The sequence below is a fragment of the Sporosarcina luteola genome (genome assembly GCF_023715585.1).
Lineage (GTDB): Bacteria > Bacillota > Bacilli > Bacillales_A > Planococcaceae > Sporosarcina > Sporosarcina luteola_D.
The window spans coordinates 400420-458090 of sequence record NZ_JAMBOK010000002.1 but is presented as its reverse complement, the minus strand read 5'-3'; the positions used below and the strand labels follow the sequence as shown (position 1 = coordinate 458090).

The following is a 57671-nucleotide window of genomic DNA, read 5'->3' as shown; positions in this document are numbered from 1 at the left end:
TCATCTTGCGTAGTTTCATACGTTCCCCCATAACTGATTCGTTCGCCCTTACCGACCTTTTTCACATACGCCAATTCCGTTTCGAGCGTGAAAGCTTTCTTTAATTCAAACGGCAATTTCGTCCCTACATAAGTGGAAGGTGCGATGCCGTAAAGACCGATGCCGAACCGGACGGCGTCAAGTGCATATTGCGGATAAAGCAAAGTCGCTGCACTATTCGAAGCATGGATGAGGGGCGGCCTTTGTGGAAACTCAGCCACCAACTCCATGAAACGATTGAATTGCTCCTCCGTTTTACTAGGATCCTCTTCATCCGCACAGGCGAAATGAGTGAAGGCGCCTACAAGACTTATGTTAGTCGATCCTTCAATTACTTCAATGATATCCTCAAGGGCATTTTCATCCCGTAGACCGATCCGACCCATTCCGCTGTCGATCTTCACATGGATATTCAACGGATGATCGGCTTCCTTGACATAATCGGCCGCCTCGCGAAGCCATCCGGCATCTGAAACAGCTAAGTGGATCCCTAGTGAAGCGGCCTTTGCTGCAAATCCGACCGGAGACAAACCCATGACGAGGATATCGGCGGTAATGCCCCCATCCCGCAAATGCAAGGCCTCGTCAGGCGTCGCTACCGACACCATCCGGGCCCCTGCTTCAATGGCGGCTTGTGCCACTTCGACCTCTCCATGCCCATAGCCGTCCGCTTTCACGACGGCTATGACGGCTGTTTGGCGAGGTAAATAATGTTGCAAGTTTTTAAGATTCTCTTGTATCGCTTGTAAATTGACATTTGCCTTTGTAGGACGATAATTCTCCATCTGAATCCCTCATTTTTCTCTCGATGACTCTATTATCAATCCTATAAGCTTTTTACGTCAATTAATATTATTTGCTATTTTCAGGACTCATTGAAGATGCGACTTCTATTAACTCGTCAGCCGTCAATGTGGATGATGCGACGAAGAATGCCACTCCATCCTGCTCCCAACGGATCGAGTTATTCGTCAACGCCGCCACAGTGAAGCCCAAGTCGACCGGATCTCCTTCGATGGACACCGCCATTTGATTATCCGGAGTCTCTGCCGGCTCCTGGACGACAATGAATTCCTTGTCTCCACCGCCGAATGTCGTGAAAAATCTTGTTCCGTTTTCTGTAGCGACCATTTCTTCCTCAATGACCGTACCTTCCCAATTCAAGTTCGGATAGTACTTCATCATGCCTGTCTGGCCATCTTCGGTCGATTGCGGTTTTTTCTCAGGCTGAGCCTTCTCCATATCAACTTGATATTCAGATGCCTTGTGCTCTACGCCAAGTGCTATTTTATTGAACGTTACACGGATTTTCTCTTGCTTGTTTTCATCCATGACGGATACATATTTCGGCAGCAATGTTTTCTTATCAATATGGATTTGCTGCATCGGAAGGACTTTCTTATGATTATTCCTTGATGCCGTTTCGAAAACATACGTCTTATCCTTTTCTTGCATTGTGGAATTCTTATCCGCCTTGATGTCATCCGAAAGCGTGCCGATCAAATACGGCATGCTGTTTTGCGTCGGCCAATCACTTTGGAACTTATACGTCTTTCCGAGCGATGGCGTGATGACAAAAACGCCTTCTTCATTCCTGACGATCATTTGGGATTCTTGGCTTCCTGCTTGTGCTACATTCACTTTGTAAAAATCAGGTTTCGTATGCCATACAGTTACATCGTACACCCTTGGTTCAGAACCTGTTTTGATCTCCATCGTCGCCTGCAGTTCGTACCCTTTCGCCTCGTTCCACTTCCCACTGAGCTTCTTCATGACATCCTCTTTAGACGGTGATCCACAAGCTGCTAGCAGTGTCATGATTGCAACTAGCAATAAAACAAAAATTCGGCTGCGCATACAGTTCATCCTTTCTCATTTCAATCGGGTAGGTCATCTTATGAGAGTGGACAGTCATTTATGCTAGCTTGTTTACATTGAATCTTTTATTTCCTAAATCAATTACGTCTTGACGTAATTGCGTCCGGATTTTTATCGAGCTTGAGGCCTACAGGAAGTAGGTCATGCGACCGTTGCGACACGATGTCGCGCATTTGGTCGCCTTCCAAACTCCCTTAAAAATCCGTGACATCCACCGGAGGTTTAACTTAATCCAGCTGGTGTTTGCTGGATTAAGTTAAAATGACCTGCGCAGCCGCCACAGTGCGGGTATGTGTGATGGATACGAAGCCGGCGACTTCCTTCCCGTCAAAAAATAGCACCGGTTTCCCTGATGGTTCCTTCAATATTTCAATCTGCTCAAAACGGCAGCCCTTCCCGATTCCCGTGCCCTTCGCTTTTGCAAATGCCTCTTTCGCCGCGAAACGTCCGGCCAGGAATTCATTCTTCCGTTGCGCGGGCAGCGATTCGTACAGCGAAAGCTCTTTATTTGAAAGGATGCGCAACCGGAATTTATCCGATCGTTCATCCAACCTAGCTATACGATCCAATTCCACGATATCCAATCCGATGCCCATTATCATTATCTTCGTCCCTTTCATGCACAATTGTGAAGGCAGTTCGCGCTTCTTATCCAATCATAAACTATGTATAATAAAACCAAAGGTCAGGTGAAAAAAAGTGTTTATTCGAAGAGAAAACTTTTCCCAGTATATACGTTTGTATCCGTTCGTAACCGCGTTGCTTTCCATTAATATCCTCGTTTACATTGTAACGGGATTGCCGATACAAGGAAGCCGGTATTTATATTATACGGGCGTCGGAATCAATTCAATGATTTCCGCAGGGGAATGGTGGCGGCTCGTCACGCCGATGTTTTTACATGCAGGACTCATGCATCTTCTATTCAATATGTTTTCATTGTTCATTTTCGGTCCGGAACTTGAACGGGTTGCCGGCAAGGTGCGCTTCCTGACAATTTACCTATTGTCAGGCATTTTCGCCAACGTTGCCTCCTTCTTCCTCGGCGGTCCGGATTTCGCCCATGTAGGAGCGAGCGGTGCGATTTTCGGCATTTTCGGCGCGTTCGGCGCACTCGTCTATTATACGAAAAACGCATTTCCACAGTTGCGTCAAATTATGCTGCCGATCATCGTCATTAGCGTGATTATGACGTTCCTGCAGCCCGGCGTCAATGTCATCGGACATATCGCAGGATTGATCGTCGGCTTCATCATCGGACTAAGCTATTTCAACCCAAAACGGATTGTAAGTTGGCGAAAATGACAAAGTAACGGGCACAAGCAAAGCGTTGCGAGCACCACTCACAAAAAGCCTGCGAGCAATTCGCAGGCTTTTATTTCATTCATCACTTGTCGAACCGCCTTTTTCGTACCAATTGAAAATCCTCTCCGCCTCTTCGACTTCCATATGATGCACGTTTGCATGAAAGACGCCCATGCCGGATTTAATGTTGGCGATGACCGTTGCAACGCCTTTTCGTCTATGGAAGTAACTTTGTTTCATTTCCATGGACTGGATCCGCTTCTTCTTCATATATGCCGTCTGCAAGCTGATCCCCCTAAAGCGGAACGTCAGCTGATTGCCAACAATACCATATGCGGCGGAGCGATGCTGCCAAATGCCGAGCGCTATAATGGCAGGGATGATCGCGAGCGAAAGCAGGCCGTACGGGAAAAAGAAATAGGTGAGCGCCCCGATGGCCGGCAGCATCCACAAAAAGTCAATGCGGTAATAGAACGGCCTTCCTTTTGCAGTTAGCCTATTCGCAGGCTCTTCCAAATGCAAATCGGGGAAGACATCCTCCAAATAGAGCAATACCCGATCCCTTTTCACAATCGGGAATAAATTGATCTTCGAGTTTTGACCAATACCGCCCCCAGCACTATGGATAGATACCGTAGCATACCCAAATAACTTCCTGATCGGATTCTCCACGACTACGACGCTTTGGATCCGTTTTAAAGGTACGGTCACTTTCTTCTTTTCGAGCAGCCCCCTCGTAATGACAATGTCCTCCTCATTCATTTCGACAGTAAAATTGTAATGGGAAAGGAGCGTCATTCCGACAGATAGGATCCACACACCGAGCAAGCCGAGGAAAACAGCGATCGCCACAATCAACACACCGAACTTGATGAAGGAGGAAATCTCTTCGAACATCCACTCGAATGGCAGCAGCTCCCCGAATTGCGAAAGGAAGATTGCCGCACCGGACAGGATGACACCTACACCTCCGGAAGTAGTAGCAAGCACCAACAGGTCCTTCGATGACATCAAGAACACTTTACGGAAGTTCGATTCCTCTTTAATGGGCATCTCTTCCATAGGAGCGACCAGAGGAGTGTCCATTCCAATCTCTTCAGCAGACATCCCCTTCTGCCGCTTCTTCGCTTCAGCCAATTCGGTTTCCACACGCTTAGCGGCCGCTTTCGTGATCGCCGTCAATTCCCCTTCTGCCTGCTTCGCGTTAGAACTGCCCGCTGTTTCCACTTTCACCTTCACAAGCCCGAACGGTCGGTGAAAAATTCCTTCTGTATAGTCCAAGCTTTGGATACGGTCGAACGGGATATACCGTTTCTTCTTGACGAATAAACCCGACTCGATCCGTAGCTCATCGTCCTCGAACCAATATTCGAACCGTTTCCACTTAATGATACCGCTGACGAATAAACTGATGATCAACACACCGAAGATGAGGAAGGATAAATAGTCCACATACCAGAGACCTGTCCCTCCACCTTTGAATCCATTGGCGAAAACCAGGACGACGAGCGGAAGAATCGCTTCTTTCAATGTTTTGAGCATCTCAATAAGCGCAGTGATCCAATGCAATTTATAACGCTGCTGTTCAGACATCGTCTTCCGCCACCCTTGCAAGCACGGAAATCCTGCCTCGCAGTTCATCCGCCTCCGCCATGATCAACGCAGGGATCGTATGGACCGTGGCTGCCGTTGAAATCGAGATTTCAGCCAAACCGTATTTCCGCAGGATCGGACCTTGTGATGTATCAACGTGCTGTACGCGCACCATCGGTATCAATGTCCGTTTCACAATGAACAGACCGTGTTGCAATTCTATTTCGGACTCCCTTACTTCATACCGCCATCTCATCCATCTCACCTTCGGGAATAAAATGATGATGAAATAGGCGAACAGGAGGAGTACAACGGCTTCCAGCGGATAGATCCAGAATGGCCATTCAAATATGTATACGAGTACGCCGACACCACTGGCTATCAATGCTAGAATGATTGTTTGAATCCAGCCGTATAATCGCCAGACTTTCAAGCCTTTCGGAGAAATCCTGTTTGCGGGTTGAGCTCTCACTTCCACAACACCTCTTTCTATTTCTTTTATTGTATACGCAGCGGCAGTGAAAATGTTTCATTTTAAAAAAAGAAAACCCCGGAGGATGAGGTTGTCATCTCCGGGGGTATTATTATCTATCCGATTTGCCTCTAGAACTACTTGAACGGTCTCTACGTCCGCCTCCGCCGTCACGGCTTCCACGACGTGAACCGCCGCCTCCGCCATAACCGCGTCCGCCGCCGTGTGAACGTCCGCCGCCACGACTTCCTTTGTAGCCGCCACGATCACGTGAGCCCGAATTACGAGAAGGCAATGGGCGTTCTTCTGTAATTTTAACAGGTGTATCATCTGGTTCTTTCGTCAATGATCTGATCGCAGCCGCGACAAGATCCTTCGCTTCGAATTTCTCAAGAAGCTCAGCTGCTAACGGCTGATAATCAGTCAATTCGTTTTTCTCAACGATTTCAGCTAGCTGTTCCAATGCAAGGCGTTGCTGACCGATCAATGCTTCATCTTCAGTCGGCGGCTGAAGTGGAGTCATCCGTTTTTTCGTCGTTTCCTCTACAGTACGGAGATAACCCATTTCACGCGGCGTTACGAATGTAATCGCCATACCGCTTTTACCAGCACGTCCTGTACGGCCGATACGGTGTACATAGCTTTCTGGATCTTGTGGAATATCGAAGTTGTAAACGTGTGTAACACCAGAAATGTCGAGTCCTCGAGCCGCTACGTCTGTTGCAACGAGAACGTCGATTTTATTGTCCTTGAACTGGCGAAGAACAGACATCCGTTTTGCTTGTGTTAAGTCGCCATGGATTCCTTCTGCCAAGTAGCCGCGGATACTCAATGCGTGTGCCACTTCATCGACACGGCGCTTCGTACGACCGAACACAATTGCAAGCTCAGGCTGGTGAACGTTCAACAGACGTGAAAGTACGTCAAACTTTTCTCTTTCTTGTGCTTTAACGAAGTATTGGTCGATGTTCTCAACAGTCATTTCTTTCGACTTGATTTTTACAATTTCAGGCTCTTTCATGAATGTCTCAGCAATTTTGCGGATTGCAGGAGGCATTGTAGCAGAGAATAAAAGTGTCTGGCGAGTATCTGGAACACTTGCCAAAATCGTGTTGATGTCTTCGATGAAGCCCATGTTAAGCATTTCATCCGCTTCGTCAAGGACGAGCGTATTCACATTGTTCAGTTTCAACGTTTTACGGTTGATATGGTCAAGAATACGTCCCGGAGTTCCGACAATAATTTGTGGATTATTGCGTAATGCTCGAATTTGCCGACCAATTTCTTGGCCACCGTACACAGATAATACACGAGCGCGTCTGCCGTATCCGATTTTATAGATTTCTTCGGATACTTGAATCGCCAATTCACGTGTCGGTGCAATGACTAATGCTTGCACTGCAGGATTGTTCACATCGATTTTCTCAATGATCGGAATACCGAATGCAGCAGTCTTACCCGTACCAGTCTGCGCCTGGCCGATAACGTCGCGGCCTTCCATGCCGAATCTGATTGTTCCTTCTTGGATGGGTGTCGCTTCTTCAAACCCCATACGCTTTAGAGCGTCTTGTGTGGATTCGCTAATATTAAGTTCTGAAAATTTCGTCAAACTTCTCAATCTCCTTTGATTTCTTCATTTAGCAATTGGTTACATTTGCAAATGAAAGCACGGCAAATTCGAGCCTTAAACTTCTATGGGAACGTTTCCGATATTTTGTATTCTCTGGAGTGGATAAAAGTTCAAGGGTTGAACTTCATAAAAATTCAGAGGCAATAGTGAAAAGGAAAGCTTGTCTTTGCCGATCGGGTTTCGCTCCTGAATAATGATCTGGGAGACGTTAAACCTTTTTATTCAAAAAAAAGTACTCTTCGTCACCGGAAGAGTCTCGTGTAAATGTATCCAATACTCATAGTAGTTTATCACGCCTGACAGTTATCCGCAATCAATCCGCTTTAAAAGGAATAATCAGTCTTCACAGGAAGCTTTCTTCATGAATTCATACACCTTTGCGAACCATTCGCGGTTATCATCACTGTAGCAAATATGATGTTTTCCGTTTTCCGATACGATCAGCTGCTTTTGTTGAGAGCCGAGTGCGCGCAACAAGTGCTCCCCCGTCGAAAAAGGAACGATGCCGTCCTTCTTCCCTTGTACTACGCAGACGGGTGTAGTGATTTTACCGTAATACGGCTCCACCATTTTGACGACCCGCGTGAACTCCTTCGCAGCACGGAGCGGTGTATGCCGTAATTTATAGTCGTACAAATGATAGAACGTGTTCGGCGGAAAACTTTTTGTCACGGTTTTAGACAATAAAACGGCTGCGTCCGCAAGTAGGATGCGCGGACTAATATACTTTGCAGCCGCACTGAGCAAGACGAGCTTTTCGATTTTGTAGCGCAGCGCTAAATAAAGCGCTATAATTCCTCCCATTGAAAAGCCGACAATGATGATGCGGTCGGCCACCTTCCTCAACCGGTTGAGGGCAAGCTCCGCTTCCATCATCCAGTTTTCGGCGGAAACCTTGCTCAAATCGACCGGAAAGTCATGCCCAGGGAAAATTGGTACTGAAGTGATCCAGTCCGTCCTCTCCTCCACATAACGAATGAGAGGGCGGACTTCAAACATTCCTCCGGTAAATCCGTGAAGGAATAATACACCTGTCTTCATGCCTGCAATACACCATCCATAATCCTTTCCAGCGCCATGCCCCTCGACCCTTTCAACAAGACGATGGAATTGCCGTCGATAGATGAACGAAGCGACTCGATCAATGGATCATAATCGTTTTCCGACCAGATGATTTTGGTTTCATTCCCATTTTTCTGCAGCTCTTCATAAAGCCATTTCATTCGCGGTCCAAATAAAAGGATTCCCTTTAAGCTTATAGTGCCAAGCTGCTGAGCAATCGATTCATGGTAATGCCGTTCATTTTCGCCAAGTTCCAGCATATCTCCCAAAACGGCCCATTTTTCTGTCCGAAGTCCTGTTTCGCGCAGGAACGAGAGTGCTGCCTGCATCGATGTCGGCGCGGCGTTATACGCATCATTGATGAACAACGCGCCATTGTCAGCAACGACCGGCTGCATTCTCATATCTGTGAGCTTAGATTGGCGGAGTGCCGCGTCGATCTGTTCGTGGCTGAGACCAAGTTCATGTGCGATCAGAATTGCGGCAAGTGAGTTTTTAACTTGATGGGAACCGAAAACAGGAATTGTAAAACTGCCGTCTAGAACTCCTGTAACGGAGAAACGGCTTCCTTCATCCCCCGATTCAGTTGAGACAAGGGATAGACCTGTTTTATCGGAGCGGCCGAAAGATATCGCCCTTACCTCAGGATGCGCGGAAACTAACGTATGCAATAACGGTTCGTCGCCATCATAGAAAAGAGCACCGCCTTCTTGCAGTCCATCGATGATTTCGAATTTCGCCTTTGCAATCCCTTCGCGGGAACCGAGATCCTGCATATGCGCTTCACCGATATTTGTAATGACGGCATAATGCGGCTTTGCCAAGTACGACAGGAATGAAATTTCATTAAATCCGCTCATCCCCATTTCAAGGACAGCAACTTCCGTCTCTTCTTCCAATGACAAAATCGTCAACGGCAACCCTAATTGATTATTGAAATTGCCTTCCGTCTTGCGCACATTGAAGTACGGCGAAAGGACGCTTGCTACCAAATCCTTCGTTGATGTCTTGCCGTTCGAACCGGTGATGCCAATGAATTTGCACGCAAGCTCTTTCCGGTACGCACGAGCGAGTTGCTGCAACGCGAGTTCCGGATCATCGACAAGAATGAGGGGAATGTCAGCAGGAGCACCAGGCTCATCTTTCATCCAGAGTGATGCTGCCGCCCCCTTTTCAATTGCCTGCCGGACGTACTTATGCCCATTTACCTGTTCGCCGCGGAATGGGATGAACAGATCACCCTCTTTAAGAGTACGTGTATCAATCGACACCCCGCTCACAAGCACATCGCCCATGAGTTGCCCTTCCGCTTGCAGCCAATCTGCCAGCACTGTCAATAAACGTTTCACAATCTATCACACTCAATCCATTGTATATTGTATCTGTTTCTTCTCTTCATGCCGTTCGAGCGCCAATTCAATCAGCCTGTCAATCAATTCCGGGTAGGAGGTGCCCGTATTCTGCCATAGCAGTGGGAACATGCTCGTCGGCGTGAAGCCCGGCATCGTGTTGATTTCATTGATGAGCACTTCGTCTTGATCCGTCACGAAAAAGTCAGCCCGTACGAGCCCGGCGCAATCCAGCACTTTAAATGCACGGATCGCCATATCCTTCAATGTCGTCTCCACTTCGTCAGTCACCGGTGCAGGAATAAGCAATTCTGTATTGCCATCCTGGTATTTCGCTTCGTAATCATAAAATGCCGCCACAGGTTTGATTTCCCCGAGTACAGAGCACGCCGGATCATCATTGCCCAGGATCCCGACTTCGATTTCACGCGCAGTGACGCCTTGCTCGACGATGATTTTCCGGTCGAATTTCAAGGCGAAATTGACTGCGGCAATGAGGCTGTCATGATCTGTCGCCTTGCTGATGCCGACGCTAGAGCCTAAGTTCGCAGGCTTGACGAACATCGGGAACGTCAATTCCTTCTCCATTTTTTCGACCCAGTGCTGTTGGTCCTTTTTCCATTGGTTGCGGACGAAGTGGACATAAGGGACTTGCTTCAGTCCAACCTGTTCGAATAGCTGCTTCATGACGACTTTATCCATGCCCGCGGAAGAAGACAGCACGCCGTTACCTGCATAAGGGATGTTCATTACTTCGAACAGCCCTTGAACCGTTCCATCTTCCCCGTTTGTTCCGTGCAATAGCGGAAGGATGATGTCAGGCGTCCCGTTTCCATTCAAAAAGTCATGAATGCTGTCGGGCTTTCCTCCAACTCGTTCCAACCTCAATTGCTCAATCGATTCAGCGGGAGCAGCAAGCGGCTCCCCTTTCCTCCACTCGCCTTCATACGTTATATAAACAGGAATTACTTCGTATTTATCAAAATCAATCGCATTTGTAACCGCCGTGGCAGTTGATAGGGATACTTCGTGCTCCGCAGATTTACCGCCATACACTAAACCCAGTTTCTTTTTCATAAATCTCCCTCACTAACCGTTAGATTTTCGTTCCTATAGTTTACCACGAAACGACGTACCCGTTCGTATAATTGCATGATCCGGAAGGACCTTTTTCAAACCGGGCAACTTCCTGCCCGCCAGGACGTCACTTTGAAAGATATGATTATAGGGGCTACTTACGTTATACTCTAAGTACCATTTTAAAAGTTCAGTAGAAAAGGTGAATGTTTTGAATCTCCAAAAGAAGCAGGCCGACCGTTTTGATTGGACGCTTGCATTCATTTTAGCTTTGCTTGCGATTGTCGGTATTTTTGCAATCGCATCTGCTCAGACCGCCGAACAATATGGCCCTATTAACTTTGCGCTCCTTCAAGTCAGATGGTATGTTGTCGGTTCGGTTATCATCGCAGCCACCATTTATTTGGAGCCGGAACAATATAAGAAACTCGCGTGGCCTCTTTACGGATTTGGTGTCCTATTGTTGTTGTTTCTGATGGTTGCCCCTGGAGGCGATGGACAGATCGCGGAAATCCGAATGGGCGCCAAAAGATGGCTGAACCTTCCCATCATCGGCAGAATCCAGCCTTCCGAATTCATTAAGACATTTTTCATTTTAGGGATGGCGCAGCTTGTCAGCAAGCACCAAGAGGTCCATTTGAATAAAACGATGAAGACGGATTTCCTTCTATTAGGTAAAATCGCAGCCACATTGATCGTCCCGCTGTTCTTTATTGCAGAGCAGCCCGACCTCGGTACATCGTTGGTGTTCATCGCCATCACGGTCGCCATCATTCTCGTGGCCGGCATTTCCTGGAAGATCATCCTTCCTCTATTCGCGGGCGGGGCGGCACTCGGCGCAAGTCTCCTTTGGATGGCGGTATATGCGCAGGACTTCATGGAAAATGTGCTCGGCTTCGACCGCTACCAGTTCCGTCGCGTCTATTCATGGCTCGATCCATACTCATACCCATCTGATGAAGGCTATAACCTTATTCAGGCGATGACGGCGATCGGCTCGGGAGAACTGTCAGGCAAAGGGTTCCATGGACGGGAAGTATACATACCTGAAAACCACACCGATTTCATTTTCAGCGTCATCGGCGAGGAATACGGCTTCATCGGCACGAGCATCGTCATCTTCCTTTTTTTCATCCTGATCTTCCATTTAACTAAAGTTGCATTGGAACTTAAAGATCCGTTTAGTGTATATGTATGCACAGGCGTTATCGCGTTGATCGCCTTTCACGTTTTTGAAAACATCGGCATGAACATCCAGTTGCTGCCGATTACCGGAATCCCGTTGCCGTTTATCAGCTACGGAGGCAGCTCTCTCTTCAGCAATATGCTCGCAATCGGATTGATTTTCAGTATGAAATTCCACCATCGGACATATATGTTTGATTCGGAAGACGAATAGTTACTAAATGACTTATAAAAATATCCGTACAAGTCTTCCATTTTCCGTTATAATAATATATGGTTCCCACGCCAATCCTACTAACTGATAAGGTGACATATATGAACTTAGATAAAAAACCCGTAGATCGATTCGATTGGCCTCTCGCATTCATCCTGCTGCTCTTCGGCGTGATCAGCCTCATTGCAATCGCATCCGCGCAAACGACAGGACAATATAAGATAAACTCCATTCCGGTAAACTTCATCCCGTCACAAATCCAATGGTATGTCATCGGCTCGATCATAATCGCCATCACGATGTACTTGGAGCCGGAACAATATAAGAAAGCTGCATGGATCATCTATGGCGGCGGTGTTCTCCTTTTGGTAACGCTTTTCATTTTGCCTGAAAGCATGGAACTCGTCTCCCGCAGAAATGGTGCAAAAAGCTGGTTCCACCTTCCATTCGGAATCGGAAGCATCCAGCCCGCCGAATTCATGAAAACGTTCTTTATCATCGGCATGGCGCGCACGATAACGAATCACCACGAACGCTATTTGGAAAAGACGCTGCAGACAGATTTCCTGTTGCTCGGTAAAATTGCTGCAGTCTTCCTCCTTCCGTTCACGTTCATCATGCTGCAGCCCGATTTAGGAACCGGGCTCGTGTTCATCGCCATCACTGTCGCATTGGTCATCGTGGCGGGCATCACTTGGCGCATCATCCTTCCGATCTTTGCCGTGACCGCATCTTTGGGAGGGACGCTGCTGTGGATGGCACTTTACGAACAGGAGTTTATGGCGAAGCTCGGTTTCAAACCGTACCACTTTGAACGGATCTATTCTTGGCTCGATCCGTATTCCTATGCATCGAATGAAGGACTCCATCTCATCACTTCCTTGAATGCAATCGGATCAGGAGAGATATTCGGGAAAGGGTTCCAAGGGCGTGAAGTGTACGTTGCCGAGAGCCATACTGATTTCATCTTCAGCGTCATCGGGGAAGACTGGGGTTTCATCGGCGCAAGCCTTGTCATTTGCCTGTATTTCTTCCTGATCTATCATATGACGAAGATCACGCTTGAACTGAAGGATCCCTTCAGTACATATATTTGCGCTGGCATCATCGCAATGATCACGTTCCACGTATTCGAAAATATCGGCATGACGACTCAGCTATTGCCGATCACAGGCATCCCCCTCCCGTTTATCAGTTACGGGGGAAGCTCATTGATGGGCAATATGCTCGCGATTGGCCTCGTCTTCAGCATGAAATTCCATCACCGGACATATATGTTCAGCTCGGATGACGAGGAATAACGAAAATCGGAAGGCGCCTGCCGGAACGCCTTCCAAAAATGCAAAAAAAATCTCTCGCATGCAAGTATGCGGGAGATTTTTTGTTATGACTGTATTTGCGGGTCATTTGTAGGTGGCGCGAGGGCTTTCAGCATTTCCATCCGGGATTTCGTTGCTGTTGCCGAAACACCCAACTTCGCCAAGTTGGAGATGATTTTCTTCAAATCAACTTTTTCTTTCGCCATCTTTTCCACCTCGACCTTTCTATATGTTGTTGACGTGTCTTCGCATTGGAAAGTTTCATCATTGATATGAAATTCATGCCAATTTTGATCTATACACATCATACCACTCCTGTCCACTTTTAAATCTTTCAATTATGTTACAAATTGTTCGCCTTTTGTAAATGCTTTATACACGATGGAAAAATAAAAGCTTGCGTTTTTTGATTTACCACCGATTCTCGGGGGTTTACCACCGACTCACAGCTGTTTACCACCGATTCCCTCTTTTTACGCCTGAAATGCGAAAAAATGACGTTCCAGGATGCAATTTCATTCCACCAAACGCCTTTTCCTTTGTCACTATGCGATTGGCAGAGTAAACTGGTCTTATTGATGTTTACTGAAAGCAGGTACATACATGAAAAAATCTATTCTACTCTTAATGTCTGTTCAATTTTTCGTATATCTAGGATTCGGCATCATCATCCCTGTTTTGCCGGAAGTGATTGTGCAACAGGGTCTTTCCGAAATCCATGTGGGCGGATTGCTGACGGTCTATTCACTCGCATCGTTCTTCACCGCTCCGTTATGGGGTTCATTATCCGACCGTGTTGGGCGCAAGAAACTGATACTCGTTGGCCTACTTGGCTTCAGTCTGAGTTTTTTCCTGTTCGCATTCTTCATTCATAACCTAACTTTGCTATACCTTTCCCGTGTCGTCGGGGGCATTTTCTCAGGGGCATTGTACACGGCGGTTACGGGGTTTGTCGGGGATATGACGACTGAGGAGAATCGGAATAAATACATGGGCTTGCTCGGCATGTCGATCGGGCTCGGGTTCATTTTCGGACCAGCGATCGGCGGTGTGCTCGGTGATATCAGCCTGCAAACTCCATTTCTCGCGTCCGGCGTATTGACGTTGCTTCTTCTAGTCTACGCGGGAATCATCCTGAAAGAGCCGGAGCGTACTGGGGAGGCGAATAAACGGGCATTGCTCCCGAAAGGCGGCATGTTGCTGTGGCAATACCGGATCCGGTACTTATTCCTGCTCTCCTTCATGGTGACATTGATTTTGGCAGGAATCGAATCCACATTCCAATTGTTCCAGATCTCCGCAATCGAAATCACACCGAAGCAAATCGGCTATCTGTTCATGGCGAGCGGGTTTGTCGATGCAGCCATTCAAGGCGGTGTCGTCCGTCGGGTGAAAAATGGGTCGGAAACGAAATGGATTTTGGGTGGCCAAATCTTCACGGCCATTGGACTGATCTTGATACCGTTCACGAGCAGTCTCTTCTGGGCGGGTGTTGCAATGAGCGTCTTCACTGCAGGAAATGCGCTCACACGGACAATCCTCGTTTCATTGACATCGAAGGAATCCGGCGGAAAGTATGGAACTGCCGCCGGCATGACGTATTCAATGGACAATATGGGTCGCATTATCGGGCCGATCTTATTCACATGGCTCTTGACGAGAATAAACGGCGACATGTACTACATTTCCGCTGCGCTCGCCGTCATTTCCATCTTCTTCATTTTCATGTATCGCAAGTCTTCGAAGACATTGCGCAATGCATAAGTAAAGAGAAGCCCTTCCACACACCGGAGGGGCTTCTCTTTTCGTTTAATTCGTCACCAATAGATGCTCAATTTTCCCCCTCACAAATTCGGGCATATCCTCTTCCGGAACTGACGCGATTTCCTTGAATGAAACCCCTTTCTTCATCAAGGAGTCAACAAGTACCCATCCAGCATAATACACTTCTCTTTCAAGCCCCGCCTCTCCCAGTCCGAAAGTGTATTTCATAACCACTTCCGAAGAGGAGTCGTTTACGTGCGGGAGGATGCCTTGCAAAATTTTAATCTCCTTTTCTTTCGCCTCTTTCAGCCATCCTTTCTTATGCTCGGTGTAATCCTCATCCGCATGACCCGGCACGATTGCTTGACTGACCCGCATTGCCAATCCTTCTTGCAGGATCGTTGATGCGATGGACCGTTCCCACGCTACCGATAAATCTGCAGTCTTTGCATGGATGATATGTGTCAATTCATGCGCCAAAACAATGTCCGACGCCCCCGTTTCCACTGGAATGCATAGTGCCAACCTGCTATCACCAATCGGCGCGACGAATGGATTTTCATCAAAAGCGCCTACAAAATAAACGACAGAAATTGAAACAGCATCTTCGTAGCCTAAATTGGCCTTCACTTTCTGCAGTACCTCTTCGATTCTCTGTTCATCCGGTTTCCATGATTGCAATGCCGGGATGGCTTCCCCGTACTGGTCCCATGCCCCTTCGACCAATGCGCGTGCCATCTTCCGCCCTTCATCCCCAGGAGGAACTGCTGCAAAATTGTAATGCTCCTCCCATAACGCCCATCTCTCATCAGCATCCGACGATTTCGCCTCTTCATAGAAACTCAAAAACTTCGGCACAAGATTCTTAACCTCAATTTTGCCCACCATACTCCCCCTTTTGTGTTCCTTCACTTCCCATTCACTATTTCTAGATAAGAGCTCAAAAGCCTTCTTTTACGCTATTGTTCATGGACAACTTCAGGTTTAACGACTATTGTTTTATCCAGCTCCGGATGCGCCATCCGTACGACAGATGGTCTTGCCAGTACGAGGACAACTCCAATGAGCAACAGACTGGACACGATCAATATCCATTGTGCCGGTAAGACATCATACAAGAACCCGTACAGTACCATCCCTAACGGCATAAGTGCCATTGCCATCGTTTCGAGAATTGAAAAGACGCGTCCTTTGTAATCGTCGTCGATCATCTTTTGCATCATGACCATCATCGGAGTATTAACGATGATTTGAATCAACCCAAAGCCGAACATGAGCATTGCATAATAGGCGAACATCAAAGGGTACGGCATGCTGATCATAAGCGGAAACGCAATCCCACTCATGAGCAAAGCCATTCCAATAATTCCCCGCTTACCAACCAATAATGGGAATTTCACTTCTTTACGCACTGATAAGTAAAGTGACATAAGCAACATTCCTACTGCGAATACTCCATCAACGAGGCCGAAATGCTCTGGCGCCATTTTCAACTTTTCGATGAGTATGAAAGAATGACCGACCATGAACGCACCGAATAGGAAGTTGATGAATAATGAAATCCAAATGATTGTCATGATGACCGGCTGCAATCTCAAATAAGAAAGCCCCGCTTTCATACTTTGCAGCATTGACTCTTTCGGCTCCCCTGCTACAACTTCTTTCCTTCTTGCGAATAGCTTGAAGTTCATCGTCGATTCAAGAAGGACTGCAATCATCGAGGCCGACATGTACATCACAAGGAATACGGGCATCTCGACCGTTCCATATAACACGCCCGCAATTGCCGGACTGCCGATTGCCGCGAAAGAAATTGACATTTGGTTAAGTGACATCGCCTTTTGAATCCGTGCTTCATCAACCAGTCCAGTTATCGACGAGCTGAAAGTCACTCCTGAAAACGTGGAGGTGACAGCCAAAACTGCCGTAGTGATATAAATTGCAACTAGCGATATTCCGAAGGCTACACTGACTGTCAGAAGGCCCCCTATCGCTAGGGTAGAAGCAATTTGTGCCGTTATGACAATGGTCTTTCGCGAATATCGATCCGCCACATAACCCGCAAAAGGTGCAACAAGTGTCCTCGGCAAAATACTGCAAATCAAATTCGTCGCAAAGCTTGTCGCAGACCCCGTCAATTGCAAAATGTAAAAACTTACAGCAAACGCATATACCTGTGCCCCGAACGATGCAATAAGTTTACTGATTGTAAAGGTCCACAGGTGATACGTCGCCCTTTTTAATTTCATCGCTTCACTCAAAATAGTCACTCCATTCAGTGAGTTTAATTTTATTAAACAAATAATACCACGCCCTCCTCTTCCAATACAAGAGAAAGTTTAATATAATTAAACTATATACAAAATAGGTTGGAGGTGTTCCTGCTGAATACATTAGGTGAACGGATCAGATCGCTGCGCAAACAGCGGAAGATGACATTGGAAGCATTGGCGGGAGACCAGCTGACAAAGGGAATGCTCAGTTTAATCGAGAACAATAAAGCCAATCCGTCGATGGAGAGCTTGTCGTATATTGCGGAGCAACTCGGCGTTGAAGTGTCTGAGCTGTTGGAGGAAACAAATCCACAAGAATTACGGGAAGTTTTGAAAACTGCTGAGCAACTTTTAAGAGTGGATTTTGATGAACTCACGGATGAACATGAGCAGATTCTCTCTTTACTAGAGCCTTATGTTGAGAAATTGACACAAAGCTATGAAGCTGCCAGGCTGTATGATATTTATAGCCGTGCTCTTTACTATGAGAAAAAAGATGGTTGGAGGGCGTATTTAGAAAAGGCTACGGACATTTATGATCAAATGAATATCACCCGCCACCTTGCCACTGTGGGCATTTTCCTTGCGATGGTAAAATTCACTGAGCATGATTACAATAGCGCTCTCGATATTTTATTGGAGGAGCGGTCCAAAATAGAAGCGCGGAATGGACTTATTGATCCCCTCACACGTCTCGATTTCGATTATTTGGAGGCAGTGCTGCACTATGCAGTTGGGAATTCAGAAGATGCAATACGCGTCATGAATGAAGGAATTGAGTTTTCGAAGGAGAAGCAGGTTTTCTATCGAATTGATCATCTCTACCGTTTGGCTACTTTCCATGCGATGATGAATAACAATCTGGAAGCAATGAGCTATTACGAAAGAAAGCTAATGCTCTACGGGGAGTTCGCGGATGACGAAGAAGCGGTCCTTTTTACTAAATATGCAAGGGTTCATTATTTAACTTCTTATAAGAAAGAGTATCAGCAGGCACTGGATCTTATTAATGACCATTATAATCAGCTCCATCTTACCAGAGGCCACACTCCCTACTCTTATATTGAAAAAGGCAAAGCTTTATACGGCCTGGGAAAATATGAAGAGGCGCTTTCCTGCTTTGGGAAAATTGTAATTGCAGATTATGTGCACCATCCATTCGATTTATCGATCTTCTATGAAAAAGATGCGTACGCAGCCCTTTGTCATCGGGCTTTAGGGAATGAAGCGGAAGCACTCCGGTCGATTGACATAGCGGTGAAAAACATTTCCTCCATGCCACGGACGCCATACAAGGATTTTATTATGGAGACGTATGAATTGATTTACGATCAATGAGATTGAGAGCAGTGAGAACTAGCTTTCTACGGTAATCCTTTTATTTTCGCTCTATTACAAGTTTGCATTTGATGCGGATGGCTCGCTATGAGCGCGGAATACCTCGCTTTGGGCGCGGAATGCCTCGCTTTGGGCGTGGAACGCCTTGCTTTGGGCGTGGAATGCATCGCTTTGGGCGCGGAACGCCTTGCTTTGGGCGTGGAATGCATCGCTTTGGGCGCAGAACGCCTTGCTTTGGGCGTGGAATGCATCGCTTTGGGCGCGGAATGCCTCACTTTGGGCGCGGAACGCCTTGCTTTGGGCGCGAAATGCATCGCTTTGGGCGCAGAACGCCTTGCTTTGGGCGCGGAATGCATCGCTTTGGGCGCAGAACGACTCGCTTTGAGCGCTGGCCATCGCCAATGAAAAATGCCGCCAAAGCATATTGCTTTAGCGGCATTTCCATTATGCTTCAATCGACTGATGCTCAATCGAACCGTTGAAGACTTCCTTATCCAATTCGCCATTCACACGTGCAGTTGTCACGCCCGCGGTCATCGAACCACTTACGTTCAACGCCGTACGTCCCATATCGATAAGCGGTTCAACCGAAATCAGCAAACCGGCAAGTGCAACTGGAAGATTCAAAGCGGATAAAACGAGAATCGCTGCGAATGTAGCTCCCCCACCGACTCCAGCAACCCCGAACGAACTGATAGCGACGATTACAATCAATGTAATCAGGAATGTCGGCTCCAATGGATTCTGACCGACAGTCGGTGCAATCATGACTGCAAGCATCGCCGGATACACGCCTGCACAGCCGTTCTGACCGATAGACAACCCGAATGAGCCCGCGAAGTTTGCAATCCCGTCCGGAACTCCGAGCCGATCGGTTTGTGTTTTGATGTTAAGTGGTAAAGTACCCGCACTAGATCTTGACGAGAAAGCGAACAGCAAAGCTTCCGCTGTCTTCTTCACATACGTGACCGGATTCAATCCGGATACCGTAATGATGATCAAATGGATGAGGAACATGACGAGCAATGCGACGTATGAAGCAAGGACGAATTTCCCTAAACTAAAGATCGCTGCAAAGTCGGAAGTTGCAACCGTCCTCGCGATGATCGCCAAAATTCCATAAGGCGTCAACCGCAGCACAATCCGCACGACTCCCATGATCAATGAATACAGGGCATCAATCCCCTTCTTCACCAAATTCGCGTTCTCTTCATCCCGTCTCACTAATGCCAAATAGGCAAATCCGAGAAACGCAGCGAAGATGACGACACCAATCGTCGATGTCGGACGCGCTCCTGTGAAATCCAAAAATGGATTCGCAGGCAAGAGTTCCAAGATTTGATCCGGCAATGCTTTGCCAGCCATATCCGCGGAACGTTCCTCGATGGAGACGCCGCGAGCAGCTTCCGCCTCGCCTTGGACAATTTCAGAGGCATCCAGGCCGAACAGCAACGACGCCGAGATACCAACCACTGCAGCAAGGGCAGTCGTACCGACAAGAATCCCTAAAATCAAGCCAGCCATCTTACCGAAGTTCTTGCCGATTGTCACTTTCGTGAACGCACCGAGAATCGATATGAACACGAGAGGAACAACAATCATTTGAAGAAGCTTGACGTAGCCAGTTCCCACGATATTGAACCAACTGACTGATTCCGCCAACACTTCAGAGTCGGCACCGTATGCAATATTCAGGATGAACCCGAATACGATCCCCAGTCCGAGACCCGTGAAAACCCTTTTGGAAAACGAAACGTTTTTGCGATGCATAGTATATAGAAGTCCTAGTAATAGTAACAATGCTACTATATTGACAAGCAGTAAAACTGTATCCACATCTTTTCCCCCTTCAGGAATAAATAAAAACTATAAAAAGACTATATACCCTTAAATCATATCAGTCAAGTAGGATTAACATTCTTCTATAAAACTTTCTTTTGAATGCAAAGTTCGACTACAGAAGTCCCCACATGTGGATGATATTCCCTTCTTTTTCGGTTGATTTTCGGTATACTAATAAGTAGCAGTCACTTAAGGAGGGCTTATATGGCAAGTTTTGTTACGATTACCTTAACATCCATTTTCATATTGAACATTTTCCTTGCGATTGCGCTGATTTTCCTCGAAAGAAGGGACCCTACAGCAACATGGGCTTGGCTTCTCGTGTTGTTCTTCGTACCTTTATTCGGTTTTATCATCTATTTATTATTCGGAAGAAAATTACGGAGAAAACATTCTTTCAGATGGGAAGGGAAAAATCGGATTGGAATCGAAACTTTGATTGATTACCAAATTGAATCCATCGAGAAAGGGACATTCGATTTCAAACTGGATGATACTGCGCTTTACCAAGACATGATCTACCTCCATCTTCGAAATAACCACGCAGTACTGACACAGGACAATGATGTTCAGGTGTTTAATGACGGCGTTGCAAAATTCGATGCCTTGCTGACAGATCTTGAAAACGCCAAAGATCATATCCATTTTCAATATTATATTCTGCGGTTGGACTCCTTAGGTACTCGAATTTTAAACGTCCTTATCAAAAAGGCGAAGCAAGGTGTGAAAGTTCGCGTCCTGTTCGACGATATCGGTTCGCGGGGACTCCGCATCAAGCACTTGAAAGAATTGATCGACTGCGGAGGCGAAGTGGCCGCTTTCTTCCCAGCCATCCTCCCGCTAATAAACCCCCGGCTTAATTACCGGAACCACCGGAAAGTCGTTGTCATCGATGGCCGCATCGGGTATGTCGGAGGTTTCAATGTCGGCGACGAGTACTTGGGACTGGATAAAAAGTTCGGCTATTGGCGCGATACGCATCTCCGCATTGAAGGAAGTGCACTTCATCCGCTGCAGACAAGATTCATCCTCGATTGGAACCAAGCGACTGAATTGGATGACATCGAATACGCGGAGCGCTATTTCCCTGCAATCCCTCGGAAAGGATCCGTTGGGCTGCAAATCGTTTCGAGCGGCCCTGATGCCGAGTGGGAGCAAATTAAAGACGGGTATTTAAAGATGATTTTCCTTGCGAAGGAGTATATTTACATTCAGACGCCGTACTTCATTCCCGATGTAAGCTTCCTCGATGCATTGCGGATTGCATGTCTATCCGGGGTGGATGTTCGAATTATGATCCCGAACAAGCCGGACCATATGTTTGTCTATTGGGCGACTTATTCGAATGTCGGAAAGTTGCTGCGGGCGGGCGCGAAAGTGTATATTTATGAGAATGGATTCATTCACTCGAAGCAGATTGTCGTCGATGATGAAGTATCCACAGTGGGAACTGCGAACATTGACGTGCGGAGCTTCAAACTCAATTTTGAAATTAATGCATTCATTTATGACCGCGAGAAATCCCACGAGCTCGCCGAACTGTTCGAACAGGATATGCAATTATCGACAGAGCTGACGTACGACATGTATTTGGAGCGGACCCGTTGGATCAAGATTAAAGAATCGGTCTCAAGATTATTGTCGCCGATCCTGTGAGACAAATAAAAAAATCCCCCGCCATCCTGAATTCCGGATGCCGAGGGATTTTTTCATTTTAAGCCAAGATATTCTTCAAGGGTGATGTTGCGTTTGAAGATTTCTTCGGCGATTTCTTTTCCGACATAACGGAAATGCCATGATTCATGCCTGTAGCCTGTGATGTGTTCCTTGCCTTCCGGGTAGCGGAGGATAAAGCCGTAGCGGTACGCGTTAGCCGCTACCCACTTCCCAGCCTCCGTATCCCCAAATTCAAATGATGCCCAGTACTTCTCGTAGTTCACTTCACCGATATCAAAGGCAAGTCCTGTTTGATGCTCGGAATAGCCTGGGCGCGCACTGTATCTATCCGCATTTGCCACGCCGTCCTTTTTGACGTATCGTTCATAGAGCGTCACTTGGTATTCATACGGGCGGTATGTGCTGAAAGCAGTCAAATTGATGCCGGAGAGTGTTGCCTCTGCCGCCATTTCATTGAACGCGGCTCTCGCCTCCTTGCTTTCTCCAGGAGCATAGGTGCTTGGCAAAGGATGCTTTTTATTCGCTATGACAATCCCGTTAATAATAGTCGGTTTGTCCGGGAGCTTCTGGCCTTCGACATAACCATTATTATTCGGGCTTGTCGGCGGTTTTGCCGTCACATTCGGCTTCTCCTCTTTTTTTGGTGCCGGTTTTGCTGGCGTTACGTTTTTCTCCGGCTCCTTCGTTTCAGGTTCTTTCGTTTCGGGCTCTTTCACTTCTGCAGGCGGCTCTTCTTCAACAGGTGTTTCCTCGACAGGAGGTGTTACTTCTTCCGGCGCTTCAGGTTCTGTCTCCGGCTCCGTCTCTTCCGGTTTTTCCGCATCCTCCGTTTCCCGCTCTTCCACAGGCGGCGTTTCTTTTTCACCGATGCCCACTTGTCTCAACGTTCTATTTACATCCCAATCATTCATGCCGATCCACACGACGATTGCCGTCATGAGTAAACTTGCCAGCAGCAGCGTGATCGTCAATGCCTTGTTGGGTTTTTTTCTACTTTGATACTTTCGTTTCCGGTTCATCTTATGTTGGCCTTCCTTCTACTCTAGGTATCTCTTATTTTTAACTATGTTCAAATCGCCATATGACGATGTTCTTTCCAGTCCGTGTATGCTATCATTTATTTGCGAATGTGTAAATGAAAGATTGTGAGGATTACGAATGAATAATCAACGGTGGCTATCGATAAGCTTTCTAACTTTCTTCTTTACATGGGGCGTTTTTCTCCCCTACTGGACGGGTTGGCTGACGATTGAAAAGGGCTTGTCCGTTAAGGACGCCAGCATCGTCATGGGTGCCGGGATGGTCGCCCGGTCGTTTTCCACGTTCCTTGTCTTCCCTTATTTGACAGCAAGAACGTCATATATTCGTGTCATGAAATGGATGACAGTGCTGTCGCTGCTCCTTGTCGTCCTCTATATTCCCGACTCTTCATTCAGTGTATTGTTCGTCATTACGGTTTTGTTCAGCGCCTTCTACCCGATCATCTTGCCGGCCGTCGAAAGCGGTGCCTCCGTCCTCATGCAGAAGGAGCATGTCCATTACGGAAAAAGCCGCTCGTTCGGTTCAATCGGTTACACCGTTGCACTCCTGCTCGTAGGCGGAGCAACAGCCATTTGGAATGAACAAGCCATCCTGTACATGATGATTGCCGGACTCGCGATTGCTGTTATATTTTATTCCCGTCCTGCGCCTGCCGTTTTACAAAGCATTCCTGATAGGAAAGACCCGCGCAATCGGAAAACCGGATTGAAGGACTTATTCGCGACGAAAGGCTTTGCGGTCATAATGGTGCTTGGCGTACTTCTCCAAGGCGCCCACGCTTCTTATTATAATTACGGCTTCCTGTTCCTCGACGACTTGAACGTGAACGGATTTTATATCGGAATTATATTGAATATCGCCGTCCTCTTCGAAATCCTTTTCTTCGTAAAGGCGGATCGGCTACTATCTGACGTACGGATTTCAACGATGTTCCTCATTGCCGCAATCGGGTCGACGTTGCGCTGGGTGCTCGTCTTCCTATTTCCGACTGCGCTTATTTTCATCGCGACGCAAGTTTTGCATGCCGCGTCGTTCGGAATCGCCCATTACGCGTTCATCCAATACATTTCGAAAAAGCTTCCGAATTCGCAGATTGCCGCGGCCCAAGGTTTCTACGCCGCATTCGCGATGAGCTTGAGCACTGCCATCCTGACGTTTCCAGCTGGCTATCTTTATGAGATCTCGCCAGGAACCGCATTTTTAGGAATGACCGTCTGTTCCATTCCTGCGATTTTTATCGTACTCGCAACCCGCAAAAAGTTGGCTTATTGATGTGTCCATGTCCTCCGTAACCGGGGGACGTTTTTTATTAAAAAATAATGAGTACTAACACAACGATGAATGAAATCGCAAACAGGATGGATAAATAGCGCATCCATTTGGACTCCCTCTCAAACCCTTGTTCCTTGAACGATTTAGCTCTTGAAGCATTCGTCAACGTAAAGAGCGCCATCATTGTCAGAATCGCATAGTCCAACTTCCCTCGAACGACAAAAAACAATGTCACAATCCCAAGCAGAACGATTCCGATGATGCCTGCTATCTTCTGATTCACGTTAAATCCCTCCAAAAAAGGCCGGAGATTGCTCTCCAGCCTCCAGTATGCCTTTGTTCAATCTTTTTTCGACTTCGGCTTCGCTTCTGTCTTTGCATCTGCCTTTGTCTCAGGAAGCGGTTGTACCACTTCCTTATAGTAAAACTTCCTGCCCAAGTATGTTTGGAAAATGAGCAATAGCCCACCGACCGCCCAATAGAGCGGAAGCGCAGCCATCACAGTGAATGAGATGAACATGATCATGATCGGCGACATATAGATGAACAACTTCATCTGCTGCTTTTGCTGCTCAGGCATCGTCCACAATGATACTCGCGCTTGGACGAAATAGACCGCACCGGCAACTAGCATCATGATCTTATCCGGCTCACCTAAGTTGAACCAGAGGAATTGATGCTCCTTTACTTCCGGCGGAGCGTAAAGGATTGCGAAGTAGAGGCCCATGATGATCGGCATCTGGATGATCAACGGCAGACAGCCCATGTTCAACGGATTGACGCCGTGCTTGGAGTACAAGCCCATCATCTCTTGCTGAAGCTTCATCTGCTCTTCTTTGTCTTCCTTTTCTTTCGCTTCTTTTATGCGTTTTTGGATGTCTTCCATTTCCGGACGGAGGGCGTCCATTTTCACTTTCATTTCTTGCTGCGCCTTATAGTTTTTCAACATTAGCGGCATGAGCACCAACCGGATGGCGACAGTGATGACGATGATCGCCAGTCCATAACTTCCGTTGAATGTTTCACCAAGGTAGTGAAGCAGCCATTCCATCGGCTTGACGAAAATATTATAGAACGTTCCTTCTTTGTTCTGGACTCCGGAACAACCACTCAGGAAAACGGCAGTGGTTATCAATATCGATAATAAACCAATTTTCTTTTTCAATAAATTCACCTTCACTATTTCAAACTACTGAAAAGTATACATCAATTCACTGTACAATTACAATCAATGACCGTCATTTACGAGTATTTATATGGATTCCCAATACAAGTGGCAGAATTTTTCCATACAGTCTCCCTTCTGCCCAAATAAAAAGACCGTCAATAGACGGTTCTCTTGTTGAACTAAATATCCGGTAGTAATTGAATAAGAACTTTTATTCACCAACTTGGAGTAAATATCTTTTTTCTTTTCCGCCATACTCAACAATCAAAATATCCTTTCTTTCTTTTGGCGCATAAATCTTAGCTCCGTTAGGTAATTTATTTGCCATTCCTTCAGTTATTTCCCCTACTTGCATCTCCTTTGTTAACTCTTCTTCTTCGATCCAAGTTACGCCTGTTTTATAAACCGCATCCTTAAACTCAAAGATATCTGCATCAGGATCTAGTTTCAAGACCTGTTTCTTACTTAAAACTCCTCCGTAATTTTGACCTGGACTTGTTTGACAGCTCGCTAAAATTGAAGGAATCAAAAGAAAAATAAGTATAATAGATACTAACCGCATAAATACCTCCCTCCATTTTCATGCATTGTTAAACAATACTCTTCAACTAACACGCACTGTTATAAAAGTATTCAACAACAAGGCCGTAAATCCTTTAATGGATTCACGGCCTTGTTAGCGAATTAAAGATATTTAGTAGGAATCTGTTGCTTGTAGTGGAAACATAAAAAAACGCCTCCATTACGGAAGCGGGTTGATTATTTGTTTTGGGGAGCTTGGCTCGGATCTTCTTTTTTACTGTAAAGACCATCCGTTTTTGATTCCTCGGATTTATCCTCTACTTCTTGATTGTAGTAATGAACGCTGGTTTGTGCGCCTTCACTTACCATTTTGTTGTCCTGCAAGTCATATGGATCCGAATGACCGGTTTTCGTCTCATCGGAACGATTCAGTTTTTGTGATTGTATAAAGGAATCGACCTTTGTTTTCATATTGTTCACCGCAACCATCGCTTTATCACGGTTTTCTTTTTTGCTGAAATATGCGTACGCGCCTGCAGCCAAAGTGGCAAGAAGTAGTCCATTTCCGTTTTTACGTGCCATAGCTATCATTCCTCCATTGATTTAAAAATCGTCTTATACTTGAGTATACCCTCTTCTCGAATTCGAAAACTCCGATCCATCGGAGATGACATTCCAAACCGAGACGTCACTAGTAGCATCTCATATCGTCCAATTCATATCAAATAATTCAGTTGATTGTTCTTGGATTTCACTCATTTTTTAGATAATTTACATTTTTATATTTCATTATGATGACAAGCGTAGTTTATTGTCCCATTTTTTGTTATGATAAAAAAAAGGTTTCCCGGAGGTGACTGCGACATGATTAGACCAATGACTGCCGATGATATTGGCTATATTCAACAAATTGCCCACATCACGTGGAATGATACATATGCGGGGATCATTCCTGAAAGCATTCAGACAGCATTTATCGACCGCTCCTATTCCAATGCAATGATGATCAAGCGGATGGAAAAAACCCATATGCTTGTCGCTGAATGTGAAAAAGGAAATCCGATCGGCTTCCTTAATTTCACAAGAGAAGACGAAGATGGCGACTCGGAATTGACGGCCATGTATATTTTACCGTCCCATCAGCATTCAGGCTACGGCAAAAAACTGTTAGACTATACGGTCAGCATGCTCGGCAACGCCAAACAACTTTTCGTTTACGTTGATAGCCGGAATACGGCAGGACGCGCTTTTTATGAAAAACAAGGATTTGAATTGCTAGAGGTCTTCGAAGAATACTTTGAAGGCTACCCTGTTGAAACAGCACAATACGTTTATTATATTCACGAAACAGTGTACGCCTATTAAGCTAAAAAGACGCTTCCCCGTCAAGGGAAAGCGTCTTTTTATTTTACAGCGGCCTCATTCCATCGCTGTTATAGGATTGATCTGCAAATTGAAGTTCATCCTGCAATGGCGGCTTTTTCGTAAAGCAGAGAATTGCAGCGACATAGAGCAGAATGGAAGGCAATGATAATATACCGCCTAACAATCCGGCAATAATGAACAGTATTCCTGCAAGCTTAGCATTTTTGTCTTTCCAGATGTTGACGATACCGATAATATTCAAAACGACGCTGATGATCATTGCGATGAGGAGAAACCAGATGAGTCCGCCCATGACACTAAAAGCTCCGTAAATGGCATCCATTTCGGCCTGCGTCATTGCAGGATCGGCCATCATTTCCATTTCAATATCCCTCATGGCTGCCGGATCGTTTTTCACGAGATTAAAAATAGCAATTGCAATAAAACCGACAATAACTCCAATCGCTGTCATAATGACAGCAATAATTGATAAAACTTTTTCTGCTGTGCGGTTCAAGTAAAGCACCCTTTCCTCTTGCATATTTTCTATCATAACAAGTATACGATTAGTAAAACAATAGGATTCGTTACTCATCTATTTCTTTTCAGAAGGCAAGTTTTGGAATACCCTATCCCGGGTAGTATATCTCTATGAAAGATATCCTTCACTATACGAAAGGAGAGGATGAAATATGGGGAAAAATCTACTGTTCACTTCGACGGACATGTTTTACACGGTCGCAGGCGCGTCTGTACTTACAGGCATCGTATATTTCGTCACAACTGCATGGGGATTGTAATCTCAAATAGAAATAACTAAAAGGCAATCCTTTAAGCATATTGGAGGATTGCCTTTTTTGTATGTTTACCTTCTTATGCTTTTACGTCGTCATACTCTTTGTATCGATTGAACGCAGTGACAACATACGAGCATACCGCTTCCATTTTATATCCCTTTTCACGGGCATACTCCGCGGCACGGTCGAGCAGTTGCTTGGCAACGCCTCCGCCACGCAATTCTTGAGATACATACGTGTGATCCATGACCATTACATCAGCAAGAAGTGTCCATGTGATTTCAGCCAGCATTTTTCCGTCCTTTTCGTGCCGGAACGCGAATGCGTCTCCACCAAGCTCAACTAATTCAAATTCCATGTGATCATCTCCTTTTCCAATATTCTATCATAGCGCACGCACGTATCACTTGAACCATGACTTGATCGATTCAAAAAGATCCGCAAAGAACTGCTGCACCTTTTCCCAAAAACCAGGATCGATATCGCCGAACTTTTCTTTGATGGTCGTCGCCATGTCGGATAATTGCTCCGAGAGCTTTCCAAAGTCGATGTCCAAATTCCGGATCCGGTCCATCAAGTCAATCAGCAACTGCCGATCAGCTTCGCTCAGCTCGATGTTCAGCTTCTTCAATTGGTCATTTACAATTTTCTCGACTTCTTCTTTCGTCGCAGGCTTGTTCTCGGCAATCGACTTTTTGATTTCCGTTAGGAGTTCAGCCACTTTGTCCTGATCAATGCCGGAGTCCTTCGCAAACTTCGTCGCCAAATTCAACTCGTCATTTGCGACATCCGTCCGCTCGGTGTCGAGAGTTTCCCCGGACACTTCATACGCCTTATAGATTCCGACTAATGCGGAATGCCCCGTCACCGGCTTCGGCGCCGCCACTTCGACGATTGCGTCTTCGATGCCGGCAGTCAGCATCGCTGTCGCATACATCTCGTTCGTCACTTGCGTAATATTGTCAGGCGTGACAATCATAATGACGAGGCCTTTCCCTGCATCCTGCCTTGTTATTTTGGCAGATGAATACATTCTCGCCTGGCTATTTCCGTCTTTAATATATTTCACAAGATCATTTCCAGCGACCGTAATCTCTTCAACTTCGGCAGTCTCTTCGACTTTCAAGCTTTTCTTAACGCTTTCCTTCTCTGCGTCTGTCAAGTTCGCACCCAATACAACAATGGGCACACCTAGTTTTTCGTCAATGGCCGTATCGGCTTTCGCATACGCCGGCAGCAAGCCCCCAACTACTAGCAGCAATACGCTCGCCGCCATCAAGATTCTCTTCATAAGCTTTCCCTCCTGTACTATGAAGTAGTACGAAGTGCATTGAAAAAGGTTCCAGTTCTCATTTCAAAGTCGTCCAGCCTTCACTTTGCGTAACTTTCCCTTCCTTCATAAGCTTGCCGAGCGCCCGTTTGAATGAACCTTTGCTCATTCCGAACATCTCGCTGATCTCATCCGGAGTCGATTTATCCGAAAACGGCATTTTGCCGCCTACATCGGTAAGGTAGCGGTAAACAGTCTCTGCATCATCGCCGAGCCGCTCCTCTTTCCTTGGCAGCAACGAGCCGTTCAGCGTACCGTCATCGCGTACATCGATGACCCGGATATCGACTTCCTCACCTAGACGCGGCTCATGCTCCCGCTCCGTATTATGGACGAATATCCTGTATGTTTCCGGAATGCTTAAAAAGAACGATCCAACCGGCAATAGACGGTATGCCCTTGCTTTTAAATTCTTATTGAAAGTCGTATCAGGTGCATCCTCAATCAATTCCAGCACCCTTTCCTCCGTTGCAAGGCGTCCGAAAATATTGCCACCGAGATCGGTGCGCAGTGTCATGAACAGCTCATCGTCCGTCTTTGGCCATAACGCCTTCACTCTAGGCAAGTCCGCTTTATTCACGAGCACTTCGAAGGAAGAGCCGATATCTACATAAGCGCCTTCCTTATCATCAATACGGATGACCCGTCCCCAACCGAACGACTCGCACGTCATCTTCGGAATGTTAGCCGTCGCCGTCAATTCTCCACGTCTGTTCATATATAGGAAGACTTCGACATCGTCCCCCTCTTCAATCGGGGATTCGAATTCCGAGGCATTAATCATGATCTCCTGCTCGTCTCCGCCATCCAGCACCCATCTAGATCCTTCCTGGCCAATTACGGTTAGTTGGGCAATAAAACCCGGTTTATGTTCAGTCATTTCATATCTCCTCTTCCATTTAGAAGCTTTGCCGTTCCTTCAGTCTTTGCACGAACCCGTCGTCCTCTTTCATCGCTTCCACCAGGTCCGTAATCCGGTCCATCGCATTCCAGCTCAAGTGGTGCTCGATTCCTTCAACATCCTGATAGATGTTCTTCTCTTCGACGCCGATGATTCGGAGAAACTGTTCAAGAAGTTCATGTCGCCTGACGAGCTTCTTTCCGAATGTCAATCCTTTTTCTGTCAGCTCCAGCCCTCTATACCGCTCATAGATGACATATCCTTCCCGGTCGAGACGCTGCGCCATTTTTGTTACAGAAGAAGGCAATACCGAAAGTGCTTCCGCCACATCGGAGACGCGGGCCTCTCCCCTCGCCTCGAGCTGCATATAAATCTGTTCAATATAATCTTCCATACTTGGTGTTGCCAATCGTTCCACCTCCAGTATGTACATTCCCTGCCCATTTAATGATAAATCATTCATAAGACAGTTTACAAAATCCAACTTACGGGTAAATTCACTATACCACTTCGAAGGAGTGAAAAAAATGGGTAAAATACTTTGGATTATTATCGTAGCACTAATCGCCTTCTGGCTACTCGGATTTGTCATGAAGGTTGGAGGCGGACTTATCCACCTTCTGTTAGTCATCGCAGGAATCATATTCGTCATCCAGTTATTGACCGGCCGACGATCAGTTTAGTGTAGTAGGGTAAAGAAAGGGTGCCAAAGTGGCACCCTTTCTTATTTTACTTTTCCGTAGATGCATGTATTCCGCAATTGCTCGCCATTAGCTGAAAGGGAATCGCATCTCAATGTACCTTCCAGCTCAAATCCTGCCCGTTCAGCTACAGAACGGCTTTTCACATTTTCCTCATCACATCTGATTTCCACTCTGCGGGCGTGCAGATCTTCGAATGCAAAGCGCGTCAATCGTTCAACCGCCTCGGTCATAAGGCCTCGCCCTTCGAATTTCGTATCCAGCCAATACCCGATTTCAAATTTTGGAACTGTCCAGTCGATGCGGTGAAGTCCCGTCGACCCGACGAATTCCCCCGTCTCTTTCGAGAACATATGGAGCCGCAAGTCTTTCCGTGTAATGAAATCGGCAATCGCCTGCCGCAGATTCTCCTCTGTCGAATGCAGCTCAGGCGCCTTTTGCGCAAATGGCATCCATTCCTTTAAGGCTGGCTGCGAATTCCGCATTGCATTCCACACATCAAGAGCGTCTTCCACTTCAGGCATGCGAATAATGAGCCTCTCCGACTCGAATTCGGCCGGGAAATTCGGAATACGTTTTTTCGGTTTTTCACCGATGCCTGCATCTTCCCACATGACGGGCGTCGTCGTTCCTGCCAAAAAGTCTTCCCGTGTCATTCCGTAGGTGACAGCGTCATAATAGGAATTCTCTTTTGGCGAGAACCACGCTTTCCGCAAGTGTGCTTCCTTTACAAACCCTGCACGCTCGAATGTCTTCCGCATCGCCAAGTTATCTTGTCGCGTATGGCCTTCAAGTCGAATCTTCTCTTCCGGCATGCCGAAGACGAACTCTGTAATGAGGCGCAGCGCTTTCGGTCCGTATCCGAATCCTCTGTAACGGTCCGCAATCCGGAGATCGAACAACGGGATTTCATCCTGCAAATCATGGATCTTCACGATTCCTACGATGTCATCTTCCTCATTTTGCACCCAGAACGTCTTCACTTCATCCGATTCATACCCGCCGTCTTCAATCGTCTTTTCGATCAGTTCGCGTTCCGGATGCGCATTTCCGTGGAACGGCCACGTATTCGTCGTCAAAAAATGGATGAGCTGTTCCTGTTCCTCCATCGTCCATTCCCGCAATTTCATTCCAATTCCCCCCGTTCGGGCTGCGTCCTTACTTATGGATCCGCATCAATCTCAATGAATTCAGCACAACAAGCAACGTCGCACCCATATCCGCGAAGATTGCAATCCATAAAGTCAACCATCCTGGGATGATCAAAAGCAGCGCTACAATTTTTAAACCTACTGCAAACATAATATTTTCTTTAATAATCTGCAACGTTTTTCGGCTTAATTTCATTGTATACGGCAATTGTCGGAGATCATCCGCCATTAAGGCGATGTCCGCCGTCTCAAGAGCCGCGTCCGTGCCGGCTCCCCCCATGGCAATCCCGATTGAGGAAGCGGCTAACGCCGGGGCGTCATTGATGCCGTCACCGACCATTGCGACCCGCCCGTATTGACCGATCAATCCTTTTACGGCAGTCAATTTGTCTTCAGGCATGAGTCCTGCACGGACATCCGTCACACCAGCCAGTTTCGCAATCGCTTCGGCTGTCCGCTCATCGTCACCCGTCAACATGACTGTATGCATGATGCCGACCCCTTTCAATTGATGGAGGACATCAGCGCTTTCCTCCCGTAATGGATCCGTCACGGCGATCAACGCCTGGAATTCATGATCAAAGAGAACCGCCATGACGGATTTCCCTTCCTCCTGCAAGCTCTCCGCGCGTTTTTTCATTTCCGCAGGGAGTTCTGCAAGCTCAGACGCCCACTTCATGCTCCCAACGTGAACAAGGACCCCATCCACTTCCCCGAAGGCCCCTTTCCCTGTAACCGACTGGAAGTTCCGGATGTCCGCCCCGCCTGCGCCTTGCTCCTTCGCATAGTCGGCGATTGAGCGAGCCAGCGGATGCTGGGACATCGATTCGACCGCTGCTACTGCCCGCAGGATATTTTGTTTCTCCCCGTCTATGGCGATAAAATCCGTCACTTCAGGATATCCCTTTGTCAACGTTCCCGTCTTGTCGAAGGCGACCGCAGTAATACGCCCCATCTCTTCAAGATAAACGCCTCCTTTAATGAGGACGCCTTGGCGGGCGGCATTCCCGATCGCCGTCACAATGGCGACAGGCGTAGATACGACAAGTGCACAAGGACAGCCGACAACTAGCACCGCCAACCCTTGGTAAATCCAAGTATGCCACTCCCCTCCTAATAGAGGTGGGACGATGGCGACTAAAATCGCAATGCCGATAATGATCGGCGTGTAATATTTTGCAAATCGATCGACGAATTTTTGAGACGGCGCCTTCTCTGCTTGAGCATCCTCAACAAGGTGGATGATTTTAGCGATCGTAGTGTCACCAACAAGCTTCGTAACAGTCACTTCGAGCGCGCCTTCTTCATTCAACGTTCCCGCAAATACTTCGTCATCCTGCTGCTTCAATACAGGGACCGATTCCCCCGTGATCGCCGCCTGATTGACAGTCGATTGCCCGCTCTTAACGATGCCGTCCATTGCAATTTTCTGCCCCGGCTTCACGACAAGGATATCGCCGACTTGGATATCCTCCGTCGGCAGCTCCATCATGCTTCCGTCCCGTTTCACGATTGCGGACGCAGGGGCGATATCCATAAGCTGACGGATCGATTGACGCGCTTTATTCATGGAGTATGCTTCAAGCGCTTCACTCACTGCGAATAAAAAGACAACGACCGCCGCTTCCTGCCACTCTCCGATGATTGCCGCTCCGATAATCGCAATCGTCATCAACGTCTTCATGTCGAAATCAAGTCGTACAAGGTTCTTGATGCCTGTGATGAACATACCCGTCCCGCCAATCAGGATGGCGGCTGCAAAAAGGCTCGTTGCTGCAGTAGGATGCGGGATGTCCCGATAGGTGAAATACATCCCCGCAATGACGAACAACAGAGACAGGAATGTCACGATATTTTCTTTCCTTTTATAAAACGGAATTTTTGGCTCCGTATTCCTTTTCGTCAAAGGCACGACTTGAATGCCATCGAATGCCCCAGCCGCCTGAAGCTCTTCCATCGTCGCATCACCTGTGAACGAGAGCTTTGACGCGCCAAAGTTAACTGTCGCTTCCGAAACGGAAGGGATGCTATTCACATTGTTTTCGAATTTCATTGCACAGTTTGCACAAGTTAAATTCTCGAGTCTGTACTCCGTTTTAGTGGACATCCGATACAACCTCCCCTTCCGAGGCGTGATCGTGGGCGATCTTTACCAAGTTATGAACGTGGCTATCCGCAAGCGAATAATAGACCATCTTTCCTTTGCGCTCCGATTTCGCAAGACTGTTCTCCCGCAAATAGCGAAGATGATGGGACGCCGTTGCATTAGATGCGCCGATGACCGCCGCCACGTCACAGACGCACATCTGCTCCTCGAGCGTGAGCGAATAGGCGATCTTCAATCTCGTTTCGTCTGCGAGCGCCTTGAATATTTGTACCATGCCGCTAACATCCGGCAGGCCATTTTGAACTTTCTCGACTACTTCCTCATGGATGACTGTCACTTCGCATGTATCTTTAACCTTCATTCCAGCACCTCATTCAAATGTTCGTTTGATTATAGATAGTATATGTACACTTATTTCCGAATGCAAGTATAATCAAACGTTTATTTGAATGAAATTTTTAGTCTATGAAAAGAGGGTTATCGGTTCCCATATGGAAGTTAGACATATCGATCATCAACTGAAATTGGAGTGTTGAAGTATGCAAACAGGAAAGCGGAATGCCATTACGGATGTACCCGGAGTGAAAGTTGGCCATGTGACATTGCACGAGGAGTCCGGCCCCGAAAGCGCCTGCACGGGCGTCACAGCCATCTTGCCCCATGATGGAAATAGTTTCGATCAAAAAGTGCCGGCAGCGAGTTTCGTATTGAATGGATTCGGCAAATCGGCGGGGCTTATCCAGGTGGAAGAACTCGGTGTCATTGAATCTCCCATTATGCTTACCAATACATTCAGCGTCGGCGCGGTTCTGGAAGGGACGTTGCGGCATATGCTCGAAGAGAATACCGCTATCGGGGACTCCACCAGTTCCTTGAACATCGTAGTCGGCGAATGCAATGACAGCTATTTGAACGCGATGCGATCGATGATTGTCCGGCCGGAGCATGCGATTGAGGCAATCCGTAAAGCGAGCAGCGGTTCGTTCGAACAAGGTGATGTCGGCGCGGGGAAAGGGATGATCTGCTTCGGTCGAAAAGGCGGGATCGGTTCCTCTTCAAGGGTTGTCCCTTATGGGGAGGAATCATTCACAGTCGGTGTGCTGACACTGACGAATTTCGGAAATCCGGAAGAATGTCTAATCGATGAATGGCTCGTGCGGAATAAGATGCAACTGAGGACGGCCCCTGACAACTTGGAGACGTCGAGTGAAATGCATAGCAAAAAACCGGATGGCTCGATCATGATCATTGTCGCGACGGATGCGCCGGTGGATAGCCGGCAGCTGAAGCGATTTGCAAAACGTGCCTCCATCGGCCTCGGACGGACCGGCTCCCATATTCATAACGGCAGCGGCGACATCATCATCGCCTTTTCGAATGCGTATACGATTCCGCATGCTAGCGAAGGCGTCGACACGGTGAGTTATACGTTGCTGCGCGACGACGCCAAAGTGATGAACGAACTATTCAAAGCAGTCATCGAGGCGACGGAGGAAGCGGTATATCAATCAATGATGCATGCAGAGACGACTACAGGGAGAAATGGACGGACGGTGGAACGATGGCCGGTTGTGAAGGTTGATGATGTATGAGCGCGATATCGAATTCTTGAGCGTGGAGACAGAAAGGTTGAGCGCAATACCGAATTCTTGAGCGCGGAGACGGACAGGTTGAGCGCAATACCGAATTCTTGAGCGCGGTGACGGACAGGTTGAGCGCGATACCGAATTCTTGAGCGTAGAGGTGGATAGGTTGAGCGCAATACCGAATTCTTGAGCGCAGAGGTGGACAGGTTGAGCGCAATACCGAATTCTTGAGCGCGGTGACGGACAGGCTGAGCGCAATACCGAATTTTTGAGCGCGGTGACGGACAGGTTGAGCGCGATACCGAATTCTTTAGGCGCGGACATCTCCAGCTCCCGGCAATGAAAACGGCACGCATGATTTTACATCTCATGCGTGCCGTTTGCTATATATAATTATTGAGCCGGGTTTGCTTGTAGGTCGATTGAAATCCTGATGTCATCGCCTACGAGTACGCCGCCCGCTTCAAGTGCTTGGTTCCATGTAAGACCGAACTCTTTACGTGAGATTTTCCCTTCGACTTCGAAAGCAACAACTTGAACGCCCCATGGGTTCGTTCCTATGCCACCGAATTCCGCTTCAAATGTAACTTTCTTCGTTACGTCCTTGATTGTCAGGTCACCAGTGACATCATACTCATCATCGTCTTTTTTCACGATGTCCGTAGAGACGAATGTCAGTTGAGGAAATTGTTCCGTATCGAAAAAGTCGCCTGAACGAAGATGGTTGTCGCGGTCTTCGCTATTTGTATTGATGGAGTTTGCATCGATTGTGAAACTGATTTGTGCACCAGTCAAATTTTCAGGACTCCCCTCGATTGTCCCTTCGACTCCCGCAAAACTTCCCTTCACTTTCGAAACCATCATATGCTTTACTGAAAACCCTACGCTTGTGTGTGACGCATCCACTTTCCATGTTGCCATGTTACCATCCACCCTTCCCATTTTTTACGTTTCATTTCACTTCACTATTCCATACCAGGAACCATGAAAACATTCTTGCACAACAAAAATATCTTCATTCCAAGATATATTCCAAATGATACCGCGAATATGTCTTGAAGTCAAGATAAATATCCCTTTAATTTCTATTTGGATTGCCCCGGTTATTATTTCTTGTCAAAACACCGGATAGCTAGCATACTTATAAAAGTGAAGGCTTCTTTTTGATTCAATAAAAGAGAAGAATTTCATCGCATTAGAATTGAAGGGACTGGATGTTGATGTCGAAGCATCAGTGGTTAGAAGAACTACGCGGAATTATTAAAGATGGCATACTACGGATAGATGAACCATTAAGCAAATATACAATGACAAAACTTGGCGGAGCTGCAGATCTACTCGTCATTCCGGGGACAATCGAGGAAACGGAAGCGACGGTGCGGTATGCATATGAAAATGGAATTCCGCTTTTATTATTAGGCAATGGGTCGAATATGGTCGTGAGGGATGGCGGCGTGCGCGGCATCGTCCTCCACCTGTCGAAACTGGATGCAATTAACGTGGATGGTAATAAAGTTCATGCAGAAGCAGGAGCACTCATCATCGACGTTTCAAGGCGTGCTGCAAAGGAATCGTTGACAGGTCTTGAATTCGCATGTGGAATTCCGGGCTCCATCGGGGGCGCAATGGCCATGAATGCAGGTGCCTACGGCGGGGAGATCAAAGATATCATTGTGCAGTGCACAGTTCTTACAAAGACGGGTGAACGCCTTGTTCTATCAAAGGATGAGTTGGAGCTCGGCTATCGGAAAAGCATCATTACGTCTGAAGGATATTATGTATTATCCGCTGATTTCGAACTCGCAGAGGGAGACCAGGATACAATCGATGCAAAAGTCGCGGACTTGACGTTCCAACGCGAATCGAAGCAGCCGCTCGAATATCCGTCCGCAGGAAGTGTGTTCAAACGGCCACCGGGCTATTTCGCGGGGAAATTGATTCAAGATTGCGGCCTGCAAGGAAGAGGTCATGGCGGAGCGGAAGTTTCGACGAAGCATGCGGGCTTCATTATTAATAAAAATAAAGCGACCGCATCCGATTACATTAATACCATTAACATGGTGAAAGCGGAAGTGAAGAAGAAATTCGACGTTGACTTGGAATTGGAAGTAAAAATTGTGGGTGAAGAATAAACAATCAAAAGCGGAGGGTGGCGGGACCGGTGCTCCTAACGCTACGCTTTTACTCGCAAAAGCCGTTCTTCGTGACGGCTTTAACTGCGATATGCATAAGGCGTAAAAGGAAGGCAGTCTAAGTTCGCCACGTCTAAGAGGAAGGCGACCTAAGTGCGCGACATCGTGTCGCAACGGTCGCATGACTCGCATCCTGCGAGCCTCAACGACTGCATACCCGCATCCATGCGGGCACGAAACGGCGTTTTTTGCCGTACAGCAGAGCTGACTTATGACCCGGGCAAATCGAACAGCGAAGGGTTCGTTTGCCGTATTTCTGAGTTTTTTGCAGAAATTAAGGCAGCCTTCTTGCCACCCGGAGTCTAGACGAATCAAAAGCGGATGACCAGCAACTGGCCATCCGCTTATCATTAAGTTCACTGCTCGATTTTGCAGACAAATTGAGTTGCTTCGGTGACTCTGTCATCTGTAATCTGCACTTGACACATTTTATTATTGTTCATGAATTTGAAGATCCCGTTATTGAAATCTGTTCCGGTTTCCTTAAAGAAAATACCTTCGAAGCGCGCCTCTTTGGAAAGGGTGAAGCTAATTCGGAAGCCCTCCCCTTCTTCAACTAAATAAGCCCGCACTCCTTTTTCGAACATGCCTTCAATTTCATCTTTAATTGCACGATCAACGGAAACGACATGGAAATCAACAAACGTTATTTCACGGAGCAACACGTTCATGAATGAACCTTTTGTAATTTCTTCCCATCTACTTTGGGCAGTTTGACCGATAATGATCTGCGTAATATTATGTCTGTGAGCTACTTCTTTGATCACCTTTGCAACCGGCCGTTTTTCATTATCCAAAATGATGAAATCTTCTACGTCGAGCTCTTTGGCAAGTTCTTGCCATCTCTCGATATACTCTGATTTCTCAGCGTCAAATTCATCGAATGGCAATGGGTCAATCGTTAGTATATATAGTGGACAATCGATGATGGATGCCATTTTATGTCCACGTCTAATGAGACGTTCGCCATTTGGACCGTAGTAGACACAAACAAGTATCGCTTCGTCCATACGACCTTTTACTTTGCCCATGACCGTAGTCACCTCTTCATTTATTTTCGTTCACTGTATCACAAGTTGTATTTACAATTGAAAACCACAATATTATACATAAAAGATCATTGGCTGACAAGATGTAAATGTCTCAAAGTGCGATAGAAATCCGTTTAGTGTATAATTCTATTTATGAACTTTTTTCTATTGGTATCTGTAGCTACCTATTATGTCCCCAGTTCTGTCGCGAGTCAAGCCCATCCCCATTAATATAAGAAAATATTTACATAAGTCATTGAAATCCCTTTTTTCAGGAGGTTAGCTGTTTGACAATTTCATTATCCATATTCATCCCTTTTCTAGCTGCCATTTTCGTTCCCTTTCTATATAAGAGGATACATAGCCGAAAAATCGGCTGGTTCATCTTGCTTGTTCCACTTGTGCTGTTCGCAGCGCTTGCAAGCTTTATCCCTTCCATTGCAAAAGGGGAGACGTATACACATACGTTCCGGTGGATCGAATCCGCCGGGATCCACTTTACGACTTATCTTGATGGCCTCAGTTTAATATTCAGCCTTCTCATTACAGGCGTCGGCAGTTTGGTCATCCTTTACTCCATCTATTATTTATCCGAACGGGAATCATTGGGGCGCTTTTATGTGTACCTGCTCCTGTTCATGGGCGCCATGCTCGGAGTCGTGTTTTCCGATAATCTGATGGTGGTATACGTTTTCTGGGAATTGACGAGCATTTCATCTTTCCTGCTGATCGCCTTCTGGTATCACCGGAAAAAATCAAGGTACGGCGCTCAAAAGTCCATGCTCATCACAGTATCGGGCGGAATTGCGATGCTCGCCGGCTTCATTATGCTACATACTATGACAGGAACGTACAGTGTACGTGAGATAGTGGCCGCGATCGGTCAGTATACGGACGAGCCTCTCTTTTTCTTCGCCATGCTGCTCATCTTACTCGGTGCATTCACGAAGTCCGCACAGTTTCCGTTCCATATTTGGCTGCCGGATGCGATGGAAGCCCCTACACCGGTCAGTGCTTACTTGCACTCTGCTACGATGGTCAAGGCGGGCATCTATCTGGTTGCACGTTTCACTCCGATTTTCGGAGGTGAGATGACCTGGTTTTACATCGTCAGCAGCGTGGGGATATTCACCTTGTTCTGGGGATCGTTCAACGCGGTAAAACAGACGGATTTGAAGGCCTTGCTCGCCTATTCGACGATCAGTCAGCTCGGCTTGGTCATGAGTCTTTTCGGCCTCGGCTCCGCTGCGCTCAATGAAGGTCATAGCGCAAATTCAATCATTTACGCACAAGCCACTTTTGCTGCATTGTTCCATCTCATCAACCATTCCACCTTTAAAGGAGCTCTCTTCATGGTCGTCGGAATTCTTGACCATGAACTCGGGACGCGGGATGTCCGCAGATTAGGCGGGCTTATGGCGTTCATGCCGATAACGTTCAGCATCGCTTTGATCGGCAGCTTCTCAATGGCCGGGCTTCCTCCTTTCAATGGATTCCTAAGCAAGGAAATGTTTTTTGAGTCATTGGTGAATGTACGCAATCTGGATCTTTTTGAAGTGGGTGCGATGGGAACAATTTTCCTCGTAGTCGCTTGGCTTGCGAGTGTATTCACATTTGTATACAGCATGATCATCGTATTCCAAACGTTTTTCGGGGAATTCCAACCGGAGCGGATTGAGAAACCGTCGAGGGAAGCTCCTTTCGGAATGCTTGTTGCGCCTTCCATTTTGGCAATTTTCGTCGTCGGGATCTTCTTCTTCCCAAACAGTATCGGAAACTACCTGCTGCGCCCCGCAATGGCTGCGGTCTATCCAACACTCGCGGGCGCTGAAGGTTTGACGCCGCAGATCGTTGCGTGGCACGGCATTACTAGCCCTGCATTGCTGATGACAATTGGCGTTATCATTCTAGGTGCTGTCCTATATAAATTCTACCGTTACTGGAGAGGCATTTATACGATCGCCCCTCTGAATTGGAATTTAGATGCCGCCTTCAATGCCAATTTGATATTGCTGGAAAAAGCATCCCATTTCTTTACCCGCCTGTACATGAAAGGCTATTTGAAGGACTATATCGTCTATATCTTCTCCTTCTTTATCGTAGTTGTCGGAGGGGCCATTTTGTATACGGGTTCCTATACGTTCGACTTCTCGAATGACGCACCGGTTACGGCAAACGAATATCTTATCGTGCTTGCCATGGCGGTTGCAGGACTTTCAATGCTTTTCGCAAAATCGCGGATGTCAGCAATCATTTTAAATGGTGTGCTCGGCTATTCAATCGCATTCTTCTTCGTCGTCTTCCGGGCGCCTGATTTAGCATTGACCCAAGCCGTAGTTGAAACGGTGACAACCGCCCTGTTCCTCCTTTGCTTCTACTTCTTGCCGGATTGGAAAAAGGAGCGTTCGCCGATCGGAACAAAAGTGTTGAACGGGTTGATCGCATTCGCTGCGGGAACGATTGTGACCGTTCTCGCCCTAACTGTTCAGGGGAATAAAATGTTTGAATCCATCTCGGTTTACTTTGAGGATTCGTACCAACTTGCAGGCGGTAAAAATATAGTCAATACAATTTTAGGGGATTTCCGTGCATTCGATACAATGCTAGAAGTCGTTGTGCTGTTCATTGCAGGAATCGGTGTATTCACCCTTATTAAATTGAAAACGCGAAAGGAGGGGCAGGATTTTGAAGATCAATGATGTCATTTTACAAACAGTAACGAAAATCGTCGTATTCATCATATTGACGTTCGGCGTTGAGCTGTTCTTGTCGGGACATAACAATCCCGGGGGCGGTTTCATTGGCGGTCTTGTCCTCTCCTCCGCGTTCGTTCTGCTTTATTTAGTTCATGATATTGAGACGGTGCATAAAGGCATTCCGTTCGACTTCAAGAAGATTGCTGCACTAGGGGCGTTTCTTGCCGTCGGTACAGGCATTGGTTCGGTTCTGTTCGGAAATCATTTCCTTACACAGGCCGCCGGACATTTCAATTTACCCGTTTTCGGAGAGACGGAACTTTCGACAGTCCTCGTATTCGAGGCGGGGGTGGCATTGACAGTTGTCGGTGTCGTCGTGACGATTATTTCAACCATTAGTGAGGATGTGTAGCAGATGGAAACGTTAATGACCATACTTGTCGGCTTTCTTGTAATGATCGCTGTCTATTTGCTGCTGTCCCGAAATTTGATTCGCGTGATTTTAGGGACAGCCGTCCTGTCTCACGCTGCTCATCTGCTTTTGATGACTATGGGAGGATTGAAGAAAGGCAGCGCACCGCTGCTCGGCGAGAATGCGGAAAGCTATACGGATGCTTTGCCACAGGCGCTGATCCTGACAGCAATCGTGATCAGCTTTGCGGTCACCGCATTTCTACTTGTACTTGCATATCGTACATACAAAAAGACTGGAACGGATAACCTCCAGGAGTTAAGGGGGTTCGAAGATGAATAACATAATCGCCATGCCGATGATCATCCCTTTGCTGACAGGGATCATCCTCGTTTTTTTACGCCATAACACGAAGACGCAGCGTGTTCTCAGCATCCTGTCGAGCATTGGGACAGTGGCTGTCAGTCTAGTAATTCTGCATCAAATCCAACAGGAAGGAATTTTGCGGCTTGATTTCGGGGGCTGGCTTCCTCCCTACGGAATTCTATTCGTTGCGGATTCATTTTCCATGCTGCTTGTCGTGACGACTTCGATCGTGACAGGAATCCTTCTGATCTATGCTTTTTCGTCCATTGGACAGCAGTTTGAGCATATGTTCTTTTATCCGTTCGTCTTCTTCCTCGTGGCGGGCGTCAACGGTTCTTTCCTGACAGGGGACCTGTTCAATTTATTCGTCTGTTTCGAAGTGATGCTCCTCTCCTCTTATGTGCTCATTACGATGGGGGGCAGGAAGGTTCAACTGATCGAATCAATTAAATATGTCACGATCAATGTCCTCTCTTCCTGGTTCTTCTTAATGGGGATCGCCTATCTATACGGAACAATCGGCACATTGAACATGGCCCATCTATCAGTTCGAATCGCAGAAGTGGGACAAGGTCCGCTGCTGACAGTTATCAGTTTAATCTTTTTAATCGTCTTCAGTTTGAAGGCAGGGCTGCTCCTTTATTTCTGGCTGCCTGGATCGTATAGCGTGCCGCCGACTGTCATAGCGGCCCTCTTCGGCGCCTTACTGACGAAGGTGGGGATGTACGCGTTGTTCCGCGTTTTCACGCTCATTTTTTACCACGAACCGATTATTACGCATACCGCGATCGGTGTGATGGCGATTCTTACAATGATTGGCGGAAGCGTCGGTGCACTTGCGTATAACGACATCCGCAAAATCGTTTCGTACAATGTCGTGATCGCCGTCGGATTCATTTTGGCGGGGCTTGCTATTTCAACAGAAATTGCATTTCAAGGCGCCATCTATTATTTGATTCATGACATGATCGTCAAAGCCCTGCTGTTCCTTCTAGCAGGAACGATGATCTATTTGACGGGGAAAACGAAGATCGAAGAGATGAGCGGTTTGATCCGGAACTATCCGGCACTCGGCTGGCTCTTCTTCATCACGATGTTGTCATTGGCGGGAATACCGCCATTAAGCGGGTTCATCGGCAAGGTGTTCATCGGGCAAGGAGCAATCGAATCAGGCTCCTTCGCATTGTTGATCGTAGCTTTTGCATCCGGCATTTTCGTCCTCTATTCGCTGCTGCGCATCTTCCTGAATTCCTTTTGGGGAGAGACGATCATCAATGAAGACGATGACGTTCCACTGAAAAGAGGAATGCTCGTTCCATGCATCCTATTTGCGATTATGACCGTCGCAATCGGAATCGGCGTCGAAGCTCTTGCACCGTATGTCAGTGATGCCGCGAGGACGCTCATGAACCCGGAAATCTATATTGAAGCTGTTTTACAAGGAAATCGTTAAGCGGAAAGTTGAGGTGAAGGTGAGTGCCAGCCCAGTTATTACTGAATCTGTTCATCGCTTTTTTATGGATGACGTTGATGGATGAAGATGAATTGAGATTTACGACGTTCTTCGCCGGTTTCCTAGTTGGAATCGGAATCATCTTTTTCATGCACCGCTTTTTCGGCACACAATTCTATTTACGCCGGTTATTTTATTCAATTAAATTGCTCTTCATTTTCATCTCGGAACTGACGCAGTCGAGCATCGTCGTATTGCGGCAGATTTTAAGCCCGAAGTTGAAAATCAAACCGGGCATCTTTAAGTATGAAACCGTTTTGAAGAGTGATGTGGAAGTGACGATGCTGTCGCTTCTCCTCACCTTGACACCGGGGTCTGTCGTCATGGAAGTGTCGCCGGAAGGCAATACGCTCTATATCCATGCGATGGACGTCGAGCAGTCCCGGGCCGGTTTGATCAAACAACTGAAGAACTTTGAAAAAGCGATTATGGAGGTGACACGATGATTGAAACAATGATGACGATATCACTCGTCCTATTTTCCATCACCATCTCCATTGCCGTCCTCCGGATCATCCTCGGCCCTTCCATGCCGGACCGTGTCATCGCCCTTGATATGATCGGGGTCAATTTAATAGCGATGATCGCTGTTGTTTCGATCATGTTGAAGACGAAAGCCTTCTTGGAGGTCATTTTAATTTTAGGGATTCTTTCATTCATCGGAACGATCGCCTTTTCGAAATCGATTGAAAGGGGTGTTATCGTTGAGCGTAAACGAGATCGGTGAATTCATAGGGGCCTTGTTGATATTGACGGGTGGAATTGCAAGCGTCATTAGTGCCTTCGGGCTTATCCGATTGCCGGATATTTATACGAGATCACACGCAGCGACGAAGAGTTCGACTTTGGCAGTGTTGTTGACGCTATCGGGAACTTTCTTGTATTTTTTATTCCGCGAGCAGTTTGTCAGTGTTCGAGTGCTTCTTGGTATCGTTTTTGTGTTTCTCACAGCGCCGGTTGCAGGTCATCTGATTGTCCGCGCTGCGTACCGCTCGAAGGTGAAGCTTGCGGATATATCGACGGAAGATGAGTTGTATGAGGTTTTATATAAAGATGAAAGCAAAAATGACGGTTCTAGCGAAAAAAGCTAGACCGTCTTTTTTTTGCATAGCAACTGTTGATTTCCAGTGCTCGCAACACTACGCTTATGCTCGCAAAAGCCGTTCTTCGTGACGGCTTTCGCTTCAATCAACGGATCAGCATAAACTTTTTTCCATATTAACGAATAAAAAGTTGTAATATTTATTAAATATCACAGTTATCATCTGTGCATACGCCTTGGCCTTCTGTACCTAACACTTTCAACTGAGGTTGGATGCCTTCTTCTGCTGCCACTTTTTGCAGCGCTTCCGTGAATGCTTCGACTGGCTGCGCGCCTGATATGGCATATTTTCGGTTGATGACGAAGAACGGTACACCTCTTACGCCGATCTGCCCCGCCTCTTCGATATCTATCTTCACGTCATTTGCAAATTCATCGGATTGAAGGAGCTGCTCTGCGCGTTCTTTCGAGATTCCCGCCCCTTCAGCAATAGCGAGCAAGGTATCTTCGTTGTCGACCGCTTCCCCTTCCACGAAGTGGCCTTGCAACAGGCGCTCCGATACCGCATCCCCCTTGCCTTCCGCCTCGGCAAGTTTGGCGAGGCGATGTGCGTTGAACGTGTTCGCTCCCTTCATCCTGTCGACATCAAAGTTGAGTCCGACAGTCTTCGCTTGAGCTGCAACATTGTCCAACATCCTTTTTGCTTCATCCAAGCTGATGCCATATTTCTTTGACAAGTCTTCCGGCACCGCACCTCCTGCGCCTACGGGTGTGTTCGGATCCAATTGATACGCTTTGAACACGACCTCCGCCTTTCCTTCCAAGTCTGTCGCTTTCAACGCTTCTTCCAGTCTCCGTTTCCCAATATAACAAAATGGGCAAACATAGTCTGACCAAATTTCTATTTTCATAATTTGCGACCACCTTTCTTCCTCCATTTTAGAACTCATTCAAAATGGCAACAATGAATATGCCTGCTGCAATCGTTATCGAAGATTAATTGGAGGGCTGATCATGAATAATTCATTATGGCTACAGACCGGTTACCAGCGGGATGCCTACCCCGCTTTGGATAAAGACTTATCATGCGATGTTTGCATCATCGGAGGAGGGTTAAGCGGAATTGCAAGCGCCTATTTTCTAGCGAAAGAAGGAAAAGATGTCATCCTGCTTGAGAAAGACCAAATCCTTTGCGGGGCTACAGGCAATTCGACTGGAAAATTGACCGTGCAGCATGACGTCGTCTATGCAGACCTGATCAAACAGTTCGGACGCGACAATGCAAAGATTTATTATGAGGTGAACCGGCAAGCCGTACTCTTCGGACGTTCCTTCGCGGAATGGGATGAACTTCGAAACGCGGATTCCATCCTTTTTGCCCAGTCCAAGTACGGGACCGAACGGCTTCAGGATGAAAAAAAGGCGTATGACGAAATCGGAATCGTGGGAGAACTTAGTAGGAATAGCGAGCTCCCTTTGAAAACTGAGTTAATGTTGACGGTGAAAGATGAAACACAGATCCATCCCGTGCGCTTTGGACAGCATTTGGCGAAAATGGCCGTTAAAGCCGGCGCGCGCATTTTCGAGAAATCGGATGTGCGTCTCATGGATTTGAAAAAACGACTGCTTTACACAAATTCGGAAAATGAAGTCCAATTCAACGAACTTGTTCTCTGTACCCATTACCCAATTGAGGCGCTAAGGGGATTGCAGATTCTAAAGTTGATCGTCAGCCGCTCCTATATCGTCTCGGCGCCAGCGAATATGCCGTTGACAGGGCAATATATTTCAGTCGATAATCCAAAGCGTTCGGTGCGGACGGCGCATATCGATGGGAAGACATATTTCCTCTTATCCGGCGAAGGGCATCAGGCGGGGATGGAAAAAGAGACGCAAGTACACTATGAAACACTGTCCTCCGAATTGAGGGATGTCTATCAGCTTGACGCGATGAAGTACGGATGGTCTGCACAAGATCCGCAGACGCCTGACCTCATTCCGTATGCAGGCTGCATTTCGACGAGCATGCCGTATGTTTATTTAACAACTGGATTCAGGAAATGGGGGCTCTCTAACTCGCTTGCTAGCGCGCGGATTATCAGCGACCAGATTGTCGGACGCCAGAACAGGGCCGCTTCACTCTATGCTCCCGATCGTACCGGCTTCGGCTCGTTCCTCGTGCAAGCTTTGAAGAATACGGGGCTAGTACTGAAAGAATTCACAGGTGGGCATATTTCGAGGACCGACTCCCCTGTCTGCACACATATGGGGTGCAGGACGCGATGGAATGAAGCCGACCAGACATGGGATTGTCCGTGCCATGGATCCCGTTTCCGGAAGGATGGCTCCGTCCTCGAAGGCCCTGCAACGAAGCCCTTGGATTTAGGCTGATTGTGTTACTCAAATTTCATCGCTATTCCGATGAGTCAAAGGTCCCGAAATGACGATAACTTTTGAAAAGTGACCGATAACTCCGCTGAATTGACCGATAACTACCGAGAAATGATCGATAACTTCCAGGAAATGATCGATATCCGCCGGGAAGTGAACGATAAGTTTTCATCGCTCAAAATAAAAAAGGTTGTGCCTCTAAAAGGCACAACCTTTTTTATTTCACATCAATGCTTCTGTCAAGACAGGAACAATTTGCTTCTTCCTGGAGACGACGCCTTTGAAGGTAGCCGTATTGTTCGTCAAAGCGACGTTGAATGCAGCACAAGCGCGTTCAGCGGACTTGCCGAGCGCAATGACAGTCGAATCATTGTTGAGGATGTCCGTAACGACGAACAGGAACAAGTCCAACCCTTTTTCTTCAATGATGCTGTTCAAAAGAACTTCGACTTCAGCTTGGCGACTCATGACGTCATCGACTTCAATCGCGTTCACTTGTGCGATTTCGATTTTCGCATCCCCGATCGTGAATTCCTTTGCATCCAACGATACAAGTTCTTCAAGCGATTTTCCGCTCAAATCCGCGCCCGCCTTCAGCATTTCAAGACCATACACTTGGGCATCCACATCTGCAATTGCAGCCAATTCTTCAGCCGCTGCTCGGTCCTCTTCCGTGAATGTAGGCGACTTGAACAGCAGTGAATCCGAAATGATCGCGGATAGCATGAGTCCCGCAATATCCTTTGGAATGTCGACTCCGTTTTCCTTGTAAAGCTTTTTCAAGATCGTAGCCGTACAGCCGACCGGTTCAGCGCGGTAATAGAGCGGGTCCGCTGTCTGGAAGTTTGCGATCCGGTGATGATCGACGACTTCGATGACTTGCACTTCATCCAGATCATCGACGCTTTGCTGCTTTTCATTATGGTCGACAAGGATGACTTGCTGCGCTTCCGGTGCCGCTTTTTCAATTAATCGCGGAGCTTCGAATCCGAATTGGCCGAGCGCATAAGCAGTTTCACCTGAAATGGAACCAAGACGCACCGCTTCCGCATCCATTCCAAGCTGTTGTTTCAAATAAGCATAGCTGATCGCCGATGTAATTGAATCGGTGTCAGGATTTTTATGTCCAAATACTAATACTTTCCCCATCGTAATCCTCCTACAGGTATATTCCTTTTTTATTCTATCATAAAGGGCCGTCTAACAAAATTGCAGCCAATTCTTCTTTATTCACTAAAAAATCGGCGATCGTGTACTTGTCCAATACCGCCAAATATGCGGCAAGCGCTTCATGCAATGCGCCCTTCAATCTGCATGCAGATGAAATGATGCACTGGTTGCCGTCCTCACGGAAACACTCGACAAGATAAAAATCATCCTCCGTTTTCCGCACAAGCTGCCCAACATTTATTTCATCGGGCCTTACATTCAGGCGGATACCGCCGCCCCGCCCGCGCACTGTTGCAACAAGTCCCATCCTCCCTAATTCGTGGACGACCTTTGTTAAATGGTTCTTGGATATATTGTACCGATTGGATATCTCCTGTATCGTCGACAGCTCACCGGTTTCCTTCGTACCTAAATACATCAGCACCCTCAGGGAATAATCTGTATATAATGTTAACCGCATAATTTCACATCCATTCACCAATCAATTATATCGATTATGACAGTATCGTGAAAGAAATGTGGCGGAAATCGCACACCAAATCAAAGATGTATTTTAAATATACCTTTACGAAATAAAATGATTTATAGTGGAATTAACAAAACAGAAAGGTTGTGCAACCTATGTTATCCCAACAAACAATTGATATCATAAAATCTACAGTTCCAGTTCTTGAGCAGCACGGTAAAACAATTACAACAGTCTTTTATAAAAACATGTTCGCAGCTCATCCTGAACTATTGAATATCTTCAACCACGCAAACCAATCGAAAGGCCGTCAACAAACAGCACTTGCTAACGTGGTATACGCAGCAGCTGCAAACATTGACAATCTAGGAGCGATCATCCCTGCAGTCGTCCAAATCGCTCATAAGCACCGTTCGTTAGGCATCGAAGCAGAACATTATCCAATTGTCGGCTATCACCTTCTCGGCGCGATTAAAGAAGTGCTCGGAGACGCAGCTACTCCTGAAATCATCGGTGCTTGGGGAGAGGCATACGGAGTTATTGCTGACGCATTTATCGGCATCGAGAAAGAAATGTACGATGAGACAGAGGAAGCAACAGGATGGAGAACATTCAAGGACTTCGTCATCGCGAATAAAGTTCAAGAGAGCGACGTCATCACTTCCTTCTATTTAAAACCGGCAGATGGCAAACAACTGCCTTCGTACAAGCCGGGCCAATACATTACAGTTCGTTTCCGCATCCCTGGGGATGAGTACACCGTAAATCGTCAATACAGCTTGTCACAAACACCTGGAAAAGACATGTTCCGGATTTCAGTGAAACGCGAAGACGAATGTGTACCGAATGGAAAAGTGTCAACGTACCTTCACAGAGACATGAACATCGGAGATACAATCGAAGTGAGCGCACCAGCGGGAGACTTCTATTTGGATACAGAAAGCAAAACACCAGTCACGTTGATCAGCGGCGGCGTCGGCATCACACCGATGATGGCAATGTACGAAACGATTGCAAGTGTTACACCGGAACGGCAAGTCGCATTCCTTCATTCCGCACGTACACGCAAGCACCAAGCGTTCGATGAAGTATTGCGCACCATGACAGAATCACTTCCGAATGCAAGCTACGAAGCCCTTTATTCCGAGGAAGGCGACAGGTTCATCAACCGTGAATTCCTTGCGAAGTATGTAGTGGAAGGCAGTGACGTGTACGTCTGCGGACCGACTCCATTCATGCAAGCCGTCATCTCCGCATTGCATGCAAACGGTGTGTCCGAGGATAAAATCCATTTTGAATTCTTCGGACCGAAAGAACAATTGGAACTGCAGCACGCTTAATAAACAAAAGCGCAAGGCGCCTGCCTAGATGCGACAGGCATAAGGCAAAGATGTGAAGTGGCGCTTTTTGCCACGCAACAGCTTTGACTTATGACCCCGAGCATCTGGCGTCTGGAGCTGGATGACTAACAAAAGCGCAAGGCGCCTGCCTAGATGCGACAGGCATAAGGCAAAGATGTGAAGTGGCGCTTTTTGCCACGCAACAGCTTTGACTTATGACCCCGAGCATCTGGCGCCTGGAGCTGGATGAATAAACAAAAGCGCGTCTTTCTCAATTTGAAAGACGCGCCTTTTTCCATTATCATCTATGCACTTTTTTCGGCAGTTTGAATGAAGAGTAGATCAAAATACCCGAAAGCAATAATCCTAAGTATCCAATCAACGGATAGAAATTCGCGACAAGGTTTTTGAAACCTAAGAAGCTTAACGCAAAGCCGATTGCTAAAGTGATGAAAACAAATATCCTGAAGTTTTTCGTCCCGATTTCAACAAACCGCGCCCCAAATGCATAGAACATGCTAACAGCTGTGTTGAAAATCATGCCATACAGAATGAATGCCATAAATACTGCAAGGATCGGCGAAATTTCATTAATGATTGCCAACATCGGCAATTGCGCATCGCCGACGACATCCACTTTAGAGAAGATCGCCAAATGACTTAGCAGAATCAGGATACCTAAACCTAAACCTCCGACCAATCCGCCAAGGGCCGCTGTCTTTTCATCCTTCTCCGCCCCACCCATAACCAGTGACATCGAAGCGCCAACCGCAATATTAAACGACACGTAGTTCACTGAAGAGATGAACCAGTTCGGCAATGTCGTATCCACCCCTTTGGCGATCGGATCGAGCACTGCAAACGATGTATCCATTGTCAATAAACAATAAACCGAAACTCCAACAACCGCCAAAATGAGGAAGGGAGTAATACTTCCGATGACTGCTACAACTTTATCCACATTCAATAGAATCGTTATGAAGACAAGCACAACCATCAACAGGCTTCCAATGAATGGAGGGATGCCAAATTGCTGCTCCAGATTTGAACCAGCGCCTGCCACCATGACAACACCGACGCCAAACAACGTGAATATAATAATGTAGTCAATGATTGTCCCTAAGAAACGACCGCTGATTTTATAAATGACTTCCTTATGGGAGGTCGTGCGCAACCGGCTGCCGAGCCTCGTCAATATCATACCTATGTACGCGAATAAAGCAGTAGAAACAAGTGCCGCAACAATCCCCATCATCCCGAAACTTGTAAAGTACTGCAAAATCTCCTGCCCGGAAGCAAAGCCCGCACCGACAATGATTCCGATGAAAGCACTTCCCATTTTCAGTATCTTTTTCATAATTTTTTCCCCCTCAGTTTCCCCAATAACAAACCCCTCATATGCCAAATAATCCGAATTCTCAACACAGAGGAATTTATATTCTTTTAATTTAACACGGTATTCACCTCAATTCAATGAAAGATTTTTCTTTATTTTTATATTCCGTTATTTGACAAAAAAGAACCGTCCCCGGTTAAGGAACGGTCCTGTTATTCAATATTACTTCTCTAGTAAGCTTTTCGATTCCCGGATGAACGCCGGCAAATCGTCTGGCGTCCGGCTTGTGACCAATTGATTCTGGCAAACGACGACTTCCTTGTCCGCATAGTTCACACCTGCATATTCCATGTCGACTTTTATGGATTTATAGCCCGTCGCATCACGGCCTTCCAACGTCTTTGCAGTGATCAGCAATTGAGGTCCATGGCAGATCGCAAAAACCGGTTTCTTAGCATCCATGAACGCTTTCGCGAATTGAACGAATCGGTCATCCGCCCGCAGCTGATCCGGTGAAAACCCGCCCGGAATGAACAATGCATCGAAGTCTTCAGGCGAAGCATCGCCAATTCCGAGGTCGACCTTGACCGTTGACTCTCCTTGCTTGCCCTTCACTTCCTTGCCGGCTTCCTTCTCGATCGTGACAACTTCGTGTCCAGCTTCCTCGAAAGCCTTTGCCGGCTCCGTGTACTCCGAGTCTTCGAATAGATTCGTGATTACAGTAGCAATTTTAGCCATTGTCTATCATCCTTTCGTGTTTCTACCCTTACTACTATTCCACACTGCCGCGGAACTAAACTTAAGGGCGATACTTCGAGACGTAAGGATTATCTTTTTCAAAGAATCTCCAAGGATAATGGACGGCTTCTCCGGAATTTCCGATCCCGACACGGGGACCTGTTTCAATTTCGACTGCTCCCGGCCCTTCGGCGATAAATAGCGGCTCGTCTGCCCAATGATGTCCGTAATACTTCATCGTCACACCGAGCGCCTTGGATAGCTTGCCAGGCCCATTCGTCCAGTCCCTCATCTTCAAATGCGGACCGCGGTTGTCCTGCATCAGTTCAAGCCCTTCAACCGGTTCCGCTGCACGGATCAGGACCGCATGCGGCGTCCCAATCGGCCCGCTGACGACATTCATCAATGTATGGGTGTGCATTTGGTATGTGTACACAAGGCCCGCAGTGCCGAACATGATCTCCGTCCGCTTCGTCCGCCGGTTCCCGAAACTATGGGCGGCACGATCCTCAGGTCCGTGATACGCCTCCGTCTCCACGATTCTTGCAGCAATCACGCCATCCGGATGCTCATGCACAATATATTGGCCGACAAGATTCTGCGCCAGCTCCAGAACATGCGGTTCAAAAAATGATTTATCAATCGGCTTGTACATCCGAATCCTCCTCACGTTCGAATTTCTCCGTTCGTTTACAATGATCTTGTAATCAGTAACTTCCTGTACATCGCTGCAATTTCAGGGTTCTCTCTTTCCCACTCTTTATTTCTTGGAATGGGGATCTTGAACTGCTTTTCCATTTCCCTCAGTAAACCGGTAAGCAGCATATCTCTTTTTGGCCGGTCAGCAAAGATGATATCCTCATATTCACTTTGATAATCCGCCAGCGATTTCTTGGCTGCCATCTCATTTTTCCTCCGATTATTTTCTTCATCCCTATTCTATCCCCGAAAGCCGTAACTATAATACTTTCAGGACAATCCTTGCCCTTCCGCAAACTCCCGATACAGCGGATGGGACTCGAGTAACTCCTCATGCGTGCCAATTCCCGTAATGCGTCCTGCTTCCAGGAAGATGAGCTGATCCGCGTCAACTACCGTCGACAAACGATGCGCGATAATGAGCGTCGTCCGCCCCTCCATGAGACGCTGCAGCGCTTCCTGTACATGCGTCTCCGAACCGCTGTCCAAATTGGACGTCGCTTCGTCAAGCAACAGAATCTCAGGATTATGCAATAACGCACGCGCAATCGCAATCCGCTGACGCTGACCGCCCGACAGCTTCATTCCCCTCTCCCCGACGAGAGTTTCAAAGCCATCCGCCATCTCTTCGATGAACTGCAATGCATTCGCTGCCTCTGCAGCCTTCCGCACCTCTTCCATTGAAGGACGAACTTCCAATCCATATGCGATATTATCCAAAATCGTCCCACTCAACAACGGACTTTCCTGCGACACATAGCCAATCCGCTTCCGCCAATCGGATAATGCAATATCCGTAATCGGTAAACCTCCAATGGAGATCTCACCCACCGTCGGCAAATAAAATCGTTCAATCAATGAGAATATCGTCGTCTTCCCGCCTCCGCTTGGACCGACAAATGCGGTGACTGTTCCTGGTTTTGCCTGGAATGAAACTCCTTCAAGAACCTCTTTTCCACTTTCATATGAAAAGCCGACCGACTCGAACTTGATGCTGCCATCCGGAACGGTCGCAACCCCTTCCGCCCTTTCGCTGTCCATCCCTAAAATCTGCTGAATCCGCTCGGTCGCCCCGACGGCCTTCTGGAAAATCGTAAACACCTGAGCCATCTGCGCAAACGGCATGATAATTTGGAACATCAAAAAAATGATGGCGACAAGCGTCCCCGCTGACAAAACACCTTTTGAAACTTGTGCGCCCCCATAGCCAAGGATCACGACTAAAATACTCATCATCACGAGCGTCATGACAGGTGAAATGATCGCCTGGATCTTCGCCTATTTTAAACCGAATGAAAACAGCGAGCTAATCGCCTTTCCGCCCTTCTCCCCCTCATTCGGCTCTGCCCGGTACGCCTTCACCAACCGGATGTCGCCTAACACCCTGCCAAGATGGCCCGAGAACTTCGCCATCTCTCCTTGTGTCGCCTTCGCGATTTTATGCATGATCCGGCCAAGCGGGAAGATGATTGCCATACTCACCGGAATGCTGACCAACATGATCAACGTCATCTTCCAGTCCAAGTACAATAGAATCGCAACCGCACCAATAATCGAAATGATTCCCGTAATGAATGACACAAGATGATCGGACACCAATTGCTTCAGCATCGTCGTATCCTGCGTAATCCGGCTCATCGTTTCACCGGTTTCATTCTCATCGTAATAGGAGACTGGCAGCCGAAGCACTTTGTACCACAACTTATTCCGCAAGTCGGCCACGATCGTCTCACCGATGAACGCCAGCAAATAATACGAAACCCCACCCAATACCGCCTGCAGAATGAAAACTACAAACAGGAACACAGCTGTACTCCAATTGAAAGAGGCACCCGTCAAGGAATCGACTAGCTGCCTCGTTACTAACGGAACCGCCAAACTCGCCGCCGTCGAAAATAATGCAAGCACAAGCGCAAGCGCAGTCTTCCCCTTCGGCCATTTCAGCTGACGCAATAAACCGATGAATTCCTTCATCGACCCTTTCGTTTTCAACTCATTTTCCATCGTCTCACCCTCTTCTTTCCCCAAATGCGCATAAAGTCATCCAGCCGCGCATAAACCATTCTAAAAACGCATAAATCCTAGTAATCACTCATAAAAAGAAAAACTTACGCATAAATTCTTCCAAAAGCTCATAAACGCATGAAACAACGCATAAACTTTTCCCGACGTTTCATTCTCCCTCATACCAATAATAGGCCTCATAAAATTTCGTATACATATCGAAGCTCGTTCGAATGTCATTTTGAATTTCTTCAAGACGATAAATCATATGGAATCTCGAATAAGATGAGGAACTTATAATCCTCACAATCTCTTCCTCAGCTGCTTGGCTCCACCTCAAAGTCGCGTATAGATACTTCCTGGATTCATAGTTGTGTGGTTCCTCAAAAGTGATACCCAATACCCTGTTCTGCAAGAATCTAAGGTCTTCTAAAATAATATTCAAGTCACCTTTACCGATACTCGATCTGGAAGTCGTCAGCATATCCATTTCATACGTTTCGAGAATGGATTTAGTAGCGTACTTTACATGATCCATCGAATAGCCTTCCGAATCCTTTCCTTCATTCTCTTCATCCATCTTCTTAAATTCATACAACTTCATTTTGTAATCTTGCAAAATAGGAAGTTCCGTACTGACTGAAACTGATTGATAGACGCTGAAAACCGAATACGGGAAAAACACCTGTGCAAAAATTAACCCTACGACAACAAGTGAGCCCATCCACAATCTCTTCTTCAATCCATATCCCCCTTGCTCAATACCGCCAGCCATCTCTCCACTTCCCGCGGCGATTTTAAAATTAACACTTCCGAATTGGCTCGATCAAGCATTTCAAACACGCCCGGCCGCTTTTTCTTCGGATACGTCCATATGAACTTCACAAACTCCCAATCAACCTTCTCCCGACAGCCTTCTGCCATATCCGGACGCGTTTTCCCCCTGTACATCCATCTCCGCTTGAAAACCCTGGACAGGCATAGCCAGTTCGGGAAGTCGAGGAAGATAATTAAATCAGCATATTGAGCCCGCATCTCAATCGTGGAGTTGAAGTTTCCATCGATGATCCATGCGGGCTTCTCTAATTCACTTTGAAGTTTTTTCCTAAATTCCGGCTTTGGTGTTGGCACCCATCCTTCATTCCAAAAAAGCGCATCCAAATGAAGGACGGGCAAGTGCAACCGGGACGCGAGCTCGACCGATAACGTAGACTTTCCTGCGCCGCTGCATCCGATTATCAGAATCCGTTTAGGTGATCTATCAATCATTCCGCAATTCCTCCAAAAACCCTCCAATTTTCAGCCAATCCGCATCCAGATCTGGCCGATGCGATGGGCGGTAAAAGACCGCTGCAGGATGAAAGGTCGGCACGATCCGATATATCTGATCCGTCCATTCGAACGCAGTACTATCGAGACCCGGAAGAAACCGTACCGGTCGCTCAAGCAACTGCCCATGAAGCTCCGTCACTTTCGCATCTTTGCCAAGCAGCCTCTGCAAACCTACGTTTCCGAGTGCTACAATCAGTTTCGGCTCGATATTTGCTATCTCATAATCGAGCACCGGGGCATGCGCCAGAATCTCTTTCGCAGTCGGCGGCCGATTGTATTTCCGCTTCGTCATCGTGCCGTCCCGTTCCCGCTTTTCGCCCCATTTGTACGGCCTGCTGCGGACCGTGCTCGTCATATAAACATCATCCCGCGTCAATCCAATTGAAGCGAGCGACTTCATCAATTCCTTGCCGGCCCTGCCGATGAAAGGAATTCCATCCACAGCCTCAAATTCCCCTGGCGCTTCGCCGATCAGCAGAAGTTCAGGCTTTTGCGGACCTTCTCCATAGACAAACCCCTCCACAGGAAATCCTTTGATCCGCTCCTTGCCAAGTTCAGCAATCGATTCAGGTATTCGAAACATCGGCACACTCCCTTTCAGCCTTTCAACAGTTGAATTGTTTCATCTAAAAACGCTTTTCCGTCACCTTGAAGAATCTTCTCGATCCCTTCTTCTATCCGATCATATCGAAATGCGCGGATGATTGCGAATAGGTGCGGAACCATCTCCATTTCGCGATTCGACAAAGACCTTTCAGATGTATAGGCGTCTATGTATGCTTGAAAACGCTCTTTAGGAGTTTCCTTTCCCTCAAAGTCGTGATGCCAAGCCAAGAAGATTGCATTTGCCACGCATTCATTAACTAAGACTTCGTCACCCGCAATATCATAGTCGAAAATGACGGAAATCTTGTCCTGTTGGAATAAAAGATTATACGGCAGGAGGTCGCCTTGAACAGGCCCTGTAGGAAGCTTAGGCCATTCC

Annotated in this window: 60 protein-coding genes and 1 pseudogene (2 of these 61 only partly in view); 21 read left to right on the top strand and 40 right to left on the bottom strand. The window is 47.0% G+C overall.

The genetic code is table 11. The features are described 5' to 3' along the window. From alr to acpS, 3 genes are all read right to left on the bottom strand, one after another. Nucleotides 1–824, bottom strand: partial view of an alanine racemase gene (alr, locus tag M3193_RS12725; protein WP_251628220.1) — the 5' portion only. 283 nt of this gene lie to the left of the window's left edge; only the first 824 of its 1107 coding nucleotides appear in the window; the start codon lies at nt 822–824; its stop codon lies beyond the left edge, outside the window. A 67-nt stretch (nt 825–891) separates the two neighbouring features. Beyond that, nucleotides 892–1896, bottom strand: a complete 1005-nt coding sequence (locus M3193_RS12720; RefSeq protein WP_251628218.1) for a LolA family protein — start codon at nt 1894–1896, stop codon at nt 892–894. A gap of 272 nt (nt 1897–2168) precedes the next feature. After that, complete coding sequence (acpS, locus tag M3193_RS12715; protein WP_251628217.1) at nt 2169–2519, bottom strand: holo-ACP synthase; 351 nt, start codon at nt 2517–2519, stop codon at nt 2169–2171. Nucleotides 2520–2616: 97 nt separating this feature from the next. Between acpS and M3193_RS12710 the strand changes: the two genes are divergently transcribed. Next, a complete protein-coding gene (locus M3193_RS12710) occupies nt 2617–3222 on the top strand; it encodes a rhomboid family intramembrane serine protease (protein ID WP_251628215.1) in 606 nt (201 codons plus the stop codon). A gap of 75 nt (nt 3223–3297) precedes the next feature. On the opposite strand, the gene M3193_RS12705 is transcribed toward M3193_RS12710, so the two are convergent. The 6 genes from M3193_RS12705 to M3193_RS12680 all read right to left on the bottom strand — a co-directional run bounded on the left by M3193_RS12705 (nt 3298) and on the right by M3193_RS12680 (nt 10405). Next, nucleotides 3298–4815 carry a PH domain-containing protein gene (locus M3193_RS12705; protein ID WP_251628213.1) on the bottom strand — a complete coding sequence of 506 codons (1518 nt, stop codon included), beginning with the start codon at nt 4813–4815 and terminating at the stop codon, nt 3298–3300. Next, on the bottom strand, nt 4808–5287 hold the full coding sequence (locus M3193_RS12700) for a PH domain-containing protein (RefSeq protein WP_251628211.1): 480 nt from the start codon (nt 5285–5287) through the stop codon (nt 4808–4810). The genes M3193_RS12705 and M3193_RS12700 overlap by 8 nt, the downstream gene beginning before the upstream one ends. A 112-nt stretch (nt 5288–5399) precedes the next feature. Next, nucleotides 5400–6896 (bottom strand): DEAD/DEAH box helicase, encoded by a 1497-nt coding sequence (locus M3193_RS12695; protein WP_251628209.1) that lies wholly within the window; start codon nt 6894–6896, stop codon nt 5400–5402. A 357-nt stretch (nt 6897–7253) separates the two neighbouring features. Continuing rightward, nucleotides 7254–7958: an alpha/beta hydrolase gene (locus M3193_RS12690; protein WP_251628207.1), complete on the bottom strand. Its 705-nt coding sequence runs from the start codon at nt 7956–7958 to the stop codon at nt 7254–7256. Beyond that, complete coding sequence (locus M3193_RS12685; RefSeq protein WP_251628206.1) at nt 7955–9328, bottom strand: UDP-N-acetylmuramoyl-tripeptide--D-alanyl-D-alanine ligase; 1374 nt, start codon at nt 9326–9328, stop codon at nt 7955–7957. The genes M3193_RS12690 and M3193_RS12685 overlap by 4 nt, the downstream gene beginning before the upstream one ends. A gap of 12 nt (nt 9329–9340) precedes the next feature. Next, complete coding sequence (locus tag M3193_RS12680) at nt 9341–10405, bottom strand: D-alanine--D-alanine ligase (protein WP_251628203.1); 1065 nt, start codon at nt 10403–10405, stop codon at nt 9341–9343. Nucleotides 10406–10616: 211 nt separating this feature from the next. Here M3193_RS12680 and M3193_RS12675 point away from each other — a divergent pair, with 211 nt between their 5' ends. Together M3193_RS12675 and M3193_RS12670 are read left to right on the top strand one after the other, a co-directional pair. Beyond that, the gene (locus M3193_RS12675) at nt 10617–11804 is read left to right on the top strand and encodes an FtsW/RodA/SpoVE family cell cycle protein (RefSeq protein ID WP_251628201.1); all 1188 of its coding nucleotides are present in this window, start codon (nt 10617–10619) and stop codon (nt 11802–11804) included. 101 nt (nt 11805–11905) lie between these two features. Beyond that, complete coding sequence (locus tag M3193_RS12670; RefSeq protein ID WP_251628199.1) at nt 11906–13105, top strand: FtsW/RodA/SpoVE family cell cycle protein; 1200 nt, start codon at nt 11906–11908, stop codon at nt 13103–13105. An 83-nt stretch (nt 13106–13188) separates the two neighbouring features. Here the strand turns inward: M3193_RS12670 and M3193_RS12665 are convergent, their stop codons facing one another. Further along, nucleotides 13189–13329, bottom strand: a complete 141-nt coding sequence (locus M3193_RS12665) for an Lmo0850 family protein (RefSeq protein WP_251628317.1) — start codon at nt 13327–13329, stop codon at nt 13189–13191. 397 nt (nt 13330–13726) lie between these two features. Between M3193_RS12665 and M3193_RS12660 the strand changes: the two genes are divergently transcribed. Continuing rightward, the gene (locus M3193_RS12660; protein ID WP_251628197.1) at nt 13727–14887 is read left to right on the top strand and encodes an MFS transporter; all 1161 of its coding nucleotides are present in this window, start codon (nt 13727–13729) and stop codon (nt 14885–14887) included. A 45-nt stretch (nt 14888–14932) separates the two neighbouring features. Here M3193_RS12660 and M3193_RS12655 read toward each other — a convergent pair whose 3' ends face one another. Both M3193_RS12655 and M3193_RS12650 read right to left on the bottom strand, forming a co-directional pair. Then, nucleotides 14933–15772, bottom strand: coding sequence for a hypothetical protein (locus tag M3193_RS12655; RefSeq protein ID WP_251628195.1), 840 nt, complete (start codon nt 15770–15772; stop codon nt 14933–14935). A 74-nt stretch (nt 15773–15846) separates the two neighbouring features. Continuing rightward, nucleotides 15847–17148 (bottom strand): MFS transporter, encoded by a 1302-nt coding sequence (locus tag M3193_RS12650; RefSeq protein WP_251628193.1) that lies wholly within the window; start codon nt 17146–17148, stop codon nt 15847–15849. A gap of 114 nt (nt 17149–17262) precedes the next feature. Between M3193_RS12650 and M3193_RS12645 the strand changes: the two genes are divergently transcribed. Beyond that, nucleotides 17263–18498, top strand: coding sequence for a helix-turn-helix domain-containing protein (locus tag M3193_RS12645; RefSeq protein WP_251628191.1), 1236 nt, complete (start codon nt 17263–17265; stop codon nt 18496–18498). A gap of 87 nt (nt 18499–18585) precedes the next feature. Further along, nucleotides 18586–18903: a hypothetical protein gene (locus M3193_RS12640; protein ID WP_251628189.1), complete on the top strand. Its 318-nt coding sequence runs from the start codon at nt 18586–18588 to the stop codon at nt 18901–18903. A 39-nt stretch (nt 18904–18942) separates the two neighbouring features. On the opposite strand, the gene M3193_RS12635 is transcribed toward M3193_RS12640, so the two are convergent. Continuing rightward, nucleotides 18943–20268 (bottom strand): L-cystine transporter, encoded by a 1326-nt coding sequence (locus M3193_RS12635; protein WP_285851990.1) that lies wholly within the window; start codon nt 20266–20268, stop codon nt 18943–18945. A 276-nt stretch (nt 20269–20544) separates the two neighbouring features. Between M3193_RS12635 and cls the strand changes: the two genes are divergently transcribed. Further along, nucleotides 20545–21996: a cardiolipin synthase gene (gene cls / locus M3193_RS12630; RefSeq protein ID WP_251628185.1), complete on the top strand. Its 1452-nt coding sequence runs from the start codon at nt 20545–20547 to the stop codon at nt 21994–21996. Nucleotides 21997–22049: 53 nt separating this feature from the next. On the opposite strand, the gene M3193_RS12625 is transcribed toward cls, so the two are convergent. Beyond that, entirely contained in the window at nt 22050–23036 is a 987-nt protein-coding gene (locus M3193_RS12625) for a M15 family metallopeptidase (RefSeq protein ID WP_251628183.1), read from the bottom strand. Nucleotides 23037–23175: 139 nt separating this feature from the next. Here M3193_RS12625 and M3193_RS12620 point away from each other — a divergent pair, with 139 nt between their 5' ends. Continuing rightward, nucleotides 23176–24330 carry an MFS transporter gene (locus M3193_RS12620; RefSeq protein ID WP_251628181.1) on the top strand — a complete coding sequence of 385 codons (1155 nt, stop codon included), beginning with the start codon at nt 23176–23178 and terminating at the stop codon, nt 24328–24330. A gap of 37 nt (nt 24331–24367) precedes the next feature. Here the strand turns inward: M3193_RS12620 and M3193_RS12615 are convergent, their stop codons facing one another. The 4 genes from M3193_RS12615 to M3193_RS12600 all read right to left on the bottom strand — a co-directional run bounded on the left by M3193_RS12615 (nt 24368) and on the right by M3193_RS12600 (nt 26602). After that, nucleotides 24368–24613, bottom strand: coding sequence for a hypothetical protein (locus M3193_RS12615; protein ID WP_251628179.1), 246 nt, complete (start codon nt 24611–24613; stop codon nt 24368–24370). A 57-nt stretch (nt 24614–24670) separates the two neighbouring features. Beyond that, nucleotides 24671–25495, bottom strand: a complete 825-nt coding sequence (gene yidC, locus M3193_RS12610; protein ID WP_251628177.1) for a membrane protein insertase YidC — start codon at nt 25493–25495, stop codon at nt 24671–24673. Nucleotides 25496–25709: 214 nt separating this feature from the next. Beyond that, entirely contained in the window at nt 25710–26060 is a 351-nt protein-coding gene (locus M3193_RS12605; RefSeq protein ID WP_251628175.1) for a hypothetical protein, read from the bottom strand. Nucleotides 26061–26257: 197 nt separating this feature from the next. Beyond that, nucleotides 26258–26602, bottom strand: coding sequence for a hypothetical protein (locus tag M3193_RS12600; RefSeq protein ID WP_251628173.1), 345 nt, complete (start codon nt 26600–26602; stop codon nt 26258–26260). Between the two features lie 282 nt (nt 26603–26884). Between M3193_RS12600 and M3193_RS12595 the strand changes: the two genes are divergently transcribed. Next, on the top strand, nt 26885–27385 hold the full coding sequence (locus M3193_RS12595; RefSeq protein WP_251628171.1) for a GNAT family N-acetyltransferase: 501 nt from the start codon (nt 26885–26887) through the stop codon (nt 27383–27385). A gap of 43 nt (nt 27386–27428) precedes the next feature. On the opposite strand, the gene M3193_RS12590 is transcribed toward M3193_RS12595, so the two are convergent. The 5 genes from M3193_RS12590 to mntR form a co-directional block, all read right to left on the bottom strand. Next, on the bottom strand, nt 27429–27902 hold the full coding sequence (locus M3193_RS12590) for a DUF4064 domain-containing protein (RefSeq protein ID WP_251628169.1): 474 nt from the start codon (nt 27900–27902) through the stop codon (nt 27429–27431). Nucleotides 27903–28258: 356 nt separating this feature from the next. Further along, complete coding sequence (locus M3193_RS12585) at nt 28259–28540, bottom strand: GNAT family N-acetyltransferase (RefSeq protein ID WP_251628167.1); 282 nt, start codon at nt 28538–28540, stop codon at nt 28259–28261. 45 nt (nt 28541–28585) lie between these two features. Further along, nucleotides 28586–29473 carry a DUF1002 domain-containing protein gene (locus tag M3193_RS12580; RefSeq protein ID WP_251628165.1) on the bottom strand — a complete coding sequence of 296 codons (888 nt, stop codon included), beginning with the start codon at nt 29471–29473 and terminating at the stop codon, nt 28586–28588. Between the two features lie 58 nt (nt 29474–29531). Then, nucleotides 29532–30392 (bottom strand): CvfB family protein, encoded by an 861-nt coding sequence (locus tag M3193_RS12575; protein ID WP_251628157.1) that lies wholly within the window; start codon nt 30390–30392, stop codon nt 29532–29534. Between the two features lie 19 nt (nt 30393–30411). Next, entirely contained in the window at nt 30412–30822 is a 411-nt protein-coding gene (gene mntR, locus M3193_RS12570) for a transcriptional regulator MntR (protein WP_251628156.1), read from the bottom strand. Between the two features lie 118 nt (nt 30823–30940). Here mntR and M3193_RS12565 point away from each other — a divergent pair, with 118 nt between their 5' ends. Beyond that, the gene (locus M3193_RS12565; protein ID WP_153009923.1) at nt 30941–31096 is read left to right on the top strand and encodes a lmo0937 family membrane protein; all 156 of its coding nucleotides are present in this window, start codon (nt 30941–30943) and stop codon (nt 31094–31096) included. 41 nt (nt 31097–31137) lie between these two features. Here M3193_RS12565 and M3193_RS12560 read toward each other — a convergent pair whose 3' ends face one another. Genes M3193_RS12560 through M3193_RS12550 form a run of 3 tightly spaced genes read right to left on the bottom strand, consistent with a single transcriptional unit; the run spans nt 31138 to nt 34733 of the window. After that, nucleotides 31138–32244 carry a GNAT family N-acetyltransferase gene (locus tag M3193_RS12560; RefSeq protein WP_251628154.1) on the bottom strand — a complete coding sequence of 369 codons (1107 nt, stop codon included), beginning with the start codon at nt 32242–32244 and terminating at the stop codon, nt 31138–31140. A 28-nt stretch (nt 32245–32272) separates the two neighbouring features. After that, the gene (locus M3193_RS12555; RefSeq protein ID WP_251628152.1) at nt 32273–34372 is read right to left on the bottom strand and encodes a heavy metal translocating P-type ATPase; all 2100 of its coding nucleotides are present in this window, start codon (nt 34370–34372) and stop codon (nt 32273–32275) included. Next, complete coding sequence (locus M3193_RS12550; protein WP_251628150.1) at nt 34362–34733, bottom strand: ArsR/SmtB family transcription factor; 372 nt, start codon at nt 34731–34733, stop codon at nt 34362–34364. Before M3193_RS12550 ends, M3193_RS12555 begins: the two co-directional genes overlap by 11 nt. Before the next feature lie 178 nt (nt 34734–34911). Between M3193_RS12550 and M3193_RS12545 the strand changes: the two genes are divergently transcribed. Further along, on the top strand, nt 34912–35964 hold the full coding sequence (locus M3193_RS12545; protein WP_251628149.1) for a P1 family peptidase: 1053 nt from the start codon (nt 34912–34914) through the stop codon (nt 35962–35964). A gap of 387 nt (nt 35965–36351) precedes the next feature. On the opposite strand, the gene M3193_RS12540 is transcribed toward M3193_RS12545, so the two are convergent. Then, the gene (locus M3193_RS12540) at nt 36352–36879 is read right to left on the bottom strand and encodes a YceI family protein (protein WP_251628146.1); all 528 of its coding nucleotides are present in this window, start codon (nt 36877–36879) and stop codon (nt 36352–36354) included. Nucleotides 36880–37178: 299 nt separating this feature from the next. On the opposite strand from M3193_RS12540, the gene murB reads away from it, so the two are divergent. Next, entirely contained in the window at nt 37179–38090 is a 912-nt protein-coding gene (murB, locus tag M3193_RS12535; RefSeq protein ID WP_251628145.1) for a UDP-N-acetylmuramate dehydrogenase, read from the top strand. A gap of 416 nt (nt 38091–38506) precedes the next feature. Here murB and M3193_RS12530 read toward each other — a convergent pair whose 3' ends face one another. Next, a complete protein-coding gene (locus M3193_RS12530; RefSeq protein ID WP_251628142.1) occupies nt 38507–39181 on the bottom strand; it encodes a histidine kinase in 675 nt (224 codons plus the stop codon). A gap of 287 nt (nt 39182–39468) precedes the next feature. Between M3193_RS12530 and M3193_RS12525 the strand changes: the two genes are divergently transcribed. The 7 genes from M3193_RS12525 to M3193_RS12495 are packed head-to-tail and all read left to right on the top strand — an operon-like array spanning nt 39469 to nt 45259. Then, nucleotides 39469–41880, top strand: coding sequence for a Na+/H+ antiporter subunit A (locus tag M3193_RS12525; RefSeq protein WP_251628140.1), 2412 nt, complete (start codon nt 39469–39471; stop codon nt 41878–41880). Continuing rightward, nucleotides 41867–42289, top strand: coding sequence for a Na(+)/H(+) antiporter subunit B (locus M3193_RS12520; RefSeq protein WP_251628137.1), 423 nt, complete (start codon nt 41867–41869; stop codon nt 42287–42289). The genes M3193_RS12525 and M3193_RS12520 overlap by 14 nt, the downstream gene beginning before the upstream one ends. A 3-nt stretch (nt 42290–42292) precedes the next feature. Beyond that, complete coding sequence (locus tag M3193_RS12515) at nt 42293–42631, top strand: Na(+)/H(+) antiporter subunit C (RefSeq protein ID WP_251628135.1); 339 nt, start codon at nt 42293–42295, stop codon at nt 42629–42631. Then, complete coding sequence (locus M3193_RS12510; RefSeq protein WP_251628132.1) at nt 42624–44108, top strand: Na+/H+ antiporter subunit D; 1485 nt, start codon at nt 42624–42626, stop codon at nt 44106–44108. The genes M3193_RS12515 and M3193_RS12510 overlap by 8 nt, the downstream gene beginning before the upstream one ends. Before the next feature lie 23 nt (nt 44109–44131). After that, nucleotides 44132–44614, top strand: coding sequence for a Na+/H+ antiporter subunit E (locus M3193_RS12505; RefSeq protein WP_251628130.1), 483 nt, complete (start codon nt 44132–44134; stop codon nt 44612–44614). Then, nucleotides 44611–44895 carry a Na(+)/H(+) antiporter subunit F1 gene (locus tag M3193_RS12500; protein ID WP_251628128.1) on the top strand — a complete coding sequence of 95 codons (285 nt, stop codon included), beginning with the start codon at nt 44611–44613 and terminating at the stop codon, nt 44893–44895. Before M3193_RS12505 ends, M3193_RS12500 begins: the two co-directional genes overlap by 4 nt. Then, on the top strand, nt 44873–45259 hold the full coding sequence (locus M3193_RS12495; protein ID WP_060205796.1) for a Na+/H+ antiporter subunit G: 387 nt from the start codon (nt 44873–44875) through the stop codon (nt 45257–45259). Before M3193_RS12500 ends, M3193_RS12495 begins: the two co-directional genes overlap by 23 nt. A gap of 154 nt (nt 45260–45413) precedes the next feature. Here M3193_RS12495 and M3193_RS12490 read toward each other — a convergent pair whose 3' ends face one another. After that, nucleotides 45414–46121, bottom strand: coding sequence for a DsbA family oxidoreductase (locus M3193_RS12490; protein WP_251628126.1), 708 nt, complete (start codon nt 46119–46121; stop codon nt 45414–45416). Nucleotides 46122–46224: 103 nt separating this feature from the next. On the opposite strand from M3193_RS12490, the gene M3193_RS12485 reads away from it, so the two are divergent. Then, nucleotides 46225–47601 carry an FAD-dependent oxidoreductase gene (locus tag M3193_RS12485; protein WP_251628124.1) on the top strand — a complete coding sequence of 459 codons (1377 nt, stop codon included), beginning with the start codon at nt 46225–46227 and terminating at the stop codon, nt 47599–47601. Nucleotides 47602–47823: 222 nt separating this feature from the next. Here the strand turns inward: M3193_RS12485 and M3193_RS12480 are convergent, their stop codons facing one another. Then, nucleotides 47824–48750 (bottom strand): manganese-dependent inorganic pyrophosphatase, encoded by a 927-nt coding sequence (locus M3193_RS12480; protein ID WP_251628123.1) that lies wholly within the window; start codon nt 48748–48750, stop codon nt 47824–47826. A 37-nt stretch (nt 48751–48787) separates the two neighbouring features. After that, nucleotides 48788–49231, bottom strand: coding sequence for an RrF2 family transcriptional regulator (locus M3193_RS12475; RefSeq protein ID WP_251628121.1), 444 nt, complete (start codon nt 49229–49231; stop codon nt 48788–48790). Nucleotides 49232–49392: 161 nt separating this feature from the next. On the opposite strand from M3193_RS12475, the gene hmpA reads away from it, so the two are divergent. Beyond that, the gene (hmpA, locus tag M3193_RS12470) at nt 49393–50577 is read left to right on the top strand and encodes an NO-inducible flavohemoprotein (RefSeq protein ID WP_251628119.1); all 1185 of its coding nucleotides are present in this window, start codon (nt 49393–49395) and stop codon (nt 50575–50577) included. A 301-nt stretch (nt 50578–50878) separates the two neighbouring features. Here the strand turns inward: hmpA and M3193_RS12465 are convergent, their stop codons facing one another. The 9 genes and pseudogenes from M3193_RS12465 to M3193_RS12425 form a co-directional block, all read right to left on the bottom strand. Continuing rightward, entirely contained in the window at nt 50879–51934 is a 1056-nt protein-coding gene (locus M3193_RS12465; RefSeq protein ID WP_251628117.1) for a YkvI family membrane protein, read from the bottom strand. 201 nt (nt 51935–52135) lie between these two features. Then, nucleotides 52136–52651: a type 1 glutamine amidotransferase domain-containing protein gene (locus M3193_RS12460; RefSeq protein ID WP_251628115.1), complete on the bottom strand. Its 516-nt coding sequence runs from the start codon at nt 52649–52651 to the stop codon at nt 52136–52138. Between the two features lie 61 nt (nt 52652–52712). Further along, nucleotides 52713–53306, bottom strand: coding sequence for a DNA-3-methyladenine glycosylase (locus M3193_RS12455; RefSeq protein ID WP_251628113.1), 594 nt, complete (start codon nt 53304–53306; stop codon nt 52713–52715). Nucleotides 53307–53341: 35 nt separating this feature from the next. Then, a complete protein-coding gene (locus M3193_RS12450; protein WP_251628111.1) occupies nt 53342–53554 on the bottom strand; it encodes a hypothetical protein in 213 nt (70 codons plus the stop codon). A 66-nt stretch (nt 53555–53620) separates the two neighbouring features. Further along, a pseudogene (locus tag M3193_RS16865) lies at nt 53621–55354 on the bottom strand (ABC transporter ATP-binding protein). Nucleotides 55355–55523: 169 nt separating this feature from the next. After that, nucleotides 55524–56096, bottom strand: coding sequence for a hypothetical protein (locus tag M3193_RS12440; RefSeq protein ID WP_251628109.1), 573 nt, complete (start codon nt 56094–56096; stop codon nt 55524–55526). Further along, complete coding sequence (locus tag M3193_RS12435) at nt 56093–56623, bottom strand: DNA topology modulation protein (protein WP_251628107.1); 531 nt, start codon at nt 56621–56623, stop codon at nt 56093–56095. The genes M3193_RS12440 and M3193_RS12435 overlap by 4 nt, the downstream gene beginning before the upstream one ends. Continuing rightward, complete coding sequence (locus M3193_RS12430; protein ID WP_251628105.1) at nt 56616–57269, bottom strand: uracil-DNA glycosylase; 654 nt, start codon at nt 57267–57269, stop codon at nt 56616–56618. The genes M3193_RS12435 and M3193_RS12430 overlap by 8 nt, the downstream gene beginning before the upstream one ends. Nucleotides 57270–57283: 14 nt before the next feature. Then, a protein-coding gene (locus M3193_RS12425) for a phosphotransferase enzyme family protein (protein ID WP_251628104.1) crosses the window boundary here: on the bottom strand, nt 57284–57671 show its 3' end. Its footprint extends 557 nt past the window's final position; only the last 388 of its 945 coding nucleotides appear in the window; the start codon falls outside the window, past its right edge — the gene reads right to left on this strand; the stop codon is at nt 57284–57286.

Bases quoted from the DNA above. Each gene is read 5' to 3' on its own strand.
- M3193_RS12720 (WP_251628218.1), bottom strand. From the start codon at position 1,896: ATGCGCAGCCGAATTTTTGTTTTATTGCTAGTTGCAATCATGACACTG.
- acpS (WP_251628217.1), bottom strand. From the start codon at position 2,519: ATGATAATGGGCATCGGATTGGATATCGTGGAATTGGATCGTATAGCT.
- M3193_RS12705 (WP_251628213.1), bottom strand. From the start codon at position 4,815: ATGTCTGAACAGCAGCGTTATAAATTGCATTGGATCACTGCGCTTATT.
- M3193_RS12690 (WP_251628207.1), bottom strand. From the start codon at position 7,958: ATGAAGACAGGTGTATTATTCCTTCACGGATTTACCGGAGGAATGTTT.
- M3193_RS12680 (WP_251628203.1), bottom strand. From the start codon at position 10,405: ATGAAAAAGAAACTGGGTTTAGTGTATGGCGGTAAATCTGCGGAGCAC.
- M3193_RS12670 (WP_251628199.1), top strand. From the start codon at position 11,906: ATGAACTTAGATAAAAAACCCGTAGATCGATTCGATTGGCCTCTCGCA.
- M3193_RS12665 (WP_251628317.1), bottom strand. From the start codon at position 13,329: ATGGCGAAAGAAAAAGTTGATTTGAAGAAAATCATCTCCAACTTGGCG.
- M3193_RS12660 (WP_251628197.1), top strand. From the start codon at position 13,727: ATGAAAAAATCTATTCTACTCTTAATGTCTGTTCAATTTTTCGTATAT.
- M3193_RS12640 (WP_251628189.1), top strand. From the start codon at position 18,586: ATGAGCGCGGAATACCTCGCTTTGGGCGCGGAATGCCTCGCTTTGGGC.
- M3193_RS12635 (WP_285851990.1), bottom strand. From the start codon at position 20,268: ATGCATCGCAAAAACGTTTCGTTTTCCAAAAGGGTTTTCACGGGTCTC.
- cls (WP_251628185.1), top strand. From the start codon at position 20,545: ATGGCAAGTTTTGTTACGATTACCTTAACATCCATTTTCATATTGAAC.
- M3193_RS12625 (WP_251628183.1), bottom strand. From the start codon at position 23,036: ATGAACCGGAAACGAAAGTATCAAAGTAGAAAAAAACCCAACAAGGCA.
- M3193_RS12620 (WP_251628181.1), top strand. From the start codon at position 23,176: ATGAATAATCAACGGTGGCTATCGATAAGCTTTCTAACTTTCTTCTTT.
- M3193_RS12605 (WP_251628175.1), bottom strand. From the start codon at position 26,060: ATGCGGTTAGTATCTATTATACTTATTTTTCTTTTGATTCCTTCAATT.
- M3193_RS12600 (WP_251628173.1), bottom strand. From the start codon at position 26,602: ATGGCACGTAAAAACGGAAATGGACTACTTCTTGCCACTTTGGCTGCA.
- M3193_RS12595 (WP_251628171.1), top strand. From the start codon at position 26,885: ATGATTAGACCAATGACTGCCGATGATATTGGCTATATTCAACAAATT.
- M3193_RS12585 (WP_251628167.1), bottom strand. From the start codon at position 28,540: ATGGAATTTGAATTAGTTGAGCTTGGTGGAGACGCATTCGCGTTCCGG.
- M3193_RS12580 (WP_251628165.1), bottom strand. From the start codon at position 29,473: ATGAAGAGAATCTTGATGGCGGCGAGCGTATTGCTGCTAGTAGTTGGG.
- M3193_RS12575 (WP_251628157.1), bottom strand. From the start codon at position 30,392: ATGACTGAACATAAACCGGGTTTTATTGCCCAACTAACCGTAATTGGC.
- M3193_RS12565 (WP_153009923.1), top strand. From the start codon at position 30,941: ATGGGTAAAATACTTTGGATTATTATCGTAGCACTAATCGCCTTCTGG.
- M3193_RS12560 (WP_251628154.1), bottom strand. From the start codon at position 32,244: ATGAAATTGCGGGAATGGACGATGGAGGAACAGGAACAGCTCATCCAT.
- M3193_RS12555 (WP_251628152.1), bottom strand. From the start codon at position 34,372: ATGTCCACTAAAACGGAGTACAGACTCGAGAATTTAACTTGTGCAAAC.
- M3193_RS12550 (WP_251628150.1), bottom strand. From the start codon at position 34,733: ATGAAGGTTAAAGATACATGCGAAGTGACAGTCATCCATGAGGAAGTA.
- M3193_RS12545 (WP_251628149.1), top strand. From the start codon at position 34,912: ATGCAAACAGGAAAGCGGAATGCCATTACGGATGTACCCGGAGTGAAA.
- M3193_RS12540 (WP_251628146.1), bottom strand. From the start codon at position 36,879: ATGGCAACATGGAAAGTGGATGCGTCACACACAAGCGTAGGGTTTTCA.
- murB (WP_251628145.1), top strand. From the start codon at position 37,179: ATGTCGAAGCATCAGTGGTTAGAAGAACTACGCGGAATTATTAAAGAT.
- M3193_RS12530 (WP_251628142.1), bottom strand. From the start codon at position 39,181: ATGGGCAAAGTAAAAGGTCGTATGGACGAAGCGATACTTGTTTGTGTC.
- M3193_RS12515 (WP_251628135.1), top strand. From the start codon at position 42,293: ATGGAAACGTTAATGACCATACTTGTCGGCTTTCTTGTAATGATCGCT.
- M3193_RS12510 (WP_251628132.1), top strand. From the start codon at position 42,624: ATGAATAACATAATCGCCATGCCGATGATCATCCCTTTGCTGACAGGG.
- M3193_RS12500 (WP_251628128.1), top strand. From the start codon at position 44,611: ATGATTGAAACAATGATGACGATATCACTCGTCCTATTTTCCATCACC.
- M3193_RS12490 (WP_251628126.1), bottom strand. From the start codon at position 46,121: ATGAAAATAGAAATTTGGTCAGACTATGTTTGCCCATTTTGTTATATT.
- M3193_RS12485 (WP_251628124.1), top strand. From the start codon at position 46,225: ATGAATAATTCATTATGGCTACAGACCGGTTACCAGCGGGATGCCTAC.
- M3193_RS12480 (WP_251628123.1), bottom strand. From the start codon at position 48,750: ATGGGGAAAGTATTAGTATTTGGACATAAAAATCCTGACACCGATTCA.
- M3193_RS12475 (WP_251628121.1), bottom strand. From the start codon at position 49,231: ATGCGGTTAACATTATATACAGATTATTCCCTGAGGGTGCTGATGTAT.
- hmpA (WP_251628119.1), top strand. From the start codon at position 49,393: ATGTTATCCCAACAAACAATTGATATCATAAAATCTACAGTTCCAGTT.
- M3193_RS12465 (WP_251628117.1), bottom strand. From the start codon at position 51,934: ATGAAAAAGATACTGAAAATGGGAAGTGCTTTCATCGGAATCATTGTC.
- M3193_RS12460 (WP_251628115.1), bottom strand. From the start codon at position 52,651: ATGGCTAAAATTGCTACTGTAATCACGAATCTATTCGAAGACTCGGAG.
- M3193_RS12455 (WP_251628113.1), bottom strand. From the start codon at position 53,306: ATGTACAAGCCGATTGATAAATCATTTTTTGAACCGCATGTTCTGGAG.
- M3193_RS12450 (WP_251628111.1), bottom strand. From the start codon at position 53,554: ATGGCAGCCAAGAAATCGCTGGCGGATTATCAAAGTGAATATGAGGAT.
- M3193_RS12435 (WP_251628107.1), bottom strand. From the start codon at position 56,623: ATGATTGATAGATCACCTAAACGGATTCTGATAATCGGATGCAGCGGC.
- M3193_RS12430 (WP_251628105.1), bottom strand. From the start codon at position 57,269: ATGTTTCGAATACCTGAATCGATTGCTGAACTTGGCAAGGAGCGGATC.